This is a genomic window from Amycolatopsis sp. NPDC051102 (genome assembly GCF_040682815.1).
In the GTDB taxonomy this organism is placed as follows: domain Bacteria; phylum Actinomycetota; class Actinomycetes; order Mycobacteriales; family Pseudonocardiaceae; genus Amycolatopsis.
Window position 1 is genome coordinate 1 of the sequence record NZ_JBFBBT010000029.1, and the last position, 44,196, is coordinate 44,196.

Annotated in this window: 37 protein-coding genes and 1 rRNA gene; 21 read left to right on the forward strand and 17 right to left on the reverse strand. The window is 67.2% G+C overall.

The annotated features are described in order from the left end of the window. The 4 genes from AB0M93_RS43435 to dnaE all read right to left on the reverse strand — a co-directional run. A 16S ribosomal RNA gene (locus tag AB0M93_RS43435) occupies positions 1–70 on the reverse strand; the annotation flags it as partial. Positions 71–425: 355 nt separating this feature from the next. Continuing rightward, positions 426–1,607 (reverse strand): low temperature requirement protein A, encoded by a 1,182-nt coding sequence (locus tag AB0M93_RS43440; RefSeq protein ID WP_364285763.1) that lies wholly within the window; start codon positions 1,605–1,607, stop codon positions 426–428. Positions 1,608–2,035: 428 nt separating this feature from the next. Further along, the gene (locus tag AB0M93_RS43445) at positions 2,036–3,496 is read right to left on the reverse strand and encodes an MFS transporter (RefSeq protein WP_364285951.1); all 1,461 of its coding nucleotides are present in this window, start codon (positions 3,494–3,496) and stop codon (positions 2,036–2,038) included. 109 nt (positions 3,497–3,605) lie between these two features. After that, a complete protein-coding gene (gene dnaE / locus AB0M93_RS43450; protein ID WP_364285765.1) occupies positions 3,606–7,193 on the reverse strand; it encodes a DNA polymerase III subunit alpha in 3,588 nt (1,195 codons plus the stop codon). A 380-nt stretch (positions 7,194–7,573) separates the two neighbouring features. Here dnaE and AB0M93_RS43455 point away from each other — a divergent pair, with 380 nt between their 5' ends. The 5 genes from AB0M93_RS43455 to AB0M93_RS43475 are packed head-to-tail and all read left to right on the forward strand — an operon-like array spanning position 7,574 to position 13,616. Continuing rightward, entirely contained in the window at positions 7,574–8,221 is a 648-nt protein-coding gene (locus AB0M93_RS43455; RefSeq protein ID WP_364285953.1) for a FadR/GntR family transcriptional regulator, read from the forward strand. After that, positions 8,218–9,639, forward strand: coding sequence for an amino acid permease (locus AB0M93_RS43460; RefSeq protein WP_364285767.1), 1,422 nt, complete (start codon positions 8,218–8,220; stop codon positions 9,637–9,639). Before AB0M93_RS43455 ends, AB0M93_RS43460 begins: the two co-directional genes overlap by 4 nt. Next, positions 9,636–10,553: an asparaginase gene (locus AB0M93_RS43465; RefSeq protein WP_364285769.1), complete on the forward strand. Its 918-nt coding sequence runs from the start codon at positions 9,636–9,638 to the stop codon at positions 10,551–10,553. The genes AB0M93_RS43460 and AB0M93_RS43465 overlap by 4 nt, the downstream gene beginning before the upstream one ends. Continuing rightward, positions 10,550–11,941 (forward strand): aspartate ammonia-lyase, encoded by a 1,392-nt coding sequence (gene aspA / locus AB0M93_RS43470; RefSeq protein WP_364285771.1) that lies wholly within the window; start codon positions 10,550–10,552, stop codon positions 11,939–11,941. The genes AB0M93_RS43465 and aspA overlap by 4 nt, the downstream gene beginning before the upstream one ends. Before the next feature lie 49 nt (positions 11,942–11,990). Continuing rightward, entirely contained in the window at positions 11,991–13,616 is a 1,626-nt protein-coding gene (locus AB0M93_RS43475) for a CocE/NonD family hydrolase (RefSeq protein ID WP_364285773.1), read from the forward strand. A gap of 41 nt (positions 13,617–13,657) precedes the next feature. On the opposite strand, the gene AB0M93_RS43480 is transcribed toward AB0M93_RS43475, so the two are convergent. Further along, complete coding sequence (locus AB0M93_RS43480; RefSeq protein ID WP_364285775.1) at positions 13,658–14,416, reverse strand: metallophosphoesterase; 759 nt, start codon at positions 14,414–14,416, stop codon at positions 13,658–13,660. Beyond that, entirely contained in the window at positions 14,413–15,045 is a 633-nt protein-coding gene (locus AB0M93_RS43485; RefSeq protein WP_364285777.1) for a GntR family transcriptional regulator, read from the reverse strand. The genes AB0M93_RS43480 and AB0M93_RS43485 overlap by 4 nt, the downstream gene beginning before the upstream one ends. Positions 15,046–15,090: 45 nt before the next feature. Here AB0M93_RS43485 and AB0M93_RS43490 point away from each other — a divergent pair, with 45 nt between their 5' ends. Continuing rightward, entirely contained in the window at positions 15,091–16,260 is a 1,170-nt protein-coding gene (locus AB0M93_RS43490) for an aminotransferase class V-fold PLP-dependent enzyme (RefSeq protein ID WP_364285779.1), read from the forward strand. Here the strand turns inward: AB0M93_RS43490 and AB0M93_RS43495 are convergent. Together AB0M93_RS43495 and AB0M93_RS43500 are read right to left on the reverse strand one after the other, a co-directional pair. Next, positions 16,257–17,204 carry an SDR family NAD(P)-dependent oxidoreductase gene (locus AB0M93_RS43495; protein ID WP_364285781.1) on the reverse strand — a complete coding sequence of 316 codons (948 nt, stop codon included), beginning with the start codon at positions 17,202–17,204 and terminating at the stop codon, positions 16,257–16,259. The genes AB0M93_RS43490 and AB0M93_RS43495 overlap by 4 nt on opposite strands. A gap of 39 nt (positions 17,205–17,243) precedes the next feature. After that, a complete protein-coding gene (locus AB0M93_RS43500) occupies positions 17,244–18,380 on the reverse strand; it encodes an acyl-CoA dehydrogenase family protein (protein WP_364285783.1) in 1,137 nt (378 codons plus the stop codon). A 61-nt stretch (positions 18,381–18,441) separates the two neighbouring features. Between AB0M93_RS43500 and AB0M93_RS43505 the strand changes: the two genes are divergently transcribed. Then, complete coding sequence (locus AB0M93_RS43505) at positions 18,442–18,858, forward strand: cupin domain-containing protein (RefSeq protein ID WP_364285785.1); 417 nt, start codon at positions 18,442–18,444, stop codon at positions 18,856–18,858. 11 nt (positions 18,859–18,869) lie between these two features. Here the strand turns inward: AB0M93_RS43505 and AB0M93_RS43510 are convergent, their stop codons facing one another. After that, positions 18,870–19,037 carry a hypothetical protein gene (locus AB0M93_RS43510; RefSeq protein WP_364285787.1) on the reverse strand — a complete coding sequence of 56 codons (168 nt, stop codon included), beginning with the start codon at positions 19,035–19,037 and terminating at the stop codon, positions 18,870–18,872. Positions 19,038–19,221: 184 nt separating this feature from the next. Here AB0M93_RS43510 and AB0M93_RS43515 point away from each other — a divergent pair, with 184 nt between their 5' ends. Beyond that, positions 19,222–23,502, forward strand: coding sequence for a hypothetical protein (locus tag AB0M93_RS43515; protein WP_364285789.1), 4,281 nt, complete (start codon positions 19,222–19,224; stop codon positions 23,500–23,502). A 70-nt stretch (positions 23,503–23,572) separates the two neighbouring features. On the opposite strand, the gene AB0M93_RS43520 is transcribed toward AB0M93_RS43515, so the two are convergent. Continuing rightward, entirely contained in the window at positions 23,573–24,037 is a 465-nt protein-coding gene (locus tag AB0M93_RS43520) for a MarR family winged helix-turn-helix transcriptional regulator (protein ID WP_364285791.1), read from the reverse strand. 125 nt (positions 24,038–24,162) lie between these two features. Here AB0M93_RS43520 and AB0M93_RS43525 point away from each other — a divergent pair, with 125 nt between their 5' ends. After that, positions 24,163–24,657 (forward strand): carboxymuconolactone decarboxylase family protein, encoded by a 495-nt coding sequence (locus AB0M93_RS43525; protein ID WP_364285955.1) that lies wholly within the window; start codon positions 24,163–24,165, stop codon positions 24,655–24,657. A 43-nt stretch (positions 24,658–24,700) separates the two neighbouring features. Here AB0M93_RS43525 and AB0M93_RS43530 read toward each other — a convergent pair whose 3' ends face one another. Next, entirely contained in the window at positions 24,701–25,582 is an 882-nt protein-coding gene (locus tag AB0M93_RS43530) for a hypothetical protein (protein ID WP_364285793.1), read from the reverse strand. A 255-nt stretch (positions 25,583–25,837) separates the two neighbouring features. Here AB0M93_RS43530 and AB0M93_RS43535 point away from each other — a divergent pair, with 255 nt between their 5' ends. Next, entirely contained in the window at positions 25,838–27,286 is a 1,449-nt protein-coding gene (locus AB0M93_RS43535) for an MFS transporter (RefSeq protein ID WP_364285795.1), read from the forward strand. Positions 27,287–27,302: 16 nt separating this feature from the next. On the opposite strand, the gene AB0M93_RS43540 is transcribed toward AB0M93_RS43535, so the two are convergent. Beyond that, a complete protein-coding gene (locus tag AB0M93_RS43540; protein WP_364285797.1) occupies positions 27,303–27,839 on the reverse strand; it encodes an SMI1/KNR4 family protein in 537 nt (178 codons plus the stop codon). Between the two features lie 536 nt (positions 27,840–28,375). Next, positions 28,376–28,975 carry a hypothetical protein gene (locus tag AB0M93_RS43545; RefSeq protein ID WP_364285799.1) on the reverse strand — a complete coding sequence of 200 codons (600 nt, stop codon included), beginning with the start codon at positions 28,973–28,975 and terminating at the stop codon, positions 28,376–28,378. Positions 28,976–29,504: 529 nt separating this feature from the next. Here AB0M93_RS43545 and AB0M93_RS43550 point away from each other — a divergent pair. From AB0M93_RS43550 to AB0M93_RS43565, 4 genes are all read left to right on the forward strand, one after another. Next, positions 29,505–29,882 carry a helix-turn-helix transcriptional regulator gene (locus AB0M93_RS43550; protein ID WP_364285801.1) on the forward strand — a complete coding sequence of 126 codons (378 nt, stop codon included), beginning with the start codon at positions 29,505–29,507 and terminating at the stop codon, positions 29,880–29,882. Then, positions 29,879–30,400 (forward strand): ImmA/IrrE family metallo-endopeptidase, encoded by a 522-nt coding sequence (locus AB0M93_RS43555; RefSeq protein WP_364285803.1) that lies wholly within the window; start codon positions 29,879–29,881, stop codon positions 30,398–30,400. The genes AB0M93_RS43550 and AB0M93_RS43555 overlap by 4 nt, the downstream gene beginning before the upstream one ends. Positions 30,401–30,686: 286 nt before the next feature. Then, positions 30,687–31,301, forward strand: coding sequence for a hypothetical protein (locus AB0M93_RS43560; RefSeq protein WP_364285805.1), 615 nt, complete (start codon positions 30,687–30,689; stop codon positions 31,299–31,301). A gap of 161 nt (positions 31,302–31,462) precedes the next feature. After that, a complete protein-coding gene (locus AB0M93_RS43565; protein WP_364285807.1) occupies positions 31,463–32,839 on the forward strand; it encodes a hypothetical protein in 1,377 nt (458 codons plus the stop codon). 408 nt (positions 32,840–33,247) lie between these two features. Here the strand turns inward: AB0M93_RS43565 and AB0M93_RS43570 are convergent, their stop codons facing one another. Further along, positions 33,248–33,730 carry a hypothetical protein gene (locus AB0M93_RS43570; protein ID WP_364285809.1) on the reverse strand — a complete coding sequence of 161 codons (483 nt, stop codon included), beginning with the start codon at positions 33,728–33,730 and terminating at the stop codon, positions 33,248–33,250. A 415-nt stretch (positions 33,731–34,145) separates the two neighbouring features. Here AB0M93_RS43570 and AB0M93_RS43575 point away from each other — a divergent pair, with 415 nt between their 5' ends. Continuing rightward, positions 34,146–34,994 (forward strand): hypothetical protein, encoded by an 849-nt coding sequence (locus AB0M93_RS43575; protein WP_364285811.1) that lies wholly within the window; start codon positions 34,146–34,148, stop codon positions 34,992–34,994. A gap of 596 nt (positions 34,995–35,590) precedes the next feature. Beyond that, complete coding sequence (locus tag AB0M93_RS43580; RefSeq protein WP_364285813.1) at positions 35,591–36,406, forward strand: alpha/beta fold hydrolase; 816 nt, start codon at positions 35,591–35,593, stop codon at positions 36,404–36,406. Here the strand turns inward: AB0M93_RS43580 and AB0M93_RS43585 are convergent. Then, positions 36,403–37,683 carry a helix-turn-helix transcriptional regulator gene (locus AB0M93_RS43585; protein WP_364285815.1) on the reverse strand — a complete coding sequence of 427 codons (1,281 nt, stop codon included), beginning with the start codon at positions 37,681–37,683 and terminating at the stop codon, positions 36,403–36,405. The genes AB0M93_RS43580 and AB0M93_RS43585 overlap by 4 nt on opposite strands. Before the next feature lie 262 nt (positions 37,684–37,945). On the opposite strand from AB0M93_RS43585, the gene AB0M93_RS43590 reads away from it, so the two are divergent. From AB0M93_RS43590 to AB0M93_RS43610, 5 genes are all read left to right on the forward strand, one after another. Then, complete coding sequence (locus AB0M93_RS43590; RefSeq protein WP_364285817.1) at positions 37,946–38,365, forward strand: hypothetical protein; 420 nt, start codon at positions 37,946–37,948, stop codon at positions 38,363–38,365. Beyond that, positions 38,362–38,715, forward strand: a complete 354-nt coding sequence (locus AB0M93_RS43595; RefSeq protein ID WP_364285819.1) for a winged helix-turn-helix domain-containing protein — start codon at positions 38,362–38,364, stop codon at positions 38,713–38,715. The genes AB0M93_RS43590 and AB0M93_RS43595 overlap by 4 nt, the downstream gene beginning before the upstream one ends. Further along, positions 38,712–39,128 carry a hypothetical protein gene (locus tag AB0M93_RS43600; protein ID WP_364285821.1) on the forward strand — a complete coding sequence of 139 codons (417 nt, stop codon included), beginning with the start codon at positions 38,712–38,714 and terminating at the stop codon, positions 39,126–39,128. Before AB0M93_RS43595 ends, AB0M93_RS43600 begins: the two co-directional genes overlap by 4 nt. 420 nt (positions 39,129–39,548) lie before the next feature. Then, positions 39,549–40,301, forward strand: coding sequence for a DddA-like double-stranded DNA deaminase toxin (locus tag AB0M93_RS43605; protein ID WP_364285823.1), 753 nt, complete (start codon positions 39,549–39,551; stop codon positions 40,299–40,301). Continuing rightward, a complete protein-coding gene (locus AB0M93_RS43610) occupies positions 40,295–40,711 on the forward strand; it encodes an Imm1 family immunity protein (RefSeq protein ID WP_364285825.1) in 417 nt (138 codons plus the stop codon). Before AB0M93_RS43605 ends, AB0M93_RS43610 begins: the two co-directional genes overlap by 7 nt. A gap of 12 nt (positions 40,712–40,723) precedes the next feature. Here the strand turns inward: AB0M93_RS43610 and AB0M93_RS43615 are convergent, their stop codons facing one another. Both AB0M93_RS43615 and AB0M93_RS43620 read right to left on the reverse strand, forming a co-directional pair. Continuing rightward, complete coding sequence (locus AB0M93_RS43615; RefSeq protein WP_364285827.1) at positions 40,724–42,439, reverse strand: hypothetical protein; 1,716 nt, start codon at positions 42,437–42,439, stop codon at positions 40,724–40,726. A gap of 17 nt (positions 42,440–42,456) precedes the next feature. Further along, the gene (locus tag AB0M93_RS43620; protein ID WP_364285829.1) at positions 42,457–43,908 is read right to left on the reverse strand and encodes a hypothetical protein; all 1,452 of its coding nucleotides are present in this window, start codon (positions 43,906–43,908) and stop codon (positions 42,457–42,459) included. Between the last annotated feature and the right edge of the window lie 288 nt (positions 43,909–44,196).

Genomic DNA, 44,196 nt, shown 5'->3' on the forward strand with positions numbered 1-44,196 from the left:
AGCGTTCGACTTGCATGTGTTAAGCACGCCGCCAGCGTTCGTCCTGAGCCAGGATCAAACTCTCCAACAATGAACAGTTTAATCGAGGCAAATTTTCTTGCTCTCAAAGGAACCTCACACGAGGTTCAATACATAAGCTCTACTGGCTTAGTTCACTAGCACACTGTTGAGTTCTCAAGCAACACACTTCGGACCGCCGCGCCGCGAAGCGCCTTGGTCTTCGGCTTTTGTTTCAAGCTTTGTTCCAGGGATACCACCCTGGTTCGGGACCACCCACTCTACCACGATCGTGGGAGCTTGGTTCGTGTTCCCGGCGGCCGCTCGGTTTCCCTGGCGACTTGGAGAACTTTACATGCCCCCGAAACCCCCTTGCACAGGGGGGTCCCTTTTTTCGCGCCGGGCCCCTGACCTGCATCGATAGCGGCTCAGGCCGGCGATGGCTCCCCGTGGGTCACGACGACCGTCAGCACGACCAGAGCGGCCGCGAGCCCGGCGGCCACGTGGATGGGCGCCGGCGTGAAGGACGCCGCCAGGACGAGCGCCGCCGTCACCGGGAAACCGACGGCGATCGGACGGCACTCGTTCGTCGGGCCGATGTGCAGCAGCCACACGCTCAGCAGGAAGACCGCGACCGGCACCGTCGTCGGCAGCGCCGCCGCCACCGCGCCGAGGTGCAGCGTCCCCGTGTCGTAAGCGACCGCCACCTCGAGGCCGGCGCCGACCGCCGCCGCGGAAGCGAAGATGAAGTAGTGGCCGTAGCCCCAGCTCATCGACGTGAACATGGTCGGGCGGCGGACGAGCCGCGCGTGGCCCGGCCGGTCGAAGTACAGCCACCACATCGAGAACACCAGGACCAGTGCGGCCGCGGCCAGCGAGATCAGCGCACCGAGGTGCCCGGCTTCGGCCGTGCCCTCCTTGACCGCGTTCGTCGCGCTGAGGATCACCTCGCCGAGCACGATCAGGGTGAACAGGCCGTACCGCTCGGCGATGTGGTGCGGGTGCCACGTCGTGCCGCCCCGGCTCTCGGCCCAGACCGGAACGGCCATCTCCAGCACCGCGAAGACGACGAAGGCGATCACCCGCACCCCGAGCGGCAGCCACTGGTAGGCGACCCACAGCACCTGGACCGCCGAGATGCCGATCGCGTACCGCAGCGCCGCGGGGCGGCAGCCCGGGTCCGACCGCGCGGCCCGCAGCCACTGGAACACCAGCGCGAGCCGCATCAGGACGTACCCGGCGACCATCAGCCGGAAGTCGCCCTCGAACGCGCTCGACACCGCCGCCGCCACGGTCAGGCCGCCGGCGATCTGCACGAGCGTGGCCAGCCGGTACGGGACGTCGTCGGTGTCGAACGCCGAGGCGAACCAGCTGAAGTTCAGCCAGCCCCACCAGATCGCGAAGAACACCATCGCGAACGACGAGACGCCGTGCGCGGCGTGTCCCTCGGCCAGCGCGTGGTGCAGCGCGGCCGCGGCCTGGCCGACGGCGACCACGAAACACAGGTCGAAGAGCAGTTCCAGCGGCGTGGCCACGCGGTGGTGCTCGTCGCGGTCGCGGGAGCGCATCGGCCGGTACCAGACGCGGATCCCCGACGGCTGCTCGGTCATCGGGACTCCCCGCGTCGGCCTCGGTCGGACGCCGATCATCCCAGCACGATCACCGCGGAAGGGGTGCGCGCGACACGGGTGAAGAAGACGGGCGGGCCCGGTTCCCCCTCCCCCGGGCCCGCCCGCCGCCGTCACGCGCCGGCGGACTCCGATGGGCAGCCCTTCCGCGAGTGCCGGACGGTCCCCCGCGGACGCCGACACCCACTGGACGGAAGGTGACCGAGTGTGTCCATTCCCTCGTACTCCGGACGCCTCGATCGCTCAAGCCGGTCACCCCATCCCCGGGTGGCCGACTGATTGCCACTGTCGGTAGCCGTAGCCGCGCAGTGAAGGCTCCATAAGATCTACCCGGTTGCTCTCCGTAGCACCAGTGTCTTTTCGCGCTCGTCACTCGGATGGAGCATCGCGAATCTGCGGAAAGTAGTTTTTCAAGCCGGGTGGACGTCGGCCGTGGCTTCGCGTCCCTCGCGCTCCTCCTCGGCAGCCCGGCGCCGTCGCGCCCGCAGCTCGGCGATCGCGAGCGCGAGCGCTCCGCACGTCAGGAGGGCCGCACAGGCGAGCGCGACGGTGAGCGCGAGGGGATAGCCCCGGCCGATGACCAGGCCGAAGACCGACGCAAGCACGGCAGTGCCGATCGCCGTGCCGATCCGCTGCCCGGTCTGCAGCGCGCCGCCGGCGACCCCGGCCATCCGGACCGGCACGCACTCCAGCGTCAACGTCGTGTTCGGCGAGATCACCATCCCGCCGCCCACGCCGGCGAACACCAGCGGCAGCGCGAAGGCCCATCCGGACGCCGACGGCGGGACCAGCTCGGCGAGCACCGCGACGGCCAGCAGCCCGACCGCGACCATGGCCAGCCCGGTGACGGTCAACCGGCGGCCGAAGCGCGGCACCAGGCGTCCGGCGACGGCCGCGGACACCGCCGAACCGAGCGCGAACGGCGTCACCGACAGGCCGGACTGCAGTGGCGAGTAGCCCAGCCCCTGCTGGAAGAACATCGCGAAGACCAGCCAGATGCCGGCGAACCCGCAGAAGTAGAGCGCCCCGACCGCGGCGCCGGCCGCGTACCCGGGCGTGTCGGTGAACAGCCGGGTGTCCAGCAGCGGCGACCGGCCGCGCCGAACCACCGAGTGTTCCCAGCGCACGAACGCGAAGCCGAAGGCCAGCGCGACGAGGAACAGCCACCACAGCTTGGCGAAGCCGCCGCTGTCGGAATCGATGACGGGCAGCAGCACGCCGAGCACGGCGACCGCCAGCAGCGCGATCCCGACGAAGTCGATCTCCGAGCGCAGCCTGAACTGCTTCTTCTCACTGCGCGGCAGCATCCGCAGCGCGAGGGCGAAGGCGAGGACGCCGATCGGGACGTTGACGTAGAACACCCAGCGCCAGCCGTCCTGCGTCCCGAAGAGGGCGAGGATGACGCCGCCGAGGATCGGGCCCACCGCCGTCGAGATGCCGACGACCGCGCCGAACATGCCGAACGCGCGGCCGCGCTCGGCGCCGCGGAAGAGGTCCTGGATCAGGCCGGTGTTCTGCGGGGTGAGCATGCCCGCGGCCAGGCCCTGGGCGAGGCGGGCGAGCACCAGCGTGGTCTCGTTCGGGGCCGCGCCGGCCAGCGCGCTGGTGATGACGAACGCGGCGAGGGCGCCGAGGAACATGTTCCGGCGGCCGAACGCGTCGCCGAGGCGGCCGCCGGTGACCAGGACCAGGCCGAACGCCAGGGCGTAGCCGGAGACGACCCAGCGGATCCCGCCGCTGCTCGCGTGCAGGCCGGCCTGCATCGACGGGAGCGCGACGTTGACGATGCTGACGTCGAGCAGGCCCATGAACCCGGCCGTGAGCGAGACGGCAAGCGCTTTCCAGCGCCGGGGATCGGGTTCGTACGACATCGAAGAGCTGACCTCACGCGTGTTCACCGGGCGGGGATACCCCCCTCAGCAAACACGAAAGACGTGATCCGCGCGCGTTGCGCCGCACGGATCACGCCTTTCGCGAGGCTCAGGTGGAGGCGGTGATGCCGCGGATGCCCTTGAGCTCGCCGATCAGCATCGAGCTGACCTTGACCGGGTAGTCGTACAACGCGAAGACGGTCTGGTTCTTGCCCACCAGCTTCAGGTGCACGGGGGTTTCCCCCTTGTGGGCGAGCAGCGTGGACCGCAGCTCGCTCACCACCGACTGGTCGATCTTCTCGGCCGCCGCGAGCAGCACCAACGGCGGTTCGTCGTCGCCGTTGCCCGTGCCGACCTCGGACAGGTCCAGGGTCGCCAGGCCGCCGCCGAAGATCGACATCTTGTCTTCGCGCCAGTTGACGCGGCCCTTGACCAGCACCGCGTTGTCCTCGATCAGCTCGCTCGCGAAGAGCGCGTACGACTTCGGGAAGAACAGCACCTCGAGGGAGGCGTCCATGTCCTCCACGGTGCAGATCGCCCAGGGCTCGCCCTTCTTGTTGACCCGCCGCTCGAGGGAGGTGATCAGCCCGGAGATCACCAGCTCACCCTCCTTCGGCGGATCGTTGAGGATGCTCGCGATCGGCTTCGGGGCGTGTTTGCGCAGGATCCGCTCGGCGCCGTCCAGCGGGTGGGCCGAGACGTACAGGCCGAGCATCTCGCGCTCGTAGGCGAGCAGCTGCTTGCGCGGGTACTCCTCCTCGCCGAACTTCAGGTGCGCGAGCGGCGACGACGACGGCGCCGCCTCCCCCTCTTCGCCGCCGAAGCCGAACAGGTCGAACTGGCCCATCGCCTCCTGGCGCTTGAGCGGGACGACGGCTTCGACCGCGTCCTCGTGGACCTGGATCATCGACAGCCGCGTGTGGCCGAGGGAGTCGAACGCGCCCGCCTTGATCAGCGACTCGATGACCCGCTTGTTGCAGGCGACGAGCTCGGACTTGTCGAGGAAGTCGGTGAAGGAGGCGTACTTGCCCTTCTCCTCGCGGGTCTTGATGATCGACTCGACGACGTTCGCGCCGACGTTGCGGACGGCACCCAGCCCGAAGCGGATGTCGTCCCCGACGGCCGCGAACCGCATGGCCGACTCGTTGACGTCCGGCGGCAGCACCTTGATGCCGAGGCGGCGGCACTCGGACAGGTAGACCGCCGACTTGTCCTTGTTGTCACCCACCGAGGTGAGCAGGGCCGCCATGTACTCGGCGGTGAAGTTCGCCTTGAGGTACGCGGTCCAGTACGAGATCAGGCCGTACGCGGCCGCGTGGCTCTTGTTGAACGCGTAGCCGGCGAACGGGAGGATCGTGTCCCAGAGCGCCTTGATCGCCTCGGGCGAGAACCCGCCGGGCCGCAGGTCGCTGGCCCGCATGCCGGCTTCGAAGCCCTCGTACTCCTTGTCGAGGACTTCCTTCTTCTTCTTGCCCATCGCGCGGCGCAGCACGTCCGCGCGGCCCATCGTGTACCCGGCCACCTTCTGGCCGATGTGCATGATCTGCTCTTGGTACACGATCAGGCCGTAGGTGTCGGCCAGGATCTCCCGCAGCGGCTCGTCGAGCTCCGGGTGGATCGGCTTGACCTTCTGCCGGTTGTTCTTCCGGTCGGCGTAGTCGTTGTGCGCGTTCATGCCCATCGGGCCGGGGCGGTACAGCGCGCCGACCGCGACGATGTCGTCGAACACCGTGGGCTCCATGCGGCGCAGCAGGTCGCGCATGGGGCCGCCGTCCAGCTGGAACACGCCGAGCGTGTCGCCGCGGGCCAGCAGCTTGTACGTCTCGGGATCGTCGACGCCCAGGGTGTCGAGGTCGACGTCGACCCCGCGGTTGGTCTTGATGTTGTCGATCGCGTCACCGATGACGGTGAGGTTGCGCAGGCCGAGGAAGTCCATCTTGAGCAGGCCGATGGCCTCGCACGACGGGTAGTCCCAGCCGGTGATGATCGAGCCGTCGTCCCGCTGCCAGAGCGGGATCGCGTTGGTCAGCGGCTCGCTCGACATGATGACCGCGCAGGCGTGGACGCCGGCGTTGCGGATCAGGCCCTCGAGACCGCGGGCCGTCTCGAAGATCGTCTTGCACTCTTCGTCGGTCTCGACGAGCGCGCGGACCTCGGCGGCCTCGCCGTAGCGCTCGTGCTTCGAGTCGACGATGCCCGAGAGCGGGATGTCCTTCGCCATGATCGGCGGCGGCAGCGCCTTGGAGATCTTGTCCGCGATCGCGTACCCCGGCTGGCCGAAGTGGACGCGCGCGGAGTCCTTGATCGCCGCTTTGGTCTTGATGGTGCCGAAGGTGATGACCTGGGCGACCTTGTCCGCGCCGTACTTTTCGGTGGCGTACCGGATCATCTCGCCGCGCCGGCGGTCGTCGAAGTCGATGTCGATATCCGGCATCGAGACGCGCTCGGGGTTCAGGAACCGCTCGAACAGCAGCTTCTGCGGGATCGGGTCCAGGTTGGTGATACCCAGGACGTACGCGACCAGCGAGCCGGCGGCCGAACCACGGCCGGGGCCGACCCGGATGCCGACGCGGCGGGCGTAGCTGATGAGGTCGGCGACGATCAGGAAGTAGGCCGGGAAGCCCTTGCCGATGATGACGTCGAGCTCGATCTCGATGCGCTCGTTGTAGTACGGGTCCGGCACGCCGTCCGGGAAGCGCCACTTGAGGCCGCGCTGGACCTCTTCGCGCAGCCAGCCGCCCTGGTCGTAGCCCTCGGGGACCTCGAAGAACGGCAGCCGGTCCTTGTGCGAGTAGACCTCTTCGTAGGACTCGACGCGCTCGGCGATCATGAGCGTCGTGTCGGCCGCGCCCGGGACCTCCTTGTCCCAGTACTCGCGCATCTCGGCGGCGGACTTGAGGTAGTAGCCGTCGCCGTCGAACTTGAACCGGGTCGGGTCGTTGAGGGTCTTGCCCGCCTGGACGCACAGCAGCGCCGAGTGCGTGTCCGCCTGGTCCTTGGTGACGTAGTGCGAGTCGTTGGTGGCGATCGGCTTGAGGTCGAGCAGGCGGCCGACCTCCAGCAGGCCCTCGCGGACCGAGCGCTCGATCGGCAGCCCGTGGTCCATCAGCTCGAGGAAGAAGTTGTCCGCGCCGAAGATGTCCTTGTAGTCGGACGCGGCCTGGATCGCCGCCTCCTTCTGGCCCAGCCGGAGCCGGGTCTGCACCTCGCCGGACGGGCAGCCCGTCGTCGCGATGATGCCCGAGTGGTTCTCGGCGATGAGCTCGCGGTCCATCCGCGGCTTGCGGTAGTAGCCCTGCATGCTGGCCAGCGAGGACAGCTTGAAGAGGTTCCGCAGGCCGGTCGCGTTCGACGCGAGCATGGTCATGTGCGTGTACGCACCGCCACCGGAGACGTCGCCGCCCTCACCGAACTCGTCCGAGCCGCGCTGGTTGGCCTGGCCCCAGAAGACGGGCTTCTTGTGGAACCGGCTCTCCGGCGCGATGTAGGCCTCGATGCCGATGATCGGCTTGAGCCCGGCCTTCTTGGCCTGCTGGTAGAACTCGTCGCCGCCGTACATGTTGCCGTGGTCGGTCATGCCGACCGCGGGCATGCCGAGGCGCGCCGCCTCCGCGAAGAGAGGAGCGATCTTCGCCGCACCGTCGAGCATCGAGTACTCGGTGTGGACGTGCAGGTGGACGAAGGAATCGTTCGACACCAGCGAAAACCTCCCCTAGGTGGATCGGACCGGCGCGCGGCGGGTCTCCCACCCTATCCCGCCGCGCCAGCCGGGCTCGCGGGGCCATTGTGCGCCGGGAGAGAGCCGGAAGGCGGGACCAACTCGCGCACTTTCCGGGCGGAAACGATCACGACACGCGCCGCTGCCGGACGGTCACGCGCGGCGGCCGGAGACACCGCTCTCGTGAGTGGTGGGGCGAGTTAGAACTCGCCTTAACACTCACGACAGCCGGGGCGTGAGGTGAGCCACAGGGGACGAGACTCGCGTTGACAGCGGGAGCGGCGGGACCGAGCATCCCTGCCATGAACCTGTCTGACAGCCAGACAGCCGGACAAGGTGGTCCTCGCCGGGTGAGTGCCATGGAAGCCGTGCTGGCCCACTTGCGCGCCGCGATCGAACGCGGCGAGTACGCCGTCGGCGGCAAACTGCCCTCCGAAGCCGCCCTGAGCAGGGAATTCGAGGTCAGCCGGTCGGTGATCCGGGAGGCCCTGCGCGGCCTCCAGGCGCTCGGCATGACCGAGTCGAAGACCGGCAAGGGCACCTTCGTCACCGCGACCGGCCCGGACAGCAACCCCACCTTCGGGCCCTATTCGGCCCGCGACCTCATCGAGGTGCGCCAGCACGTCGAGATCCCCGTCGCCGGGTACGCGGCCGTGCGCCGCAGCCAGGACGACCTCGACCTGCTCGCGCACCTGCTCGACCGGATGGACGCCGAGACCGACAACACCGCCTGGGTCGCGCTCGACTCGCTCTTCCACATCACCATCGCCCAGGCTTCGGGCAACCCGGTGTTCGGGAAGGTGATCGAGGAGATCCGGGACGCGCTCGCCCGCCAGTCCGCCTTCCTCAACCAGCTCGGCGACCGGCGCGGGCAGTCGAACGTCGAGCACCGGGCGATCGTCACGGCGATCGAAAGCGGCTCCGAAACGGAAGCCGTCGAAGCCATGACGGCGCACCTGACGCACGTCGAAGCCACTCTGACCAGCATCGTGAACGGGGAACAGTGACCGAACAGACCCTCACGGCCACGACTGCGGACGCGGGCGACGCCGGCTACCGCAAGGCCCTCAAGCCCCGGCACGTGAACATGATCGCCATCGGCGGGGCGATCGGCACCGGCCTGTTCCTCGGCGCCGGCGGCCGGCTCGCCCAGGCCGGGCCCGCGCTGGCCATCGTCTACGCCGTCTGCGGGCTCTTCGCCTTCTTCGTGGTCCGCGCGCTCGGCGAGCTGATCCTGTACCGGCCCTCCAGCGGCGCCTTCGTCTCCTACGCCCGCGAGTTCATGGGCGAGAAGGGCGCGTACGTCGCCGGCTGGATGCACTTCCTCAACTGGTCGACCACCGGCATCGCCGACATCACGGCCATCGCGCTGTACGCGCACTTCTGGTCGTTCTTCTCCCCGGTCCCGCAGTGGGTGCTGGCCCTGATCGCGCTCGCCGTGGTCCTGACGCTGAACCTCGTCTCGGTGAAGCTGTTCGGCGAGATGGAGTTCTGGTTCGCCATCGTCAAGGTCGCCGCGCTCGTGCTGTTCATGGTGATCGGCATCTTCCTGCTGGTGACGCAGACGCCGATCGACGGCGTCGCGGGCGGCCCGCAGCTGATCGCCGACCACGGCGGGATCTTCCCGTCCGGGCTGCTGCCGATGGTGCTGATCGTGCAGGGCGTGGTGTTCGCCTACGCCTCGGTCGAGCTCGTCGGCGTGGCCGCGGGCGAGACCGAGAGCCCCGAGAAGATCATGCCGAAGGCGATCAACTCCATCATGTGGCGCATCCTCGTGTTCTACGTCGGCTCGGTCGTGCTGCTGGCGATGCTGCTGCCGTGGAGCTCCTACACGAAGGACCAGAGCCCGTTCGTCACCGTGCTCTCGCACCTGGGCGTGCCCGCGGCCGACAGCGTGATGAACCTGGTCGTGCTCACCGCGGCGCTGTCCAGCCTGAACTCGGGCCTGTACTCGACCGGCCGGATCCTGCGGTCGATGGCGATGGCGGGCTCGGCGCCGAAGTTCACCGGCGTGATGAACCGCAACCACGTGCCCTACGGCGGGATCCTGCTCACCGCGGCCGTCTGCGTGCTCGGCGTCGGGCTCAACTACCTGGTGCCGAAGGAAGCCTTCGACATCGTGCTGAACTTCGCCGCGATCGGCATCCTCGCCACCTGGGCCATCATCGTGCTCTGCCACCTGCTGTTCGTGCGGCGGGCGAAGCGTGACGGCCTCGAGCGGCCGGCGTTCCGGCTGCCGTTCTCGCCCTACACCGAGATCGCGACGCTGGTGTTCCTCGCCGCCGTCGTGGTGCTGATGGGCTTCGACGAGACCGGCCGGATCACCCTCCTCGCGCTGCCGGCGATCCTGGTGGCGCTGGTCGCGGGCTGGTTCGTGGTACGCAAGCGGATCGACATGCGCGCGTTCGACGAGGAGGGCATGTGAGCCCCGAACCGCTGGTCGAACTCGTCCGCGAAGGGATGGTCGAGGGCGTCCACCACGGCTCGGCCGTGGTGCTGGGGCCGGACGGCTCGACGCTGTTCGCCGCCGGGGACGTCGACGCGCCGATGTACCCGCGGTCGACGGCGAAGCCGCTGCAGGCCACCGCGATGGCGCGGCTCGGCCTGCGCCTGTCCCCCGCCGGGTTCGCGATCGCCGCGGCCAGCCACTCCGGCGAGGCGATGCACCTCGACGCCGCGCTCGAGGTGCTCGGCGGGCGCTCCCCCGACCTGCTCGGCAACCCCGCGGACTTCCCGTTCGACCCGGTGGAGCGCGACCGCTGGATCGCCGCCGGCCGGGCGCCGAGCCGGCTCGCGCACAACTGCTCCGGCAAGCACGCGGCGATGCTCGCGACCTGCGCGCTCAACGGCTGGCCGGTCGAGGGCTACCTCGACCCGGCCCACCCGCTGCAGCGCGCGATCGCCGCCACCGTCGAGGACCTGACCGGCCGCGAGATCGCGCGGGTGGCCGTCGACGGCTGCGGCGCGCCGCTGTTCGCGACGACGCTGCGGGGGCTCGCGAGGGCCGTGTCGAAGATCGCCACGGCCGCGCCCGGCACGCCGGAGGGGCTGGTCGCCGACGGCATCCGGCGGCACCCCGAGCTGGTCGGGGGCAGCCGCCGGGACGTCACCGCCGTCATGCGCGCGGTGCCCGGGCTGATCGCGAAGGACGGTTTCGAGGCCGTCCAGATCGCCGCCCTGCCGGACGGCACGGCGATCGCGGTCAAGATCGCCGACGGCGGGGACCGCGCGCGCTACCCGGTGCTGGCCGCGCTGCTCGGACGGTGCGGCGTCGACGTCCCGCCCGGTCCGGGCAACTTGCGTTTCACCGCAGACCTTTCCGTGGGGAGCTTCCGATGACCACCCGCCGTGAACACGACCTGCTGGGCGACAAGGACGTCCCCGCCGACGCGTACTGGGGCGTGCACACCGCCCGCGCCCGCGAGAACTTCCCCATCACCGGCACGACGATCGCCGCCTACCCGCACCTGGTCGAGGCGCTGGCCTCGGTGAAGGAAGCCGCGGCGCGCGCCAACGCCGAGCTGGGCCTGCTCGAACCCCGGATCGCGGACGCGATCTGCGCGGCCTGCCGGGAGATCCGGGAAGGCGCGCTGCACGGCGAATTCGTCGTCGACGTCATCCAGGGCGGCGCCGGGACGTCGACCAACATGAACGCCAACGAGGTGATCGCGAACCGCGCGCTCGAGCTGCTCGGGCACGCCAAGGGCGACTACCACGTGGTGCACCCCAACGAGCACGTCAACCTCTCGCAGTCGACGAACGACGCCTACCCGACGGCGGTCAACGTGGCGACGATCATCGCCGTGCGCGAGCTGGCCGAGTCGATGGTCGTGCTGGAGAAGGCGTTCGCGGCCAAGGCCGTCGAGTTCCACGACGTGCTGAAGATGGGCCGCACGCAGCTGCAGGACGCCGTGCCGATGACGCTCGGCCAGGAGTTCGGCACCTACGCGGTGATGCTCGGCGAGGACCGGCTGCGGCTGGGCGAAGCCGTCGCGCTGCTGCACGAGATCAACCTCGGCGCGACCGCGATCGGCACCGGCCTCAACGCCGCGCCCGGGTACGCCGAAGCCGCGTGCCGGCACCTGCGCGAGATCACCGGGCTGCCGGTCGTCACCGCAGCGGACCTGGTGGAGGCGACGCAGGACTGCGGCGCGTTCGTGCACCTTTCGGGGGTGCTCAAGCGGATCGCGGTCAAGCTGTCGAAGAGCTGCAACGACCTGCGGCTGCTGTCCTCGGGCCCGCGGGCCGGGCTGAACGAGATCAACCTGCCGCCGGTGCAGGCCGGGTCGTCGATCATGCCCGGCAAGATCAACCCGGTGATCCCGGAGGTGGTCAACCAGGTCGCCTTCGAGGTGATCGGCAACGACGTCACCGTGACGATGGCCGCCGAAGCGGGGCAGCTGCAGCTCAACGCGTTCGAGCCGATCATCCTGCACTCGCTTTCGGAGAGCATCACGCACCTGGGCGCGGCGTGCCGGACGCTGGCCGCGAAGTGCGTTTCCGGGATCACCGCGAACGTCGACGTCCTGCGCGCCTACGTCGAGAATTCGATCGGCCTGGTGACGGCGCTGAACCCGAGCATCGGCTACGCGGCGGCGACGGAGATCGCGAAGGAGGCCCTCGCGACCGGGCGGGGCGTCGCCGAACTGGTCGTGGAAAAGGGCCTGATCCCGCCCGAGGAGCTGGCGAAGCTGCTGCGTCCGGAAACCCTCGCCCGCGCGAACTGAGGTACGGTCGGATCCGGAAGGATCCACTCCACTTCGGAAGGCGGGCCCCGTGCTGGACCGACTTGTCGACAAGCTGCTCGGACTCCCCCGCGCCGAAGGCCCGAAGCCGGTCGTGACGCGCGACCTCGAGGTCCCGATGCCCGACGGCGTCACGCTGCTCGCCGACCGGTACGCCCCGGCGGGGACGACGTCGGCGCCGGTGGTGCTGATCCGCACGCCGTACGGGCGCACGGGGCTGCTGTCGAAGCTCTTCGGCGACACGTTCGCCCGGCACGGGCTGCAGACGGTCATCCAGAGCACCCGCGGCTCGTTCGGCTCCGGTGGCGAGTTCCGCCCGTTCCACCTCGAACGCGAAGACGGCGTCGCGACCGCCGGATGGCTGCGCGCCCAGCCGTGGTGCGACGGGAACCTCGGCATGGCCGGCGCCAGCTACCTCGGGCACACGCAGTGGGCGATCGGGCCGTACCTCGACCCGCCCCTGGCGGCGATGTGCCTCGGGGTGACGGCGTCGGAGTTCGTCTCGACGTTCTACCCGGGCGGCGTGCTCGCGGCGGACAACATGGTGTCGTGGTCGGCGATGATCGGCCGGCAGGAAGAACGGTTCGCCGCGCTGCCGAACCCGCTGCAGACGCGCAAGACCCGCCGGGCGATGTCCGTGCTGCCGATCAGCCGCGCCGACGTGGCCGCGATCGGGAAACCGGTGCAGTTCCTCCAGGACGTCACCGAGCACTTCGTCCCCGAAGACGACTACTGGTCGATGTCCGACCACAGCGCCGAAGTGGCGAAGCTCGCCGTCCCGGTGTCGATGGTCACCGGCTGGTACGACCTGTTCATCCGGGGACAGCTGCGCGACTTCCGGCTCCTCGCCGAGGCGGGCCGGGCGCCGCGGATCACGATCGGGCCGTGGGCGCACGGGGAGCCGGCGAGCATGGGCGCGATGATCCGCGACCAGCTCGGCTTCCTGCGCGCGCACCTGCTCGGCGACCGCACCCAGCTGCAGCGGGCCCCGGTCCGGCTGTTCCTGCAGGGCGCGGGAACGTGGCTGGACTTCGAGTCGTGGCCGCCGCCCTCGACGGCGACCGAGGCCCACCTGCGGCCGATCGGCGGCCTCGGCGAGGTCTTCGGTGAACCGGCGCTGCCGACGCCGTTCACCTACGACCCGGCCGACCCGACGCCGGCGGTCGGCGGCCCGCTGCTGACGGGCGAGTGGAAGCAGCGCGACAACCAGGAGGTCGAGGCGCGCCCGGACGTGCTGGTGTTCACCGGCGAGCCGCTGCCGTCGGACGTCGACGTCATCGGCGACGTGACGGCGACCGTGCACGTCCGCACCGAACTGGGCCACGCGGACGTCTACGTCCGGCTCTGCGACGTCGACGCGGGCGGGGTGTCCCGCAACGTGACGGACGGGATCCTGCGGCTGCGCCCGGGCTTCCCATCGGCGGACACCGACGGCGTGGTGACCGCGGAGGTGACGCTCGACCCGACGGCGTACCGCTTCCGCCGTGGCCACCGGCTGCGGGTCCAGGTGGCGGGCGGGGCGTTCCCGCGCTTCGCGCGCAACCACGGCACGGGTGAGCCGGTCACCGAAGCGGTGGACGGGAAGCCGAACCGCTTCGAGATCTTCCACGACGCCGCCCGGCCGTCACGGATCACGCTGCCGGTGTTCAGCGGCTGACCGGCCGGCTGCGCTTGGTGTGGCAGCGGCGGACTTCGGGCTTACAGCGGGACCGTCCGGTGGTGGCTGGTCACCCGGCCGTCGTCGTGCAGGACGTGCAGCAGCAACGCCGGTGGACGGTCGTATTCCAGCGGGCCGCCGTCCGGCCAGCCGCTGTCGCCGCCCGGCTCGACCGGCAGCAGCGAGCCCGACACCACGCCGGGGGCGATGCGCAGGGGTACGCCCGCGAACGTCGTCGAGGCACCCGTGTGCACGTGGCCGGCCAGCAGCGCCACCACTCTCGGGTGCCGTTCCAGCACCGGGGCCAGCCTCTCCGAGCCGGTCTGGCGGATCGCGTCCACCAGCGGGACGCCGACCTCGACCGGCGGGTGGTGGAACGCCACGAACGCCGGGCCGTCGCCGCCGGAGAGGACGCCGTCGAGCCACGCCAGGGTCTCGTCGGCGAGGAAGCCCGCGCCGCGGCCCGGGATGGTCGAGTCGCACAGCGCGAACAGCACGCCGTCGATCTCCTCGGCCAGATCGATCGGCCCATCGGATGCCGGCCGGTCGAGCAGTCCCGTCCGGAACGCCGCCCGGACGTCGTGGTTGCCCGGGCACGCCAGCACCGGCGCCGGGTACTTCAGCAGCGCGGCCGCCTGCGCGTACTCCTCGGGCGCGCCGTGGTCGGCGATGTCGCCGGTCACGACGACGGCGTCGACCGGCTCCGCCAGACCGCCGAGGTACGCCATGACGGCCGCGACGCGATCTTCGGCTCGCGAGCCGCCGTCGAGGTGCAGGTCGCTCAGGTGCGCGATGATCATCTTCCGTCCTTCCCCAAGTACGCCAGCGCCTTGACCCAGTTCGCCACCAGCACCGCGGACGCGGCGGACAGGTCGCCGTCGCGCAGGGCCGCGGCGATGCGGCGGTGTTCGCCGATGCTTTCGCCCGCGTGGCCGTCGCCGGCGAAGTAGGCCGACTCATAACGCTTGAGCAGCGGCTTCGTCTGCTCGATCAGCCGCAGCAGGTGCGGGTTCGGGCAGCGGGACAGCAGCAGCGCGTGCCACCGGTCGTCCAAACCGGACAGATCGCCGCCGTCGGCGAGCGCTTGGGCCATCTCGTCGGAGACGGCGTCGAGCGCGTCCGGCAGGCCGGCCAGCTCCACCGGGGACGTCCAGCGCAGCGCGAGGGCTTCGAGCTCGGCCAACAGCGGGTAGAGCCGGCGCGCCTCGCCGACGTCGAACGGCGGCACCAGGAACCCGCGGCCGGGCGCCGAGACCAGCAGGCCGCGGTCGGCGAGGCCGATCAGCGCCTCCCGCAGCGGCGTCCGGCTGACGCCGAGCTCCTTCGCCAGGTGCACCTCGTTGACGCGCGCGCCGGCCGGGAGGCGCCCGTCGAGCACCCGGCCGGTGATCTGCTCCAGGAGGTCGCTGCGCAACGGGGTCCGGGCCATGCCGGCAGTATTGCATACAATAGCTATCTACTGTATTCAGTTGGTATGAGCTTCGACGTCGAACGCGCGCGCCGCGAGACCCCGGGCTGCGCCGAAGTGGTCCACTTCAACAACGCCGGCGCGGCGCTGCCCCCGGCCGTCGTGACCGACACCGTCGTCGAGTACCTGCGGCGTGAAGCGCTGACCGGCGGGTACGAAACCGCGGCCGAGTCGGCGGAGCGCCTCGACGCGGTGTACACCTCGGTGGCCCGGCTGCTGGGCGCCGGCGCCGACGACATCGCGCTCACCGACAACGCGACGCGCTCCTGGCAGGCGGTGTTCTACGCGCTGCCGTTCGGCCGCGGCGACCGGATCCTGACCTCGCGTGCGGAGTACGCGAGCAACGCCATCGCGTTCCTGCAGGTCGCGCGGCGCACCGGCGCGGTCGTCGAGGTGGTCGGCGACGACGAGTCCGGGCAGCTGGACGTCGAAGAACTGCGGCGGCGCGTCGACGACGACGTCAAGCTGATCGCCGTCAGCCACGTCCCCACCCAAGGCGGGCTGGTGAACCCGGCCGAGGAGATCGGCGCGGTCGCCGAAGCCGCCGGCATCCCGTTCCTGCTCGACGCGTGCCAGTCCGCAGGCCAGCTCGACCTCGACGTCACGCGCCTGAAGTGCGACGCGCTGTCGGGGACCGGCCGCAAGTACCTGCGTGGCCCGCGCGGCACCGGCTTCCTCTACGTGCACCCGCGGCTGCGCGAGCGGCTGGAGCCGGCCGTGCTCGACCTGCACTCGGCGAGCTGGGAGTCGCCGACGGAGTACGTCGTCGACCCGACGGCCAAGCGCTTCGAGGTGTGGGAGCGCGACTTCGCCGCGGTGCTCGGCCTCGGCGCGGCCGTCGACTACGCCCTCGAGTGGGGCCTGCCGGCGATCGAAGAGCGCGTCGCTTCACTCGCCGCCACTTTGCGCGACCGGCTCACCGAGGCCGGCGCGCGCGTCCACGACGCCGGGGCGCGGAAGTGCGGTCTCGTCACCTTCACCGTCGACGGCACACCGGCGGCGGAGATCAAGGCGCGGCTGGCGGAGGCGAACATCAACACGTCGCTGTCGACCCGCACCTCGGCGCAGTACGACTTCACCGCGCGCGGCCTGCCGGACCTGGTCCGGGCGTCGGTGCACTACTACAACACCGAGGACGAGATCGACCTGCTGGTGCGGCAGGTCGAGAAGCTCTAGAACGCGTTCACGCCGGTCAGCTCGGCCGAGACCGCCCACAGGCGCTCGGCGAGCACCGGGTCGATCGCGTAGTCCTTCACGCCCGTGCGGGTTCCGTCGGCCGGCGCGGGCTCGGCGATGTCGCAGTCCTCGAGGTAGACGCCGCCGAGGCCGTCGAGCTGCGGGGACGTCGCCGCCCACACCTGGGTCGCGGCGCCCTGTTCCGGCGTCTTCGCGCCTCCGGTGACCCGGCCGGTTTCGTCGACCATGCCCGCGTCGACGAGTTCCCGGCGGTCCAGGTGGCGCACGAGCTCGGTGAGGATCCGTCCCGGGTGCAGGGCGAACGCGCGGACGCCGCGGTCGCGGGCGAGCCGGTCGAGTTCCACGGCGAACAGCACGTTCGCCGTTTTGGCCTGGCCGTAGGCGAGCCACTTGTCGTAGCCCCGCTCGAAGTTCAGGTCGTCGAAGCGCACCGGGCCGTAGTGGTGGCCGCGCGAGGACACCGAAACCACGCGGGCCCCGGCGCCGAACGCCGGCCAGAGCCGGTTCACCAGCGCGAAGTGCCCGAGGTGGTTGGTCGCGAACTGCGCCTCCCAGCCCGGTCCGACGCGGGTTTCCGGCGCCGCCATGATGCCCGCACTGCCGATGAAGATGTCGATGCCGCGGCCCGAGGCGGCGAACCGTTCGGCGAAGGCGCGGACGCTGCCGAGATCCGCCAGGTCGAGCTCGTCGACCTCGACGTTTCCCAGGCCCTGCAAGGCTTCCTGGGCCGTCGCGCGACGGCGGGCCGGGACGACGACGTGCGCGCCCGCGCCCACCAGGACGCGCGTGGTCTCCAGGCCGATGCCCGAATACCCGCCGGTGACGATCGCGAGCCTGCCGGTCAGGTCGATCCCGGCGACGACCTCGGCCGCCGTGGTGGTGGCGCCGAAACCCGAGCCGAGCTTGTGCTGTGCGGTGGTCATGCTCCGACGCTAAGTGCTGGAGCGCGCTCCAGCGCAAGTTCAGTCCTTGAGCAGCTGCCGGGCGATGACGAGCTTCTGGATCTCGCTCGTGCCTTCGTAGATGCGGAAGAGCCGTGCGTCGCGGTAGATGCGCTCGACCGTCACCCCGCGGACGTACCCCATCCCGCCGTGGACCTGCACCGCGCGGTCCGCGACCCGGCCGAGCATCTCGGTGCAGAACAGCTTCGCCGACGACGGCCCCAGCTTGCGGTCCTCGCCCGAGTCGTACTTCGCCGCGGCTTCGTGCACCATCGCCCGGCCGGCCGCGAGCTCGGCGTGCGACTCCGCCAGCAGCGCCTGGACCAGCTGGTACTCGCCGATCACCCGGCCGCCCTGGCGCGCCGTCCGCGCGTACTCGACCGCCTCGGCGAGCGCCCGCTCCGCCATGCCCACGCACAGCGCCGCGATGTGCAGGCGTCCGCGGGCGAGCGACGCCATGGCGATGCCGAAGCCCTTGCCCTCCTCCCCGACCAGGGCGTCGGCCGGCAGCTCGACGTCGTCGAAGACCACCTCCGACGTCCACGCGCCGGCCTGGCCCATTTTGGCGTCGTGCGGGCCGACCGTGACGCCGGGCGCGTCCGCCGGCACGAGGAACGCGGAAATGCCGCGGCTGCCGGTGCTTTCGGGGTCAGTGCGGGCGAAAGCGACGAACACCTCCGCCAGCGGCGCGTTCGTGATGAACCGCTTGGTGCCCGACAGCCGGTAGCGGTCACCGTCGCGGACCGCGCGGCTGGTCAGGCCACCCGGGTCCGACCCCGCCTCGGCTTCGGTGAGCGCGAACGACGCGATCGACCGGCCCGTGGCCAGCCGCGGCAGCCAATGGGAGCGCTGGTCCGGCGTCCCGTAGTGCACGATCGCCTGGCCGGCGATGCCGTTGTTGGTGCCGAACAGCGACCGGAAGGCCGGCGTCGTCCAGCCGAGCTCGATCGCCAGCCGGACGTCTTCGGCCATCGCCAGGCCCAGCCCGCCGTACTCCTCCGGCAGCGCCCAGCCGAACAGGCCGAGCTCGGCGGCCTTGGCCCGGATTTCGGCGGGGATCTCGTCGCGCTCGTCGATCTCCGCCTCGCGCGGCACGACCTCCTTGCGCACGAACTCCCGCACCGCGCCGAGGACCTGCCCGAAAACGTCCGCGTCCATGGCCGCAAACTACCCGGAACACTGCCCCCACGGGCACACCCGGACGCGGTAGCTTGGGCCGATGCGAAAAGCGTTCACCGTTCTCGCCGCCGCCGCGTTCGCCGCGGCCCTGCTCCCCGCCACCGCCTCCGCGACGCCCGGCAGCGGCGTCACCGGAACGATCCTGACGCAGAAAACCATCGGCCACACCGACTACACGCTGCGGGAGATCACCGTCCAGCCCGGCGGCTACACGGGCTGGCACTTCCACGACGGCACGCTCTACGCGTACGTGAAAGCCGGAACGCTGACGCACAACCTGGCCGACTGCAGCCTCGACGGCGTCTTCACCACCGGGCGCGCGTTCACCGAGAAGCCGGACCAGGTGCACATCGGCCGCAACCTCGGGTCGACGCCGCTGGTGCTGGAGGTGCTGTACGTGCTCCCGGCGGGCAGCCCGCTGTCGGAGGACGCGCCGGACCCGGGCTGCGGCTTCTGACCCGCCCACCATCAGTCCCGCTTCGAGCCGCTGCGACGCCACTCGTCGCGGAGCGCGCGCCAGGCGCGGACGACGGGGATCAGTGCCCGCACGAACAGTGCCAAGGCGGCCGGCAGCCTGGTGGCCGCCTGCAGCACCAGGACGATCGCACCCAGTGCCGCCAGGATTCCGGTAACCATCTTCGTCTCCCGCTCGATTCCTTGGTGATGACCGGGGTGTCCCGGCCATCCCGCAGATCGAATCGACCAGCCGGAAACCGGTCAGCTCGAATGGGCGGACGAAGGCGGCTCTACCCTGGTCGACGCCCACGAACCGACGTACCGATCCGGTACCGACCGACGTGCGCCCGACCGGAGGCGATGCATGGTGAAGCACAGCAAGCTGGTGGAGCAGCTCCTCGCGCTCAGGGAGCTTTCCGGCCTCACCAACGTGAAGATCGCCGAACGGTCGAAGAAGTTCGTCGCTCCCGGAACCCGGCCGCTCAACGACCGGAGCATCGGCGACTGGCTGCGCGGCGACCACGTGCCTTCCGAGCAGGGCCTGAAAATCCTGGTGGGGATCATGCAGGAGGCGGCGGCCGCCCGCCGCCCGCTGATCGAGCCTAAGGATCCGGAGCTCATGAAGGGCGTCGGCGAAGGCCGCTGGCTGGATTGGCTGGCGGTGGTGCGAGAGGACGACGGGCGGCGTCCGGCCCCTGACGACGGCGGCTTGCGGTGGGACGAGGTCATTCGCACGGCGAAGATCTGGCCGGACGACGACTCGGCGGAGCTGCGGAGCCAGGCCGTGGCCGCCCTGCGGCAGCTGGAGGGCGAGCGGCGCAAAGCCGTGGAAGCGACGCTGGCCGACGACCCGTGGCTCGACGAGGAGCTGCCGGTGCGGACAGTGCTGCGCGCCGGTGAGCTCGTCGGGTACATCGCCGGCGGCGGCGAGCCGATCCGGTTCTCGGCGGTGGAGGCATTCCTGCTCACCGTCGCGCCGCTGCTCTACTACACCCGGTGGGTGCAGATCGCCGCCGAAGCGCGCGCGGATGTCGACCCGATGCAGCTCGAACGCAGTCCCGACCGTGACGCGGAGTCCGACTTCGACTTCTTCCTGAGCGGCGACCAGCAGCAGCGTCTCGTCGAGCGAGCCCGGCACACCCCCGAGGAGAACCCCGACCGCCGGGCGATCTGCTGGTGGCTGTTCCACCGGTGGCTCGACCAGAGCGCGTCCGGACAAGCCTCGGCCGTCGGGCAGCGGACTCTGGCGCTGGAGTTGCCGCAGGCCACGGCGCTCGAACAGCAGCTGACGCAGCTCTTGCAGGTGTTCCGCCTGTCCCCCGGCGAGCTGAAGGACTGGCGTCTGCGCGACCAGGCAGAGGAGTGGCACGGAGGTCAGCGACTGCGCGTCCGGCTCGTCGCTCTCGTCCTGGCACTCGCACACACGATGGCGATCGAGCCGGGCGCGTTGTCGAGCACCCTCGTCGAGCACCTGGGCATCGACCACCAGGTGGAGCTGGCCGACCTCCGGCGCACCCTGCGCGGAAGCAACTGGGTGCGCACCCCGACGGCGCTGCGGCTGGCCGCCGAGTGCCGGCACGAAGCCGTGTACGAAGTGCTCACCGAGCACGTGACCCGGATGTCCGAGGTGCTTCGGACCGCCCGCGAAGCGGCCGCGCGCGAAACCGCGGTGGCGCCGCTGCTCGCGCTGCCGGAACGGGCGTCGGACGAAGACGTCAGACCGGCGGCGCGGGACGGCGGCCGGCGCGCGTTCGTGGTCCCGACCACGAAGTTCCGGCTCGACGAGAGCCGCGTGCGAGAGCTGCTGATGGGCGAGCAGCTCTACCGCGACCGGTCGCTGGCCATCCGCGAGCTGTACCAGAACGCGCTCGACGCCTGCCGGTACAGCCAGGCCTGGCACCAGTACCTCGTCGCGAAGAGCGGCGGACCGCGGGAATTCCGCTGGCCCGGGAAGATCGAGTTCCGCCAGTGGGAGGAGCGCGGCCAGCACTTCCTCAGCTGCCGCGACAACGGAGTCGGGATGGGCGAGGCCGAGCTGCGTGAGGTGTTTTCACAGGCGGGCGCCCGGTTCGCGGACCGGCGCGAGTTCGCGGTGGAACGCGCCCGGTGGAAGAGCGAGGGTGTCCACATCCATCCCAACAGCCGGTTCGGCATCGGGGTGATGAGTTACTTCATGCTCGCCGACCGGATCGAGGTCACGACCCGCCGGATGAACCTGGGCGGAGACCCGCTGCCGCTCGTGAAAGTCGTCATCGCGGGGCCCGGCCACCTGTTCCGCGTCGACCGGCTCACCGGCGCCGACGACGACGGCCGCAATCCGGGCACCGAGGTCAAGCTCCACCTGCGGGAGGGGGCGAGCGCGCCGTCCTGCGTCGCCACCTTGCGGGCGTTGCTGGGCATCGCCGAGTTCGAAACCACGGCTCAGTACGGCGAAGAGGAGGTCGAGCGCTGGCGCCCGTTCGAGTTCGAACCGCGCCGCCGGCACCCCGCCCGGGAGGACAGCATCGAAGCGTACGGGCGGCTGCAACCGGGGACGCCGTCGGAGAACGGCCAGGTCGTCTGGTGCGAGCACGGTGGTGCCTTGCTCGTCGACGGCATCTACGTGCGTTGCGAGAACCAGCACGGCGTGCTCACCGCGACGAAGAGCAACAGCGATCCGCGTGGCGCGGTGATCAACCTGACCGGCCGCTACTCACCCCGACTCAGCGTCGACCGGATGTCGGTTCTCCAGGACGTCTCCGAAGAGGCCGAGACACTGCTGAACCAGGCAACCGCAGAGCTTCGGCAGCCGGGTTCCCTGCTCGGGTACAGGTGGACCCTGGGCATCGCCCAGAACAATCCGGGAATCGCCGATATCGTCGCCGGCGCGGCGATCGCCGTGGGCATGACGACGGAGATCGGTCCGTACCACACCACCGCGGACGTGGCGGGGATCACGGGACTGGACCCGCGCCTGGCACACACCAGGTTCCCGAACACCGACAACCGGACTTTCTTGAACGCCGAAGTGCCACCACACCTTCTGCTGTGGAGATTACTCGCACTGAACGGAGAACTCACCGAGAGTGTCTCCGGCCCGCCGTTGCTCCCTGCGCTGCCCTCGGACGAAGTCCTGGTCAGACTGGTGCGCCACAAACTAGCCGATGGCCCGTTACGCGTGGAGGCTTTTCCGCCGTCGGTTTGGCGCGCGGCTTTTCACCTCGGCATCAGCCCGTTGAAGACCATGCAGCGTCTGGCCGAACTGAATTTTTCCATATCGGATTGCGAACACCTGCCACCACCGACCAAATTGAATTCCGCCGACTTGGTGATGATAGAATCGACAGTCAGATTCCATGATAACCCGCGGCGTGGCGGCCCGGATGATTTTCACGCCCAACTGGTCATCACCAGCGCTCAACTGGACATGTCCATGGCGCAGATCGTCCAACGGCTCAGCGAACTCGGCCTCGACAATCCGTGCGACGTACCGCCGGGTCGCGCCGACGGCACAGACGTACGGCTGATCAGCAACTTCCGCGAAAACCCGTTCCAGGACGAGGCCCGTTGTCTGCGTCACGGCGAACCCGTGCCCGCCCTCTACGTCCTGCTGGCCGCCCGGGCGACTGGCCTGGAACCGCCGGACGCCGCGAACCGGCTGCGACGGCTGGGGCTGGACGTTCCGCACTTCGACGTGACATTGGACGACCTCGAGGCTCTCTCGCAACCGCTGCGCGAGGCGGTGGAGGAGGTCAACGAGCACGGACCGCGGCCGGCAACCCGGGACGTCTGTCGCGTGGCGGTGCAAGCGGGGTGTGACCCCCGGGACCTCACCCGAGAATTGGCGCGTTTCGGAATCCGCATCGACAAACTGCCGCCCGAGCAGCTTACTGCGACGGACAAAAAAATGATGCCGACAACGTCCCCGTTTTCCACCTTACCGGCCAGAATAGGCAAACGGGAATTCATCCAATCTCTGCTGACCGTCGACATGACGGCGCCAGAGGCGGCAACCCGCCTCGAAGCCATGGGCTTCGAGGTTTGCGAAGCCGCACGCCTCATGCCGGTACCCGACACCAGAGACCGCGACGTCCTGGAAGCGGTCCGCCCGCGCAACCGGGCCGAGGCGGTGAACTTGCAGGAGTTCACCACGGCAGTAGAGCAATCCGGTTACTCTTCCACAGAGGTGGCCCAGCGACTGGCGAAGTTCGGGCTCGCACCCCAGGAACTCCCGAACGTCGACGGCCTCAGCGCACGATTGATCCCGCCGGACCTCCCCATACCGGCCGCCTTCGGACGGAGTGACGTTTCGCTCCCACTGATTCTCAGACACGCCGAAGAAAGCAAATGCGAGGCGGCGCAAATCGGCGACTGCCTGCGACAACTGGGCTACTCCGTGCCGGAGATCCGGGAATTCTCCACACAAGACACCGCCCTGCTCGGCAGAGACAAGTATTCACTCCGAGAAGTGCTCGATCCACAGACATCGCTCACCATCTCCGACCTGCTGAGAGCCGCCCTCCGCGCCGGGATGTCCGTCCACGAGGCCGCCGCGCGGTTCACGGAACTGGGGTACCACTTCGAATTCCCGGACCTGGAGGACGAACTGCAGCGGCTCCTGCCGCTGGTTCCCCGCGCACACGGCACACGGCCGGCACCGGCGTGACCCGTCCCGGATCCGCCCAGGCGTGCGAGGCGCGAGGACCACACGAGCCGGCTTCGACGGTCCGCGGAGGTCAGCTCGAGAACCAGCCCGCCGCGTCGAGCCGGTACGCCGCCGGGCCGACGACCGCGCGCAGGTCGTTCTCCAGCGCGGTGATCCGCTCGCGGCCGACCGTGCTCGCCCACTCCGCGCGCAGCTCGTCGAAGATGTCCGCCGACTTCGCGAGCGCGTCGATGCCGTGCTCGGTGAGGCGGACTATCTTGCGGCGCGCGTCGGCCGGGTCGTCGGCGCGCTCGACGTAGCCGAGTGCCTCCAGGCGCTCGACGGACTTGCCCGCCGCCTGCTTGGAGACGCCGAGGCGGCGGCCGATCTCCGATGCTGTCGCGCCTTGGACGCCGACGGCCTGCATGGCGAAGCCGTACGACGGCCGCACGTCCGGGTGGCCGCGGCGGGCCAGCTCGGCGTGCAGGCGGTCGATGAGCGTGCGGAAGCCGCCGAAGAGCAGGAAGGGCAGCTCGTAGCCCGGGGTGTCGCTCATGACCCCTTGCCATAATCGACAACCAGGTTTACGGTTTCGACAACCACGTTGTCGATCCTACGTCTGGAGACGTCTTGTTCCCCGATCACACCCCGGAGTCTGCACCCACCGCCGCCCGTCCCGCGATGGCGGCCACCGCGAAGAAGTTCGGCCGCGTGCCGTCCGCCGTCGCCCGGCTGGCGACGTCGCCGGAACTGCTGAACGGGTTCCTGAAGCTCACCGCCATCTTCGAGAGCACGACCCTGCCGGCGCTGGACCGCGAAGTGCTCGTCATGACTGTGGCCGCGCGCAACCGCTGTCACCTCTGCGTGGCGATGCACACAGCCACGCTGCACGGCCTGTCCGCCTCGCCGGAATTGGTGGCGGCACTGCGGGCGGAGTCGGCGCTGCCGGACCCGCGGCTGGAGGCGTTGCGCGTCTTCGTCCACGCCGTCATGGACACCACGGGCGACGTCCCGGCGGACACGCTGGCGGCGTTCACCGATGCCGGCTACACGGCCCGCAACGCGCTGGAGGTGGTGCTGGGCATCGGGACGTACACGCTGTCGACGTACGCGAACCGGCTCACCGGCGCTCCGGTCGACGAAGCCTTCGCCGGGCACGCCTGGCACGCGGCGTGACGGCTGCGGGGCCGCCCGTTCCGGCGGCCCCGCAGCCGTGGGATCAGCCCTTCACCAAGGTGACGACGGTGGTGTCGTCGACCGAGACGTTGGTGTTGTAGTTCGGGTCGAGCGCGGTCGCCTGGGTGACGACCTCCGCCTGGCCCTTCTGGAACGGCGTGGTGCCCGTCGGCACCACGGTCGCCTTCCACGCCGCGGGCGCGCCCGGCGTGCAGGCCACCTGCGTCGAGTAGTTGCCGCGGATGATGACGTTGCGCTTGACCTGCGTCGCGGCCCCGCTCAGGGTGACCTTGGCGGCGGCGGTGCATTCGACGGTGCCGTGCAGGTACGCGTTGCCGTTGAGCGTGCTCGCGGTGCCGTCGGTGGCCACCTTGAGCCCGATCGCCAGCTCGGCCGGCGCCGGCGGGTTCGCGATGTGCACCTCACCGCGCGCGGCCGCCGTGCCGCCTTCGCAGTGCTGCTCGAAGGTGGCGTCCAGCGTCTGGACGTAGCCGTGCGGCCCGAAGACGACGTTCTGGACGGTGAACGTCCCGGTCAGGGTGTTGCACCCCCGGCCGTTGCCGTCGAGGCTCAGCCCCGGCGCGCCCGCCCCCTGGAACGGCCACCGGGTCGCGCCGTCGTACGTGCCGGCGGTCAGGCCCGTGCCGCTGGGTGCGGCCAGGTCGAGGTCCCACCAGTCGCTGTTGAACGCGCTGACGCTGACGGAGATGTGGTTGTGGTCCTCCGACGCGTTGACGGTGAGCCGGTCCTTCGCCGCCGTGTCGTAGGCGTACGAACCGCCCCCGCTGATGTAGTCGCCCTCGTCACCGCTGAACGACAGCGACCCGGAGGCGACCGCCTGTGCCTGCGCCGGCACGGTCCCCACGAGCAAGGCGAGCACCGGCACCGCGACGACGGCGGCGGCTCTCTTCAAAAACCCGTTCACAAAATCCCCCTCAGGTGAGTTGGTCACTTCCCGCCCTGCCTGTCGGCCGGAATCGATCACGTGTTACCCGCGTGTGAGGTTTTGTGGTTATCGCACAAGAAAAGCCGGAGCACCCCCGCCGATCTTGCCAAAGTTCCCGGTCACCGGGACACGACGGAAGCGCTCGAAACCGGCGAAAATTCTTCCCGCGTCCGTGTCCGGTCCCCCGGTCCGGCTCCGACCCCCTGGCAAACGAACCACGGAGAAGGAGCGGACATGGAGAAGCCGGCCGGACGGCGGGAGTGGCTGGGCTTGGCGGTGCTCGTGCTGCCCACCCTGCTCGTCGCGATGGACATGACGTCGTTGTTCCTCGCATTGCCGCAGCTCAGCGCGGATCTCGGGGCGAGCGGTACCGAGCAGCTGTGGATCACCGACAGCTACGGCTTCGTCGTCGCCGGGTTCGTCATCACCATGGGCACGCTCGGCGACCGGATCGGACGGCGGCGGCTGCTGCTCGCCGGCGGCGGGGCGTTCGGGGTCCTGTCGGTCGTCGCCGCGTTCTCGACGAGCCCGGAGATGCTCATCGTCGTCCGCGGGGCCCTCGGGGTCGCCGGCGCGACGCTGATGCCGTCGACGCTCGCCCTGATCACGAACATGTTCCCCGACGGCAGGCAGCGCGGGAAGGCCATCTCGATCTGGGCGACCTGCCAGTTCGCGGGCGGCGCGGCCGGCCCGGTGTTCGCCGGGTTCCTGCTCCAGCACTTCACGTGGGGTTCGGTGTTCCTGGTCGCCGTCCCGGCCGTGGTCGTGCTGCTCGCCGCGGGCCCGTTCCTGCTGCCCGAGTTCCGCGCCCCGGCGTCCGGCCGGCTGGACCTGCCCGGCGTCGTGCTTTCGCTGACCGCCGTGCTGCTGGTGGTGTTCGGCCTGAAGCAGCTGGCCACCGGCTCGCTGGTCCTGCCGGCCGCGGCGATCGCGGCCGGGACGCTGCTGGGCATCGTGTTCGCCCGCCGCCAGCTGACGACGGCGTCACCGCTGCTGGACCTGCGGCTGTTCCGGAACCGCCCGTTCACCGCGGTGCTGGTCGCGCTGGTGTTCGCCGGGGTCGCGATGGCCGGCGTCGGGCTGCTGGTGACGCAGTACCTGCAGAGCGTCCTGGGCTACTCGCCGCTGGTCTCGGCGCTGCTGTTCGCCCCGATGGGCCTCGGCGTGGCGGCGGGCACGATGACGGCGCCGTCCCTGACCCGGTTCCTGACGCCGGCGACGGCGATCGCGGGCGGCCTGGCCGTCTCGGCGGCGGGCAGCCTCCTGCTGTGCCTCGGCCACGGCCTGGTGCCGGTGGTGGCCGGCATCACGGTGCTGACGCTGGGCACGGGCCCGCTGTTCGCGCTGGGCATCGGCCTGGTGGTGGGTTCGGTCCCGCCGGAGCGGGCGGGCTCGGCGGCGTCGATGGCGGACACGGGCAACTACCTGGGCGGCTCGCTGGGGTTGGCCCTGATCGGCCTGACGGCGTCGGCGGTGTACCACGGGGTGTTCCCGGCGGGCACGACGCTCGCCGTCGACGTCACCCAGGCAGGTGTGGCGGAGCAGGCGAAGGAGGCGTTCACGGACGCGCTGAACGTGACGGGCGTGATCGCGGCGGTGCTGTTCGCGGGGCTGGCGCTGCTGGTGACGTCGATGCGCCGCACCGAGGCCGTGGTTCCGGAACCGGCGGCCGTCGGGCGGTGAGCGGGGTCCCGGAACGTCACCCGACGCGGTAGAGCCGGGCGTACAGGGCGCGTTCGTCGGCCGCGCGCCACTCGGAGAACGTCAGGGGCCGCCCGGCCGGCGAGGTGAGAGGGACGATGAGGTCCGCGGTGGCCCGCATGTCGAACCACAGGGTTCCGGCGTGCGGGCCACTGATCGCCAGCCAGACGTCGCTCACCCCGTCGGTCGACAGGAACAGCGCGCCGGCGGTTTCCCGGGCGTGCACGACCGCGCACTCGTCGTCCCACGCCTGCCACTCGACCGGCCGGCAGTCCCGGGACGGCTCACGCGCGGCCAGCTCGGCCCACTGCCGTCGTATCGCCTCCCGATCGCGGAAGGGCTCGGCCAGCCGGCCGAAGTCGGTCCGGTCGTCACCGGCCCAGAACCACCCGTCCGGGCCATGCACGAGCGTGGTGATCCGGCCTCCACCGGCGCCGGCGGTGAGCAGGAAATCCCGATATTCCCGGGGGAAAACCACCCCGAACTCCCGCTCGGCGGCGGCCACCTCGGCCTCGGTGAGCGGAGGTGCCGGCATGAGGGCCTCCGGTCCGCCGGGCTCGGGTGGCTGGGTGGGCGCAGTTGAGGCGCTTGCACGCCCGTCCAAGGCCGTTCAGCGTCTGCTGAAATTGGCCTCGACGTGGTCGAACCTGCCAATAGCCGTGCCAGCGCCACCGACGTACCGACTCGCCCGGCAGTTGCAGCCATGTGAAATTGACGCCTTGGTCGCGAGCTATTGGGCCGGAACGACTGTCAAGCAACTCGCCATCGAGTTTGACGTAGCCCGATCGACCGTCGGGAAGCACCTCGAGGCTCGCGGAGTGGACACCCGCCAGCTTCTACTCACACCGGATGCAATCAAGGAGGCGGGCGAACTGTACCGAGAGGGCTCAACCCTCGAACACCTTGCCGCCCTCTTCAACGTCAGCGACACGACGGTCCGCACCCACCTGCTACGGAGCGGCGTCAAGCTGCGGCCCGGAGGCCGTCGCCGACGAGTTTCGTGAGCACGAGTTTTGACTGTTCGCTTGTGGCGGGTCGAGGTACCTCCGACCCGCCACACGCGCGGTCCTGCTAGCTCGCTAGAGACAGCTCGATCGCCTGGATCACGATCATCTTGCGGCTGGACGGCAAATACACAGTCTCGACCACTGCGTCTTCGTGATAGTCGGTCAGAAGCGGTGGGCGTTCTCCGAGCCAGGCCGATTCCGGCAGCATGCCAGCCGGGGCAAGGCCCTCGCGAGTGTCGAAGTCGCGCACAAAGGCCGGCACGAAGCTGATTCCTCGGCTCAATAGGCCGAACGCCCGGTGGTAACCATCACGAAGGACGTAGCGGCCATCAACACGAACGACCTGTAGGTACGACGGTGGCACCGCGACTGCGAAGCCGAAGCCCGGCGGTCCTGCTGCCTCTCCCATTTGGCCGTTGAAGGTCCCCACGACCTTCAGGTTCGGATTGGGCGACGTGATGATGTACGCCTGCTTGACTTGGTCGAACTGTGCGGCAAGGGGAGCCGCATGACCAGTCGGCAACGTCAACTCAGCGATGGCCTCAAGCCGATCAGGTGTCAGATTCGCCGTGCGATCAGCAGGTGTGTCCGTGAACACAAAGGGCTGGAACCCCACGACCCGCGCAAGATCGACCATCGCGACATTCCACCCCTCCTGAAGCATCCGAGCTCCATGGGGATCTACCTCCAACCTGGCCAAGTGGCTCGCCAACGTAGGAGGCATCGGCGCAACCAGTCCAGCCTGGTCCACCCCAGCGGAGCGAGCAGCAACCGCACTACGGGTCGCCTGCAGTCGTTCACGCTGATGATCACTCAGCTCTACACCTGCCTCATTGGATGCCAGCAGGAGCTCTCCTTGGCCGGGCGGGGTCCATCCAAGCAAGACCCGAGCCGGCCGCTTTGGCTGATCCGCACTGGCGCCAGGAAGACCGACCGCGGTCGGCTCGTCCGGTTGATTGCCGGGCGGCTCCTGCAAGCTATCTAGCTCTTGCGTAGTCATAGCTGCGACTCCCGTCGCCTTGTGTTTGCAGTGCTGACGTCGTACTACTACTGTCGGTCGGCACCTCTGTCGTTACCAAAAGGTTAGGTGCCTGGGGTGGCGGCGTCAAGTGCCCCGACGGGTGACTGCTGCGCGACCGTTTGTGTCACAAACCTCCGCGCGCTACCCTCCGGTAGGCACACGGAGGGGAGCCATGACGGACGAGCGCGACCAGGCCATCGACCGCTTCTACGGAGAGGTGGGCCAACTCGTACAGGCAGCGCGAACCCAGGCAGGCTTAAGCCAAACTGACCTTGGCGACCGAATCGGGCTGACACGATCTTCGATCGCGAACCTCGAGGCCGGCCGTCAACGCATTCGACTTCATATCCTGGCGCTCATAGCTGACGCGCTCAGAATGAAGCTTTCCGAACTCATTACGGACACACCCCTAGGGATCAAATCCAGTGAGCTGTCCCAGGTTGACGAGTTTCTCTCAGGATCGCCAGACAGCGCTCGCCGTTTCGTTGAGGGTGTCATAAGCCAACTCGACAACGTTGACAATGAGACGAATAAGGAAGGCGAGCAATGAGTCGGCGGCGACCCGATGAGGCAGCTCAAAATTTGCTCGACAAGTACTCGGTTGCGCACGCGCCGGTACCAGTCGAAAAGATCGCGGCAAGCGAAGGAGCGGAGATCGTTCGACAACGCTCTGAAGGGCAGGAGTCGGGGTTTGCCCTTCGAATGGACGGACGATGGATAATCGGGATTAACACGCAGACAAGTCGGCTACGCCAACGATTTAGTGTAGCCCATGAGCTCGGACATCTGCTTTTGCACGAAGGAAAGCCGCTTATCGTCAGCTCAGCGAGAATCGATCTTCGAGACAGCGTGTCTAGCATGGGCACCAACACGGAAGAGATCGAGGCCAACCGCTTTGCCGCCGAACTACTGATGCCAAGGGCGCTAGTAATCCACGCCTTCGAAGTCAAACTTAGGAAGAGCGTGAGCAGTCGAGATGAGCTCGTAAGCGAGTTAGCTCATGAATTTGATGTCAGCACAGACGCAATGGGGTACAGGTTGATTAACCTCGGCATACTCACAGCCTAGCCGAGCCAGGTAGCTTCGCGCTACCACGTCAGTGATACGACGATCCGGACTCACCTGCTGCGCAGTGGGATCGTGACGCGACGAGGCGGACGTGCGAGAGGAGCCCGTCAAGTTCCGGAGTAGCGTCATCCGCATGGCTCGAACGTGCGTCTTCTGCGGAACTTCACCTTGCACGAACGAGCATGTCTTACCCCAGTGGCTGCGAGTCGCATTCCCCTACCCTGACCAGGCAAACGCCCTCCATGTACGCGAGTCGGCCACAGCCAGATCTACACGCTCAGGAGCCATGTTCGACGCCAAGGTCAAAGTAGTTTGCGCCTCTTGCAACAACGGCTGGATGAACGATCTTGAAGCCGGGGTACGCTCGCTCCTCCCCAAGATGATCAAGGGTCGGTCAGCGCAGCTCACGAAGACCAAACAGCGGGCGCTTGCGACCTGGTCGCTCAAAACAATCATGATGCTCAAGTACACTCACAGCAAAGAGGATCGGCTCGTCATTCCGGACGAGGACTATGCTGCACTCTTCCAGGACCGGCAGCCCAGCCAGATCATGCGGATATGGACAGCTGCAATGACGCCACCCGTAGCGCTCTTCGGCGCAGCAGACCACCCGGTTGATTACAGATGCGTCCCGCTCAACGGCGATGTCACGATTCAGCACACCGAGGGAGCGGAGTTCCTTCGAGCCAATGCTTATGTCACAACTCTCCGGATTGGATATTTTGTCACTCAAGTAATCCGAATTGGAACGCCTGGGCTTCTATACACCGTGACGCCGAGCCCGGCACTGGGGAAGCACTTGACGCCAATCTGGCCGAACATTGGCACACGAGAATGGCCTCCTCCTTCACTCGACAAGATCGGCGGCCTTGCCACTCTGGCGAACGCGCTTGCATCTTAGCGATCAAGGTTGCTGCTCACTTTCAGCTCCAAGCACGTTCAGTCAGCAACGTTGAAGGGTAAATACTTGGGATGGCGCCATATTCCTACGATCGCCGGACCACATACCGCGAGTTCACCCAGCGGGTTCGACGCCATACACCATCTAGCCTCCTGCCAGTCGTGGCCCAGATAGCCTCGCGTTATAGTGAGCCGAATTCGTGGCTCCGCAGCCCGTTCAAGAAAATTACACCGTGGGCGTTGGCAGAGGTAGCTCGAGTGAGCCTTGCCTTTGGCAACGAGCACCGTCGAGTCGAGGCGACCGAAGATGACGTCTTGCGCTGCTGTGCCGCACATTCAGCTCTCAACGACCCTGATCTACGCACGGTCACGCTAGACGGCTTCCGCAAGTTCATGCTGCGGCTCGCAAATGAACAGATGCCATACCAGCTTCCAGTGGGGCACGAGCTCGCCCGCAGTATTGCACTGTTCGAGCAGACCACGGCTGACCATGCCATGGAGATACTCAGCGGAGACTGGGTCCAGCGGCTTCTAAACTGCTCGGTTGCCGAATACGTGGGGGTCGCTTTCCTATTCTATGCCGGCTCTCTCAAAAATGGAGGCCGATTTGATTTGGACTGGCTCAGCCAGGATGACTTCAGGCGGATCACCGACGAGGTTGACTCTGACACTATTGCCCGGGTGGCGCATGACAATTTCATCACATCGCCTGCTGAAGTTCGGCGCAACCTTCCAACGCCTACCGCGAGCCAACATCCTGAAACTCATCGCTATCTATTCAACCCCCTAGAAGCGCGGCCTGTCTTGGCTGACGTGATCGACGAACTGCTGGTACCAGTGCCAGGGCTGCTCATTCGGAAAGTTAGCCCACTCGGTCTTTACTACACGGCCGTTGAGCGGTGGGGCGAGCCGTTCACGCGCGACCTTGGCTACTTGTTCGAGGCATACGTCGGTCGAAACCTCGCTCTGATGGACGGTGCAACTGTATATCCGGCAATAACCTATGATCGCGACAAGAAACAGAGTGTCGACTGGTTGGCCGTCTTCAGGGACGTAGTGGTTCTCGTTGAAGTTAAATCAACCCGGCCAACCGCAGCCGTTCGGTCTGGAAGCGACGCCGCTGTCACCGACCTGAAGAAGCGCCTCGACAAGGCAGTCGGACAGCTATCGACGACGGCAGGTCTGATCAAGAGACGGGAATCAGCGTTCAACGATATCCCGCATGATCGGCCGATTGTAGGCCTCGTGGTGACGATGGAGCCTTTTCATGTCATCAACGCACAGCCATATCGGCAATTGTTGCCTAGTTGCACCGAGCCGTTCCGCGTGTGCGCAGCCTTTGAACTTGAGCATCTCGTAACCATCGAAGACCAGACAGCTGGTGAGTTCTTGCTCAATCTCGTGAATGATGAGCAGCAACAAGACTCAGCGATCGATACTGCACTGGCTGGTCATGGGCATAGGTTCCGACGAAACTCTGTCATCGACACGGCATTTGCCCAGCTGCCCTGGAATGAGCGAGGCGATCTGCCGACCTAACCATTGCAATCCGGCAAGTGACCCTCCCCGCAAGTCGAGCCCCTCGCGACTGTACAAGCTCGTCGTTCGACAGAGTCGCATATGCTCCAAATGTCTACCAAGTTTACACAAAGTCATGACAGCTGTACATTGGCGGAAAACCAAGGAGCATATGCGCAAACTTACACTACCTAGGACTCGGATAGCGGGACGTATAGCTCACATCTTAATTCCCGGCGGCTTTCTCATTGCCGCCTGGGGCTTCTATGGGATGGGCGGACATTTTGGGGCCGTCATCACCCTCGCCGGGCTCGGACTTGTGCTCGTCGGAATTATCGCGGGCATCGTTGCCTGGCCTTGGCTATTGATTCCCTAGCTCATCAAACCGGCCCAAGGCGATGGACACCTTGGGCCGGACTGGTCGGCTGGTTAGCCGTCGCCATAGTTCGTCGAGGCGCAGTCGCCTGCGACAAACCCGTTGCTGCCTGTGTAGACGAACCCGTCCGACACGAACATCGGCACGTCTCCGAGCTTCCCGACGTAGTCCCACACGTTCGTCCAACCCCATCGCCCGTTGACCGCCGGACCGGTCGTCTGGCAGAAAATCACCAGTCGCCAACCGTTTCGGAAGGTACGCGGGATTGGTGCGTTGGTCGCCGGCCATGCACGAGCGTTCAGGTAGTACTGTGGCCCCGCCGTAGTGACAGTGCCTTTACCCCAACGCGGTGGGTCGTAGCTGCCCTCGAGCCAGCAGACGACGCCAAGCGGCAGGCATTTATAGCCCTGCCCCTGCAGGATCGCCGTGGCCACACCGGGCCCGCGAGCCTTGATCAGGTACTTGGCCAGCCAACTCGGAACTGGCGGATTGATCGACGCGTTCGCTACTGACTGGCTCGTGAAGCCAAAGGTCACCAGTAGAACGGTAACTACCGCCATGATGCCCAGCCGGACGCTGGGTCTCAGACGGCGCTTTGCCCGGCGTTCGCCGGATCGAAAGTGCTCGCGCAACTCTCCTCCTCGATACTATGCACCGCAGGACTTCTGCGGACCGGCCAGCATAGCTCTCGTCGACGAGGCGTCACGGCAACAATCGCATTACGACAAATTAGTTGGACCATCCCTCAATGCGGCAGTGATCGAGTGAGATGATTTGTCGTCAACGCATGATCTTCTATCAATAATTCCGACCGAGTAGTGGCTAACCGACACTGCCACCCGAATGGCTGAACCGAGTAACGATCTCGACTGCGGCGCGGCAGCGACGGTAACACGTACGTCAGAGGGATCGACCCTGCCCCCGAACCCATTCGTACTGGGAGGTGCAAGCTTGGAGCCCAAGACGTTCATCCCGCCCGCGATCTTGAACACCGGTGGCGTCATCGAGGTAGGCATCGCGATCGCGCAGGGGCTGGACTATGCCACTACTTCCAAGGTCAACTTGGTCATTTGCGGCATTGCAGGGGTGCTGGCGGTTGGGTTCATTTGCTACGGCGTCGTTGTCGTCCGCAACTGGTGGAAAGACCGGCGACCTACGGCTTCAGCAGATGACGCGTCGACCGAGAGTGCCGCGCCCGAGCATGATGCACCAAAGCCATCGCGGGCAGTCATTGCGCTGAGTGTTGTCGCCTTGGTGATTACGTCTCTGTCCGCGCTAGCCATCCTGGTTCTGGTGGCGCGCTCTGCGTTGGCAGCCAGCGCAGAGCCGCCACCAACCACAAGCGTCGCTCCGCCGCCGATCACGACGCCGACGTCATCAGCCACGTCAAGCACGCTGCCGCCCCCGCCACCGACGACCGGCCCTACGGTCGCGGCTACGTTCAGTGAACCGACGCCAGGCCAGTCCATCAATGCCGGTGACGACGTGGCCGTCGCCGGAACTGTCCACGGACTGAGTCCTGGCAGCAGTCTCTGGCTTATGACTCAACCCCAGGCCGGCGGCGGGTCATACTTCTTCACGAACGGTTCGGCAGTAGCCACATACGACCGCGACTGGAGTTTCCCGGACAGGCAAGTGGGGGACGTCAGCGACAAGGGCAAGACCATCGACTACGACGCCGTTCTGGCCAACTCGACATGTTCGGCCGCGCTGACGCAGGCAGCGGCAAACGACGCGATTGACGCCCTGCCTGATGGCTGCACCGTCGTGGCGCGCGTGACAATTCGCGTCAACAAGTAAGTGTGCAACGATACGAGAGGAGCGCGAGAGCATGATTAGGTCGGTAGCGCTTTTCGGCATTGCCCTGTTACTCACCACGACGATCGGCGCTTGCTCCAGCGACACCATCGATAAGGGCACGGTTGTGGCGAAGGAGTATGTCCCCGCGCAACTCGATCCTAGTTTCAAGTGCCCACACTTTTAATAGCAGCGGAGCGTGCGATAGCCCGCCAGAGGTCAATGCGATCACTGATACCGCGAAGTGCCGGGTACAAGTTGAAAGCCTCGACAAGCAACGCAAAGTATGGGTCGATGTTACCGAAACTCAGTATAACCAGATCTGGATTGGCGAGCCCTGGCCTGAGCCTCCACCGACCACCCCGGCCCCCACTACAGTTACGACCGCGACCACGACAACCGCCGCAACGACCGTCCACCCCTAACCGGCTTATTTCACGGATCGTCACTGAAGCCGTGTTGCGTGCCCGATGCTATTCAGTTACTTCTCTGGCGAGGGCACCCATGCTTGACTGGCCTCCCGTTGCTGCTGCACTGGACCGGCACCAGCAGCCCAAAACTGAGATCATGACGGGGACGCCGACGCCTCGGGAGCCTCCATGCCGCACACCAACGACACCACCCTCCGCACCCTGGACGGCTTGCACCTCGCCGGAACGCTGGTGACGCCGGGCAGTCCAGCACATCGGGCGGTGGTGCTGGTGCACGGCGGCGGAGTGACGCGGGACGAGGGCGGCTTCTTCACGCGGCTGGCCGCCGGCCTGGCCGAGGCGGGAATAGCTTCACTGCGGTACGACCAGCGCGGCCACGGCACAAGCGACGGCACGCAGGAGACGCGGACGCTGGCGGAGCACCTCAACGATATTGAAGTGGCCCTGGAGGCCGTCCGGTCGGGCACGGGCGCGCTTGAGGTGAGCCTGTTGGGGACTAGCTTTGGCGGTGGCCTGGCCGCCTACTATGCAGCCAAGCGCCCGCAGGGTCTGCACCGGCTGGTGCTGCTCAATCCGCAGTTGAGTTACATGAACCGCTACATCGAGCAGAAGCCACATTGGCAGGGTGGCGTCCTCGACGACGAGGCGGCGGCCACGCTGGCGCGGCAGGGCTACTTGGACCACTCCGAGACGGTCAAGCACAGCCGGGCCTTCCTCAACGAAGTGTTTTGGCTGCGGCCGGATGAGGTGATTGGAGAGATCACGAATCCGACGCTGCTGGTGCACGGCACGGAGGACACCTTTGTGCCGGTGGAGACGTCGCGCCACGCGGCGGACGAGCTGCAATGCGAACACGCCCTGGTGGAGATTGAAGGTGCGCAGCACGGCTTCGCGGTCCATGACGACCCGACGTACGCCAACCCCCAGAGCCAGGAGTGGCAAGCCTTCGTGATTACGACGGTGCGGGAGTGGCTGACCGTCTAGTTCGAGGCGGCCGCTCGGACGGCTTCGCCGAGGGCGCGCGGGCCGGGGCGACTGGCCCAGGGGGTCAGGGTGCCAAGGGCGCGTTCAAGTTCGCGGGTGGTGCGCTGGGATTGGGTGGTGGTGGCAATCGCCACGGCCTTGAGCCCTTGGGTCGCGGCGTCGTCGGGTTCTCCGGCCAGGGCTAGCGCCACGGTGTGGCGCGCGAGGAAGTAGCCCTGGTCCCGGTGGGAGAGAGCGGGCGTGCGGATGGCCTGGTCGTAGAGGTTGGCCGCCTGGCGCGGTTTACCTGCCTCGATGTAGCAGCTGGCGGTTTGCAGCGTCAGGCTGGTGGCGGAGTAGTGGCTGCTGAGCGAACCGCTGTCTGAGGTGTCCATGGCGCGGTCGAGCCAGCTGCGAGCCTGGTCGAGGTGGCGTTCGACGTCGGCCAAGGGCTCGCCGAGCATGGCCAGGCCACGGGCGACTTGCTGCGTGACTTCGGCTTGGACCTTGGCCGGGAGCTGCCAGGGGCCGGTGTGGGCGGCGGTGGCCAGCGCGTGGAGCCGCACGGCATCGCGCTGGTCGTAAGCCATCTGGGACTTCTTGAGCAGTAGATAGCCCTGTAAGGGCAGGTCGGCAGCCTCTTGCGCCCACTCGGTGGCCTGGGAGTACCAGTGAGCAGCGCCGGGCATATCCCGGCAGTCGCGGTGCAGCCATCCGGCGAACTCGGCGCCCTGAGCGCCGAGCGACAGAAGCGGACGGCGCACAGATGGCCGGGCCTCGCGAGCCAGAGCGGCGACAACCTCAAGCACCGCTCGGACGGTCGGCAGGGTGCGAGCCGGGCCCAGCAGGCCGTCATCGTGCATGGACTGGTCGAGCTGGCGACCAAGCAGGGCAATGACCTGCCCGTCGCCGTAGCGGTGCGGGTCGCTCAGCGTCATGGTGAGACGAGCGTGATCGTCGGCGGATAAGGCGGTGAGGCGAGCGACGGCGGCATCGGCGGGTGCAGCCGAACTGTTCGGCACGGGCGCAGCCGGCGGGGGCAGGGGTGCGAGACTGGGAGCAGCGGACGCGACGTCTTGACCTTCGCGGAGGAGGGCTTCGAGCTCCTCACGGCTGACCCCCAGCAGCTTGGCTAGCTTCGGCCGCTTGTACGGCAGCGGTTCGGACCGGCCGCGCTCCCAGTCGCCAACGGTCCCGGGGTTGAGGTCAAGCTCGTAGGCCAAGGACTCCTGGGTGTAGTAGGCCGCTTTCCGCGCCCGGATGAGCCCATGTCTGCGGCCACCCATGATCCACTCCATTCGGTCACGCCCTGGGTTCGACACATTACCGCAGGTCAGACCGGTCTACCCGGGATCGGGCCAAGATTCGCCCCGGTTTGGCCCTCTGGTGGGGCCGGTGACGGCCGGGAAGGGTCAGTTCCGGTATCCCGGCGGCCGGTTGACCACCTCCCGATCGCCTCCGAGGTCACGGGCGAACTCCCGCACGCTGCACCGTTCCCCGCGAAGTCCTGGCCGCCGGGATACCGCCCATGATCGGCGAACGACCAGGACGAGACGCACCATGACGACCTCAGTACTCCCGCAGCTGCCCGAGACGGCGGAGCCGGCCCCGGCGGCCCAGCTGGCTTACGGCTACATGCGGGTGCCCGCCCACGTCCCGGACCACAAGGTGCGGCACCTCGAGCAAACGGTGATCCGGTTTGCGCACGGCCACGGGCTGACCTTCGCCGGGTTCTTCTTCGAGTTTCACTGTGGCTCGCGGGAGGCGTTCGACGAGCTGGTGGCCGAGCTGGTGCGGACGGGCGCCCGGCACGTGGTGGTGCCGAGTTTTCGGCACCTGGCCCTCAACCCGCAGCTGCAAGAGGCGATGTGCGCCTACCTAGATGAGGTGGCGAGCGCGGAGGTGCTGGCACTCCGACACCCCGGCGCGCGGCGAACGGAGCAGCGGCGGTTGCTGGCCGGAGCGGGAGCACTGGCATGAGCCCGGCCTACGCCGACACCCATGACACGGTGCTACCGGACCCCTTGCGGGTACATCTGCTGTGTCTGCTGCGCGAGGCGCAGTGGTGCCGGTTTAGCTTCTTGTGCCAGGCCACGGGGGTGAGTCAGGACCGGCTCAAGCGCCAGTTCTTCGTGCTGCGGGCTGCCGGATACACCGACACCCGGCGGGGCGTCGGGCAAGAGGGCTGGGCGCGACTGACGGAGCACGGGAGCCACCAGCGTGACGCCTACCTGGCCCGGCTCGCTGCCCTGGCCGAACGGGCAGCCGACCAGCTCGTCCAAGGTCAACACGAACAGCCGGACTGGTTCGCGCCGGTGAGGCCCGCATGACGCCCGAAACGGCGGAACTCCTGACCAGCCTTGGCAGCGTGCACCAGGCTGTGCCCGCGGTCATCCGGGAACTGGCTACCGGCACCATGCCGCCGGAGCGGCAGCGGCAGTTCGCCGGGCTGCTGGCGGAGCTGGCCGATGTGGTGGCGACTCACGCCGGGGAGCCGGGCGAAGGCGAAGCCCCGACGGCGCTGGCCGACCGTTTGGCGCTGTCCGGACGGCAGCTGCTTGCGGTTGGAGCCCGGCTGCGGGCGGGCACCATGTCGCGGGACCGGCTCCAAGAGGTCAGCGGCTGGCTGGCAGCGCTCGGCGATGTCGTCGGGCTGTACGCCGAGCAGCTACCGGCCGCGCCCGTCCTGCCGAAGCCCGCTGATGAGACCCTGCCACCACCGGACGCGCCGCCCACAGTGTGAACGGCCAGGAGCTGGTGATCCTGGCAACGATGGCCACGCCGGTGCTCCTGATCTCCGCGCTCATGGCTCGGGACGCCTGGCGCCACCGGCGGCAGCGGCGAGGGCGGAGGCGAGCGCAGAGGCCCGGCCGGCATCGCCTGGGAGCTAGCCGCGCTGAGGCGACCACGGACAGGCGGCCTCCCGCAGCCCCGACCACCGCGGAGCCGGCCCTGGCAGACGAGCCAACCGAACCGCTCCCGCTACCGCAGCGCGTGCGGCCGTACGTTGAGCATCCGCGGCCGGTTCGGCGCTCGGCCGCTCCACAGCCACCACCGACCGACCTCATGGCTCGCGTCTTGTGGGGCTTGCGCAACCTGCCGGACGAACCTGGGGAGTGACAGCGTCCCTCTCACCAGCCAAGATGGGGTTCAGGGGGCGATCATGGCGGGAGTGGAGGAGCTGGCAGCCGCCGTACGCACGGCGCTCGCCAAACTGTCGACCGCCAGCCTGACCCAGGCCGCCAGCCTGCTCGAAGAAGCCGCTCAAGCCCTCGGCCAGACCGGCTCGCAGCAGCCGGAGATGACACAGGCTGCCGGGGGCCTGAGCACCGCCGCGCAAGGCGCCAGCGAGGTGGCAGGCCTTGTCGGCCGCGCCAGCGGCGCCCTGAGCAGTTATCTGGAACGTATCGGGGCGAGCACGCCGTCGGAGGAAACAGGCGGCCCAGCTGGCCCGCCGACACAGCCAGCAGCTACGGCCGCGCCGGCCTCGGCGGTGCCGGACGGTCAGCGGCTCACGCGGGAACAAGCCGAAGCCCTCCAAGCCCAACTGCCGCCCCCGGTCGTCGCCAACACGGGCGTCAAAACGCACGGGCAATGGGTCGACGAGCATGGCCAAGCGCACGCCATCGCGAGCGGACGGGATGAGGACTCAGCGCGGGCGTGGGCCATCCTGCAAGAGCGCGGCATTCCGGTACCAGCGGAGACGACCCGGGTATCGGACGTGGAGCAGAAGCTGGCCGCCCGCATGGTGCACGAAAGGCGGAAGCACCTGGACGTGGCGCTCAATAACCGGCCCTGTAAGGGTCCGTACGGATGCGACACCTTGGTGCCGGTTATCCTGCCGGAAGGCTATTCCATGACGGTACACGCGCCGAAGTACCGCAAGACGTTTACCGGAGGAGCGAAGCCGTGGTGACGCTAGAAGTTTGGTACAACCAGGAACCGGACAACGACTACGCCGAAGGTGATCCGCCTATTCTCGTGAGCACGGCCGCCGAACTCGATGCTCTGATTGCCCAGGTACAGGCCGACACGAAAGGGCTGCCCGTCCCGTCGATGGTGGAGTGCTCGGTTCAGGGCGACCCGCGACGGGGCGTGTTTGATATGGGCATTGGCCAAGACAAGGGCTTCGTTGTGTTTATGACTCCGCGCTCGACGCATACCGTGGGTGACGCGAGCCGGACGGGCAACGTTATATATGACTACATGGGAAACGCCAGCGAGATTCCCGCAAGCTATGAGGTGCCGATGGCTGAGGCGCGGGGGGCAGCGGTGGCGTTTTTGGAGAGGGAGGAGCTGCCTTCCAGCACTGAAGCAGCTGGATGATTAGGCGATAGCTCAACATGGGACGGTTGGTATGCTCTTCGCCTGAGTCAAGTCTTGCATTGTGACGTCGTGACCGTCCCAGTGCAACTTTGCCGACCACTTCTTGGCGCAAAAGATGGCGCCATTATAGCTCATAAATGTCAGCAAGACGTTACCATTTTGGAATTTCAGTCGTTCGATGTCGGCGTGTTCAACTTGTTCAGCAAGGGCGATATCGCCGAGGTCGATCGAGCCCAATATCTGCTTTTCGGGCGTATACACCACAATGTACTCGGGCCAACTAACACCCCCTTGCGAGCAGCCAAGGACGGCCGCAGTCTCAGCCACGCCGTCGCCGGTCAGGTCGCCAACTGCGAGCGAATCGATCACGTTCATCGGGGAGCCATTCGCCGCCAAGAACACAGAACCCTGATTATCGGGAATACCCGGAAGGCTACCGTTTACCAGCGTTCCGGCCGGATGTTCACACAAACTGGGGACCGGCGCAGTAGAGAGTTGCCGCCGCGCGGCTATCAAGTCTGGCGAAGGACAATTAGCCGGATTGACATGACATGAGTCTTCCAAGCGCGGAGCCGTCGTGTCTCTAGTGGCAAGCAGGTCAACACCGTCCGCAATCTTCTTTCGATTGCCGTCTTGATAGAGGTATAGATCGTAGTCCTCATTTGTTGACGACCCTGGCGTGCGAGGCAGTGACACAATGTTTGACCGAGTGCTCAGTTGGCGAAGCGCTCTCGTCTGCCGAGTTGATACTTGCAGCCAGTGAGCATCGTGAAAACGCCACTCACTAAGAGAACTGGTTGGCTCGCCAACGTTATCGGCGCCACAGGTGTCATTAAGGACGATTGCATGCAGATCACCCACAGTGTCCCACCATAGGTCGAGCGCTGCCAAGGCACCATCTATGCCAGGCCAGATGTGAGCATGGTTGGCTGGCGCGAGGTTTGTATTCACATCTGCGCGACCGTTCGCGGAAAAGATTAAGATATCTCCCTCAACGGCGCAAGGAAGGTCCCTTCGCCTTGCCGCTGTGCTGACCGCGAACCGGGCCTCGCCGGTCGGAAGGATTGTGGCCGCAGACCGTCCAATTACGTATTTCTGGCCATACGCTGGGCCTGCCGCATGGGCTTCCGGCCGATCCTCAGTGTCGATCTTATGCAAACTTCCGTCCTCACGTAGGACGTAGTACGCTTCCTTGAGGACCTGAATAGGATCTCGCCCAGCGACGAGCACCTTATCCCATGTGCCGCTCAATAGACGCAGCCGATCTGTAGGCTGCTGATCTGTCTGGAAGCTCAGGGGCAGCTTTGAGCTAGATAGATCGAATCTCAGAAAGCCCTCATTTGTGTTTACCATCACCCGCGAGCCGCCAATGGGTGCGATGGAGTTGCATGTTGCGCAGTCACGGATCTGAGCGTGACCGGTTTCGGCATTGATGGCGACGAGCTGCGGGGACCGCCCCTCTGCGCCCTGCGTAGCCTTGCCGGATAAGACAGCGAAGTACCGTCCATCAGCGGTGGCGATGAGATCGCCGAGGCTGATGTCGTACTGCACGGGAGCGCGACCAACGACATGATCGCCATGCATGACCACCAGTTCCGTGCCAGTAAGGTAGGCGTAGGGCAACGGCACAACATCCGGCAGCTCAGAACCAGATACGAGGCCGCCGACGAGCAACATAACAGCGGCAATTGTCACATAGCGTCGTCCAGCGTGCCACGTGGTCGTCATTGCCTCAGCTCACCATCCTAGTAACATCGGCCAGCAAAGTCGTTCGGGTCGATGTTCTTCACTGCGTAGTTACCGGCCGCGTCAATGGTCGAGTCGAGGCCCACCACACGGCGATACCGAAGGGTCCTCAGGCGTTCGAGTTCAGCGGCGCTCACCTCCGGGGCCGGCGCCTGAAGCCGGTCCTTGCACAGCAAGGCAGCAGCGCGGAAGGGCTCGCCATCAGGGGTGCGGTGAAGGACTTGAGTGTACTGCTTTCCTTGGTACTCATAGCTGAGTTCAATATCAAAAGTCTCGGCGACCGATTGAGCCGTGAAAGCCGCGTCGATGATGCCCTTGCTTGCTTTTGATAGCCCCATCATCTCGCTGGCGCCGAAGCGCTGCGGCTGCCCCGAGCCTATGTCCATGGCGACCGGCACAGCTTGATCAAGGGAGACCTGAACTTTCGCGGCCGGACCGTGGCCCAGCGATAGGAGCACGAGAGTGTCGAGCGGGATGGCTTCACGCTTGACGTTGACCGGCTTGATGTCGTATAGGCTAATTTCGCCGTCAACTAAGACTTCCAGGGCGATGTTTACCCTGATACCTCCGGCGGCGTAAGCGCCGTCGCTGAGCTCACCTTGGAAGATCCGCTCATAGTCGGCATCATTCGGCGCCTTGCTGAGCTTGTCGACGTAGCTGTCAGCTTTGGCGCTGAGTTGCGTTGGGAAGATACCGCCATACGCCGAGTCGGTTCCGGTGGCTAGGACGGTTGCGCGTAGCAGACTCTGCGGATCAAGGGGCGTTTCACCTCGGGACGCGATCATGACACCGGCAGCAACCAGCAAAGCGACCGTTACCCCCAGTGCGCCGAAGAGAACCCGACGTCGACGCCAGAACGGCTTCGCTTCAGGAGCAGCGGTCGGTTCATCTGGGGCGTTCGAGGAGTCCTCCTCGGCCGGGGCCTGCTCGTCTCGATCCGCGACCTTCTTCAACAGCGAGACTGGCACATTGGCAGTAAATTCATCTGTTGCGAGCATCTGCTCGGCTATTGCCTCACACGCACGCTCTAGCTTGCGCTGAACCGCACGAGGACTAGTACCACGACCTCCCTTAGCGAAGTTCCTGACGTGCCCCTGCCTTTCCAGCTTTGGCCGTGACCAATAAGGCGGGGGAACATCAATGTTGAAACTGTAGTTGAATGAAAGTCTGAATATGTCCACATCAGCGGGACGGTGCTCGGATACCACCCCTTGCGCAAGCATCTTTTCTAGATGTTGACGTAGCCTATTTCGAATTTCTTCCTGCAACTTGCCAAGATCAGTCTTCCGTATTTTGTCAAGATCGGCACCTACGTGGAGCTTCCAGGATCTACGGAGATCATCCAACTCGCACGTGAGCAACTTCGGCAAGTCTTTTCGAAGCACTCCGCCGCGATTTGCGAGCGTGAGCAACTGTAGCTGGAGCGACGATAGTTGCTCGGCCCGGCTCATGCGAGAAGGTGTCGTCACATGCCCTCGCTTCGACGCTCCGTTGACACGAAGCCGAAGATGCTACCACAGGCGCTGGGTCACTGACTGCCGGTTGCCAAGATGTTATAACTAAAGCAGTTAAACAAGATCACATCCATGCCTGAAGGTTTTCCCGGCCCCGACCCCGACTCTGACCGTCCCGAGAACGAGCGATGGTCTGATTACGAAAATGCGCCTGACCGCGTTAGGTCGACGATTGACGATGAAGTAGCCAGGCGCATGAGCGCCCCTGAATATCAGGAGTACCTA

Bases quoted from the DNA above. Each gene is read 5' to 3' on its own strand.
- AB0M93_RS43545 (WP_364285799.1), bottom strand. From the start codon at position 28,975: ATGCTTCAGGAGGGGTGGAATGTCGCGATGGTCGATCTTGCGCGGGTC.
- AB0M93_RS43605 (WP_364285823.1), top strand. From the start codon at position 39,549: ATGGCGGGAGTGGAGGAGCTGGCAGCCGCCGTACGCACGGCGCTCGCC.
- AB0M93_RS43535 (WP_364285795.1), top strand. From the start codon at position 25,838: ATGGAGAAGCCGGCCGGACGGCGGGAGTGGCTGGGCTTGGCGGTGCTC.
- aspA (WP_364285771.1), top strand. From the start codon at position 10,550: ATGACCACCCGCCGTGAACACGACCTGCTGGGCGACAAGGACGTCCCC.
- AB0M93_RS43485 (WP_364285777.1), bottom strand. From the start codon at position 15,045: ATGGCCCGGACCCCGTTGCGCAGCGACCTCCTGGAGCAGATCACCGGC.
- AB0M93_RS43515 (WP_364285789.1), top strand. From the start codon at position 19,222: ATGGTGAAGCACAGCAAGCTGGTGGAGCAGCTCCTCGCGCTCAGGGAG.
- AB0M93_RS43620 (WP_364285829.1), bottom strand. From the start codon at position 43,908: ATGAGCCGGGCCGAGCAACTATCGTCGCTCCAGCTACAGTTGCTCACG.
- AB0M93_RS43520 (WP_364285791.1), bottom strand. From the start codon at position 24,037: ATGAGCGACACCCCGGGCTACGAGCTGCCCTTCCTGCTCTTCGGCGGC.
- AB0M93_RS43615 (WP_364285827.1), bottom strand. From the start codon at position 42,439: ATGACGACCACGTGGCACGCTGGACGACGCTATGTGACAATTGCCGCT.
- AB0M93_RS43540 (WP_364285797.1), bottom strand. From the start codon at position 27,839: ATGCCGGCACCTCCGCTCACCGAGGCCGAGGTGGCCGCCGCCGAGCGG.
- AB0M93_RS43585 (WP_364285815.1), bottom strand. From the start codon at position 37,683: ATGGAGTGGATCATGGGTGGCCGCAGACATGGGCTCATCCGGGCGCGG.
- AB0M93_RS43505 (WP_364285785.1), top strand. From the start codon at position 18,442: ATGCGAAAAGCGTTCACCGTTCTCGCCGCCGCCGCGTTCGCCGCGGCC.
- AB0M93_RS43525 (WP_364285955.1), top strand. From the start codon at position 24,163: ATGGCGGCCACCGCGAAGAAGTTCGGCCGCGTGCCGTCCGCCGTCGCC.
- AB0M93_RS43595 (WP_364285819.1), top strand. From the start codon at position 38,362: ATGAGCCCGGCCTACGCCGACACCCATGACACGGTGCTACCGGACCCC.
- AB0M93_RS43440 (WP_364285763.1), bottom strand. From the start codon at position 1,607: ATGACCGAGCAGCCGTCGGGGATCCGCGTCTGGTACCGGCCGATGCGC.
- AB0M93_RS43510 (WP_364285787.1), bottom strand. From the start codon at position 19,037: ATGGTTACCGGAATCCTGGCGGCACTGGGTGCGATCGTCCTGGTGCTG.
- AB0M93_RS43500 (WP_364285783.1), bottom strand. From the start codon at position 18,380: ATGGACGCGGACGTTTTCGGGCAGGTCCTCGGCGCGGTGCGGGAGTTC.
- AB0M93_RS43480 (WP_364285775.1), bottom strand. From the start codon at position 14,416: ATGATCATCGCGCACCTGAGCGACCTGCACCTCGACGGCGGCTCGCGA.
- AB0M93_RS43490 (WP_364285779.1), top strand. From the start codon at position 15,091: ATGAGCTTCGACGTCGAACGCGCGCGCCGCGAGACCCCGGGCTGCGCC.
- AB0M93_RS43560 (WP_364285805.1), top strand. From the start codon at position 30,687: ATGTTCGACGCCAAGGTCAAAGTAGTTTGCGCCTCTTGCAACAACGGC.
- AB0M93_RS43455 (WP_364285953.1), top strand. From the start codon at position 7,574: ATGGAAGCCGTGCTGGCCCACTTGCGCGCCGCGATCGAACGCGGCGAG.
- AB0M93_RS43555 (WP_364285803.1), top strand. From the start codon at position 29,879: ATGAGTCGGCGGCGACCCGATGAGGCAGCTCAAAATTTGCTCGACAAG.
- AB0M93_RS43600 (WP_364285821.1), top strand. From the start codon at position 38,712: ATGACGCCCGAAACGGCGGAACTCCTGACCAGCCTTGGCAGCGTGCAC.
- AB0M93_RS43590 (WP_364285817.1), top strand. From the start codon at position 37,946: ATGACGACCTCAGTACTCCCGCAGCTGCCCGAGACGGCGGAGCCGGCC.
- AB0M93_RS43550 (WP_364285801.1), top strand. From the start codon at position 29,505: ATGACGGACGAGCGCGACCAGGCCATCGACCGCTTCTACGGAGAGGTG.
- AB0M93_RS43445 (WP_364285951.1), bottom strand. From the start codon at position 3,496: ATGTCGTACGAACCCGATCCCCGGCGCTGGAAAGCGCTTGCCGTCTCG.
- AB0M93_RS43495 (WP_364285781.1), bottom strand. From the start codon at position 17,204: ATGACCACCGCACAGCACAAGCTCGGCTCGGGTTTCGGCGCCACCACC.
- AB0M93_RS43580 (WP_364285813.1), top strand. From the start codon at position 35,591: ATGCCGCACACCAACGACACCACCCTCCGCACCCTGGACGGCTTGCAC.